Below are 54,244 nucleotides of genomic sequence, written 5' to 3'. Positions count from 1 at the left end.
CACGGTCTTGCCCAGGCCCATGTCGTCGGCGAGCACGCCGCCGAGCTGGTTGTCGTAGAGGAACGAGAGCCAGTCGTAGCCGAGCTGCTGGTAGGGCCGCAGCTCCACGGCGAAGCCCTCGGGCAGGACCCGCGACTCCAGCGCACCGGTCGCGGTGAAGCCGGAGAGCCCCTCCACGGAGCGGCGCCACGCGGCGGCCTGGGCCTCCACGACGCCCAGCTCGACCAGCTCGTCCCAGAGGGAGGACTGGAACCGGCTGATCCGCAGGGTCTCGCCGGGGTCGTCCGAGAGCTCGCGGGCCTCGGCGATCAGCTCGCGGAGGCGGCCGAACCGCTCGTCGTCGAGGGCGAAGTAGACGCCGCTGGGCAGCACCATGTACTCATCGCCGCGGGCGAGCGCGAGGAAGATCTCGGCCAGCGGGACCGCCTCGTCGTTGACGGTGACGGAGATCTCGAGGTTGAACCAGTCGCGGCTGTCGGGCTGGGCGACGGTCTGCACGGCGACCACGGGCGCGGTCTGCGCCTCGCGGTACTCGACGCGCTCGCCGATCTCCTCGATCTCGACGGTGCCGAGCTCGCGGAGCCGCTCGACCTCGCCGGTGAGGAAGCCGACGGTCTGCATGCCGCGCAGGTCGAAGGTGGGGCGCAGGCGCCTGCTCGACGGGGACACCAGGGCGGGCGTCGACTCCGGGTCGAGACCCGCTCCCACGAGGGAGTCGAGGATCCGCTGCTCGGCCTCGGGGTCGCGGTAGCCCGCGTCCTCGCCGACCCGCAGCGGGAGCCGCTCGGCGTCCACGCCGCCGCGCGCTCCCTCCACTCCGTAGCGCCACCACCACGAGCCGCGCAGGCCCGCGCCGTCGGTGTGCTCGAGGGTGAGGCCGAGGCGCGGCTCGGGCACCGCGGGCGCCTCGAAGGAGCCGTCGCGGGAGACGATGTCGAACAGCCGGTGCAGCCGCTGGTAGTGCTCGGTGAGGAACGCCGACTCCTCGGCCACCGGGATGCGGATGGCCTCGCGGCTCCAGAGGAACGTGCGCGCGGAGGACAGCAGCGGCGCGGCGAACGGGATGAGCGTGACCGGGCGGGCGCGCATCTCGTCGCCGCCCTCCCACGTGTAGAGGCCGACGGCCGGGTCGCCGATGAAGCCGAACTCCTCGGGCGCCGGGTGGTCGCCGATCGCGACGAGCGAGCGCAGCTCGAGGCCGGCGGCGGTGCGCGTGACGTCGATGGAGGCGGTGGCCGTCGTGTCGAGGATCTTCAGCGGCGTCTGGTCGCGGTCGCCCATCACCAGGCCGATGCCCGCGCGGACGGCGCCGTGCAGTGCCGCCCAGATCGCCTCGCTCCGGCACTGGTCGAGGTAGAGCCAGGTGTCGGGCGAGTAGTAGCTGGAGGCGCTGTGCCCGGAGAGCAGGCCCTGCATCTCGCGGATCACGTCGATCTGGCGCTCGTCGTAGTCGTGGCTGTAGTGCAGGTAGCCGAGGTCGCGCCAGCTGGTGCCGGTGCGGACCCAGCGGTCGCGGTCGCCCATCCGCACCGGGCGCACGCCCAGGCGCGGGCGCGGCTCGGGCGGCGGCCGGTAGGAGTTGTAGCGGCCGGGCGGGCGACGCACGGGCTCGCCGGGCAGCAGCTCGAACTGCAGGCCGAGCGGGATGCCGGTGTGCGAGCGCTCCGCGCCGGCGAGGAGCGGGGCGAGCGCGCTGCGCCACTCCGGGACGGCGTCGACAGCGGCCTCGCCCGGGAAGGGACCGGCCACTCCACCCTCGCGCTCGCGGCGCAGGGCCTCGATCAGGACGGCGGCGACGTGCTTGCACTCGTGCTTGACCGGGCAGCTGCAGGCGCCGCCGAGAAGGGTCCAGTGCTCGCCCTCGTCGCGGAGCTGCACGCTCACGGCGTACGGCGAGCGCCCGGATCCGCGGACCTGGCCGAAGAGGCGGGTGCGGCCGCCGAACCACTGCAGCTCGCGCACGCGGCCCTCGTCCGCGTACGCGGTGCCCTTCTCGACGGCGGCGGTTCCGACGAGGGCGCGGATGTCCTGCTCGGAGAAGGGCTCGTGGCCGGCGGTCACCGGCCCGGGTGCGGCCGACGGCAGCACCTCACCGGGGGGACTCTGGCGGGCCATGGACCTCACGCTCTCCGCGCTCGAACGAGCGCATCCGTCTATTCAACCCGATTCCGGAGGCGCTGCGAGCCGCGGGCCGGGATCCGTGGAGGACGCACGGCCGTCCCTACGATGGAGGGATGCCCCGTCTGGCCGTCGTCTCGGCGCACACCTCCCCGCTCGAGCAGCCGTCGACGGGCGACGCGGGCGGGATGAACGTGTACCTCGCGGCGGTGCTCCCGGAGCTGGCTGCGCTCGGCTGGGAGATCGAGGTGCTGACCCGCGGTGAGGGCGTCCGGATGCTCGCGCCGGGTGTGCGGGTGGTCGGCGTGCCGGTGCCTGCGGGCGACAAGTACGCGCTGGCGTCCGCGGCGCCGGAGTTCGCGCGCGCCGCGGAGGGGGCCGACGTCGTGCACTCGCACTACTGGGTGTCGGGCCTCGCGGGGGCGCTCACCGGCCGGCCGCACGTGCACTCGATGCACTCGGGCTCGCTCGCGAAGAACGCCCGGCTCGCCCCGGGCGACGTCGCGGAGCCGCAGCAGCGGATCGACGCGGAGCGCTCCGTGCTCGCCTCCGCCGACGCGATCGTGGTGGCGGGCGCCTCGGAGCGGGAGGACGTCGTCAGCGGGTACGGCGCGGATCCCGACCGGGTCGTCGTGGTGCCGCCCGGAGTCGACGCGCGGTTCCGCCCGGGCGGCGGCGAGCGCTCCGGAGTCGTCCTGGTCGGCCGGGTGCAGCCGCTCAAGGGCCAGCTGCTGGCGGTCGAGGCGCTCGCGGCGATGGCGCCGGCGGAGCGGCCGGTGCTGCGGCTGGTGGGCGGGGCGGCACCGGGCCGGGAGTCGTACCTCGACGCGGTGCGCGCCGCGGCGGCTCCGCTGGGAGACCGCGTGCTGATCGAGGGGGCCGCCGACCGCGACCGGGTGGCGGAGCGGCTCCGGAGCGCGCAGCTGGCGCTCGTGCCCTCGGCGGCCGAGACCTTCGGGCTGATCGCGCTCGAGGCGGCCGGCAGCGGCACTCCCGTGCTCGCGCGCAGGACGACCGGCCTGGTGGACGCGGTGCGCGACGGCGGAAGCGGCGTGCTGCTCGACTCCGACTCCCCCGCGGCGTGGGCCGAGGCGATCCTGACCCTGCTGGGCTCGCCCGGCGAGCTGGCGCGACTCGGCCGCGGCGGCGTCGACTGGGCGGCCGCCCACTCCTGGCCGGCCGCCGCCGCCCGGCTGGACGCCGTCTACCGCGGCCTGTCGGCCCGCTGAGGGAACCCCGGACCGTCGAGGGACCCCGCTCCGCCGGATTACCTCGACGGGTCGGGGATCCCTCGATGCAGGGAGGGGGTCAGTCGGCGATGGCGGGCGCCCCGGGGTCGAGGCGGGCGCCGCGAGTGGAGCGGTACCAGGGAGCGAGGCGGTCGGGCGAGACGGCGACCATCGCGGCGCCCGTGAATCCGGCGTCGTTGCCGAAGCGGGCGGGGACGATCTCGGTGCCGATGTCGAGGAAGCGGGCGAACTCGTCGAAGACGTGCGCCGCCGCGCCGCCGATCACGAACAGCTGCGGAGAGAGCAGCATCTCGAGGTGCCGGTAGTAGACGCTGAGGCGACCCGCCCACTCCTCGAGGGTGATGCCCTCGCGGCGGACGGCCGAGAAGCCGACCTGCGGCTCGAAGTCGGGACCGTCGATGTGCAGGTGACCGAGCTCGGAGTTGGGGATCACCACGCCCTCGTGGACGAGCGCCGTCCCGATGCCGGTGCCGAGGGTGGTCAGCAGGAGGAGGCCCTCGCGTCCGCGCATCGCGCCGAACTCGCGCTCGGCGACCCCTGCCGCGTCCGCGTCGTTGACGACGACGACGTCGACCCCGGTCGCCTCCGAGAGGAGGGCCTGCGCGTCGAGCCCGACCCAGCGCTGCGAGACGTGGGTGGTCTGGCGGACGACGCCGCCGCGGACGATCCCGGGGAAGCCGACGCCCACGGGCGTGCCCGCGATCGGCGAGACGTCGCGGACGATGCCGGCGATCGCCTCGGCGAAGTCCTCGGGCTCCTTGCCCAGCGGGTTCGCGACCGCGAAGCGCCGAGCCGCCCGCTCGCCGGTGGTGACGTCGACGAGGGACGCCTTGATCGACGTCCCCCCGATGTCGACGCCGACGGCGAAGCGCGGGAGGAGGCCGTCGTGGGGCTGGGTCACGGATGCTCCGTCTGCAGTGGTGGGCGAGTGCGGGGACTCGCGAAAACGGTCGGCCCGTCGGATCCGGGATCGCGACGAGCCGAAGGCGATTCTACGAGCCGTCAGGTGCGCGCGGGCTCCGAGAGGGCGCGGAGGACGAAGTCGATCACCGGCTCGTAGAGGTGGACGGCCAGCCCGTCGTCGATCGGGACGACCACCTCGATCGAGCCCTGCGCCTCGGCGACGAATACCGCCGGGTCGTTGCAGTCCGCGATCGCGATGACCGGCAGCCCCCGCCGGCCGGCCGCGCCCGCGAAGCCGTGGTCGGCGACGACCAGGTCGGGGCGGACGCCGAGCTCGTCGAGGCGGTCGAGCAGCGCGTCCATCGGCTCCGGCGAGTGCGTGTGCTGCAGCCCTCCCCCGCGGTAGACGCAGGTGACCCCGCCGGTGCACCACAGGGCCTGGTGCTCGTCCGCGAGAGGCACGCGGATGCCGTCGGGGGCGGCGAACGGGAGCGCGTTCACGTCGATCACGCGGGCGCCCCGCTCCGTCGCGGCAGCAGCGAAGCGGCGGTAGACGTCCATCAGGGTCGCGGGGTGCGCGGTGGCGAACAGGAGGAGCGCCCCCTCGCGGACAGCGGCGGCGAACCGCTCGCGGTAGCGGGCGAGCCCCGCGACCGTCAGGCGGGCGTCGATCCGGTCCTGCCCGCTCTCGAAGGAGGGGTCGGTGCTGATCCCCACGCGCTCCCCCATCAGCGCGAGCAGTCTCTCGAACGTCCAGTCCTCGGCCACGTCCACCCCGTAGAGGTGCGCGGGCTCGCGGGCGGCGAGGCCGCGCAGGTTGCCGAGGTTGCTCGCGCGGCCGGTGAGGACGTCCCCGGCGAGGAGGGAGGAGTCGAGGTACGCCTCGAGCTCGGAGTCGGGAAGCGGCATGCGGGACCTCTCGATCGACGGGGAGCTCCCAGGCTACGGGCAATTCAGGTGTTGACATCCGATCCGTCACCGATATATCGTTACTGCATCGCCGACAGATCGGGAGCAGCCGCTCCCGACGGGCGACCGGATCCGATCGAAAGGGATCCCCTCACGACAGAGAGCAGCACACCCATGAACTCCAGGACCTTCTTCTCCGACGACCGCCGCGACTCCTGCGACGGCGACCACTCCTCCCGCCACGAGCACCCCGGCCGCGGACAGCGCCGCGGACCCGGCGGTCACGGCCGCGGCTTCGGGCCCGGCTTCGGCTTCGGCCCGGGCTTCGGCCCCGGCTTCGGCGGCCCCTTCGGCCGCGGCGGAGGACGCGCCCGACGCGGTGACGTCCGCGCGGCCCTCCTCTCCCTCCTCTCCGAGAAGTCCTCGAACGGCTACGGCCTGATCAAGGCCATCGCCGAGAAGACGAACGGATCGTGGCGTCCCAGCCCCGGCTCCGTCTACCCCACCCTCCAGCAGCTCGTCGACGAGGGCCTCATCACGGCCGTCGGCGAGGGCCGCGGCACCGAGTACCAGCTCACGGACGCGGGCGGCACCTACGTGCGCGAGCACGCCGACGAGCTCGACGCGGCCTGGGAGGCCACTCCCGGCGCGAGCGACGCCGATCGCGCCTTCATGGAGAACGTCGGCAAGCTGATGGGCGTCGTGCAGCAGTTCCGCGGAGCGACCGAGGCGCAGCGCGCCGCCGCGTCCGCCAAGCTCGACGAGACCCGTCGCGCGCTGTATCTCATCCTCGCCGACTGACCTCGGCTCCCCTCCCGCGATCCGTCGCGGGAGCCCCCGGACGGACGGGACCCCTCGCCTCGGCGACGGGGTCCCGTCCGTTCCTCTGTCTCGGGAGCCGGCGCCTCAGCGGGCGGCGGACAGACGGGCCAGTCCCTCGTCGAGGGTGACCGACGGGCTCCACTGCAGATCGGCGCGCGTGCGGCGCTGGTCGAACCAGTGCGCGGTCGAGAGCTGCTCGGCGAGGAAGCGGGTCATCGGCGGCTCATCGGCGCCGGGCCGCACGGCCCACACGCGCTCGACGAGCGAGCCCGCGGCGCGGGCGACGGAGGCGGGGACGGACCAGCGCGGCGGCTCGACGCCCGAGGCGCGGCAGATCCCGGCGAGCAGCTCGGCGACCGGGCGCGGCTCGCCGTTGGTGACGACGTAGGAGCGGCCGTGCACCTCCTCCGCCCGCCCGAGAGCGGCGACGATCGCCGAGGCGGCGTTGTCGATGTAGGTGGAGTCGATCAGCGCCTGGCCGTGCCCGAGGAGCGGCAGACGGCCGGCGCGCGCCCGCTCGACGATGCGGGCGACGAGCTGGGTGTCGCCCGGACCCCAGACCAGGTGCGGGCGCACGGCGACCACCGCGAAGCCGGGGGCGTCGGCAGCGAGGGCCAGCAGCTCGGCGCGGGCCTTGGTGCGCGCGTAGTCGCCGCGGGCCCGGTCCGGATCGGCGGGCTCGGCGTCGTCGCCGGTGATCGAGGAGCCGGAGTGGGCGACGGAGGGCGACGAGATCTGGACGAAGCGGCTCACGCCGGCGCGGGCGGCGGCGGCGAGCAGACGCCGGGTGCCGTCGATGTTCACGCGGTCGAAGTCGCCAGGATCGCCGGCGAGCGAGACCTTCGCGGCGAGGTGCACGACGCCCTCGGCCGCGTCGACGGCCTCCTCGACCGCGCGCGGATCGGTCAGGGAGCCCCGCGCCTCCTCGACGCCCGCGACCCCGGAGGGCCGACGCTGGAAGGTGCGGACCTCGTGCCCCTGCGCGACGAGGCCCGCGGCCACCGCACCGCCGAGCAGGCCGCTCGCGCCGGTGACCAGGACCCTCACGGCGCCACCATCCGGCCGCCGGCGAGCACGCCCTCGGCCCAGCGCGAGAGCGCGGCCCGGTCGATCTTGGAGTTGTGGCGGATGTCGGTGGGCAGCGCCGGGACGACGAGAACCGCGGCGACGGGCCGGGCGACGGCAGCGCGCACCTCGGCGGCGAGGGCCTCCTCGGCCAGCACCACGCGGCGCGCGCCCGAGCGCAGCTCGACCACGGCGACCAGCTGCGCGACTCCGCGCGGGCCGGCTCCGACGATCGCGGCGCGGGCGACCGAGGCCACGCGCGCCTCGATCCGCTGCTCCGGTCCGACCGGCGTGACGACGCCGTCCGGCGTGACGACGACGTGCGGCATCCTGCCCTCGACCCAGAGGCGGCCGGCGGAGTCGATCCGCCCGACGTCCCCGGTGCGGTGCCAGCGCTCGCCCGGGACGGCGCCGACGCGGGCGGCACGGTCGGTGAGCCAGAGGCGCTCGTAGTGGTCCTCGACGTGACCTGCCGAGACGACGATCTCGCCGGTCGTGCCGGTGATCTCCTCCGGCTCGTCCGTGGCGCGGCCGTCGGCGTCGAGCGGGGCGATCCGCAGCCGGACGCCCGCGGCGGGCACGCCCACGCAGACGCCGCCGCGCGGATCGTCGTCGGAGGCGGCCTCGCGGATGCCCTCCAGCGACGCGTCGGTGAGCAGCAGCCCCTCGGTCATGCCGTAGGGAGTGCGGGCGGAGGCGTTCGGCATGAGCGCCTGCGCCTCGCCGAGCAACCCCGCCGAGACGGGGGCGCCGGCCGAGAGGAAGGTGCGCACGCCGGCGAGGGCCCGGTGGTCGTCGGCGTCGAGCGCGCCGGCGGTGGCCACGACGTTGGCCAGTGCGGCCGGCGAGAGGAACAGCACGGTCGCGTCGACCCGGGCGGCGGCCGCGGCGACGGCGGCCGCGGTGAGCGTCCGGGGCGCGGTGACGTCCATGTCCGGAGTCGCGGAGCGCGTGCCCAGCGCGGGGCCCAGCAGAGCGAACGGCGCGAAGCCCGCGACGAGGCCGGTGCCCGGTCCGATCCCATACTGGCGGGCGAGCGCGTCGCGGACGCCGGAGAGCTGGCGGTGCGTGTAGACGACGCCCTTGGCGGGGCCGGTCGAGCCGGAGGTGAACAGGATCGCGGCCACGGCGTCGGCGGCGGGCGCCTCGCCCAGCGCCTCCGGGTCGGCGGCCAGCTCGGCACGGCCGAGCTCGATCAGCTGCCCGAGCGAGGTGTCGACCCCGAGGGCCGAGGCGGAGGCGCGGGGCAGGGTCTGCGTCGAGACCCGGCCGCCGGGCCAGCGGAGGGCCCGCGCGACGGTGAGGCCGGGCACGGCGCCGACCACCAGATCCGGCCAGGCGCCGCGGACCGCGCGGGTGAGACCGCGCAGGCCCAGGCCCGCGTCGGCGACGACCACGACGGCTCCGATGCGCAGGCACGCGTAGAGCAGCGCCGTCAGGTCGGCGCCGGGCGGCACGAGGAGCGAGACGCGGTCGCCCGGGGAGACGCCGGAGGCGCGGAGCCCGGCGGCGAGCTCGCGGACCCGCTGCGAGAGCAGGCGCCACGAGACCGAGCGGGGCCCGCCGCCTCCGGGAGGCGCCATCTCGACCAGGGCGAGCGAGTCGTCCTGCGCGTTGCGGTCGAGGTGCGCCCAGAGCGGCTCGACCGGCGCGGTCGGGCGTCGGACGTCGGGGGCGGGGTCGCCGCCGAACGGCTCCTCGCCGTCGGAGAGGTCGCCCAGCCAGGTGAGGACGGCGGACGCGTAGTCGACGTCCTCGGCCACCAGGTGGCCCGCTCCCTCGTAGCGGTGGACCTGCGCGTGCGGGAGGCGGTCGACGAGGTCGTCGAGGTAGCGGTCGGAGAAGATCGGGTCCAGCGGGCCCCAGAGCATCAGGGCCGGCGTCGTCAGGGCGCTGACGCCCTCGGCGATGCGCTGCAGCTCCGGGTCGCTCGGGTGCGCGGAGTCGACCGGGATGTCGGCGACGAAGCCGCCCACTCCGCCGCGGCGCGACGCGGACCGGTAGGGCGCGCGGTACCCCTCCTTCACCGCGGAGGGCAGCGCGGGGTGCCCCAGCGCGAGGGTCGTCTCGAGGAAGGCCGGCGTGCCGACCGTCGAGGCGCCGAGCACGCCCGAGGCGAGCGCGAGCCGGAGCGGGGCCGGGATCGGCTCGTCGGCGCTCTGGTGGATCGCGGTGTTCAGGAGCATCGTGGCGCGCAGCTGCTCCGGGTGGTCCACCGCCCAGCCCAGCGAGACGACTCCGCCCCAGTCGTGGCCGAGGGTGACCACGTCGTCGAGGCCGAGCACGTCGGTGAGGTTGGCGAGCTCGCGCACGCGGTCGGCGAGCGTGTGCAGGGCGCCGGTCCGCTCGGAGAAGCCCATCTCGAGCTGGTCGACAGCGACCACCCGCCAGGCGGGGCCTCCGCGGCGGGCGGACTCGAGCGTGGCGGCCGCGAGGCGGCGCCAGAGGTAGGACCAGGTGGGGTTGCCGTGCACGCAGAGGACGGTGCCGACGGGCTCCGTGCCGAGGGCCTCGCCCGTGTCGAGCAGGTGCCAGCGGCGCGGCACGCCCTGGGCGTCCGGAGCGTCGACGAGGCGCGACCACGCGGGATCGAGCCCGTCGAGCCCGGCCGGGGGCAGCTGCGCGGCGGCCGTGGAGCCGAGCGCTCCGCGGATCCGCTCGGCCGGGTGGGGCGCGGTCACCAGGCGATCTCGAGCATCGCGGTGTTGATGCCCGAGCCCACTCCGATGAGCAGCACCCGGTTGCCGGGCTGCAGGGTCTCGGCCTCCTGGGCCAGGGTGATCGGGATCGACGCCGGGCCGACGTTGCCGAGGGTGGGGTAGGTCGTGGGGACGCGGCTGCGGTCGATGCCGACGGCCTTCACCAAGGCGTCGGTGTGCACGTCCGACACCTGGTGCGTGATGTAGCGGTCCATCCCGCTCCAGTTCCAGTCGCGGGTGGCCTCCTTCCACGCCGAGAGGACGAGCTCCATGCCGCCCTTGAGCAGCGCCTTCGCGTCCGTGAACATGCCGTCGACGCTGCCGACGCAGAGCTCGTTGAACTGCGTGGCCGCGCGGGTGATGCCGCCGAGGATGCGGTGGCCCTTGGGGTGCTCGTCGGCCGGGCCGAGGACGGCCGCGGCGGCGCCGGAGCCGAGGGTCAGGCTCGCGAACTCGCTCATGAAGTCCTTGCGCTTGACGCCCTCGCGGCTCAGGCGCTCGATGGTGTTGACCTGGATCTCGTCGGCGTCCTCGCCGTCGATGATGAGCGCGTAGCGGATCTGGCCGGAGTCGATCAGCTGCGCGGCGAGGGTCATGCCGTTGACGAAGCCGAGGCACGCGTTCGCGATGTCGAAGTTGATGGCCGATGAGGGCAGGCCGAGCCCGTGGTGCAGGCGCACGGCGACCGAGGGCTCGAGGTGCTTGCGGGTCACCGACGTGTTGATGATCAGGCCGATCTGGTCGGCGCGGACGCCGGCCTCGGCGAGAGCGCGCTTGCCCGCGTCGATCGCCGCTCCGTCGAAGCCCTGCTCGGAGCCCCAGTTGCGGCGCTCGTGCACTCCGGCGACGCGCTGGAGGAGCCCGGTGGGGAGCCGCAGGCGCTTGAGCGCCGGAGCGAGCCGCGCCTCGATCTCGGCCGAGGTGGTCACGCGCGGAGCCAGCGTGGTCGCGACGGACAGCAATGCGACGTTGCGGTGCGTGGTCGTTGCGTTTCCGTCCAACGGAACTCCCTGTCGAGTTGTCGATCCTGGCATGTGCCTCCGTGATTTTACGCTGTCGTTCAGGCTGCGCTTCCTGGACGCCCGCTGGGCGGTCGCGGAACGCGTCCTCGGCGGCCCGGCGGATGCTCCTCCCCCGGAACGACGGGCGAGGAGCCGCCGAAGCCACACGCGACGCGCGGTGTCAACCCACCCGCCGGGGCGTCAGGTCCCCATCGCCCACGGCTCGCGATCGCCGCGGAGGCGGGCGGCGAGCGCCATCGCCTGCTCATCGGTCAGGGTCGCGACGTAGTCGACCACACCGCGCCCCCGGCCGAGCCGCTGCAGCGCGGCCGGGTCGGAGGTCGGCCGGCCGCGCTCGTCCGCCGGGAGCCAGTCGGGGTGGTCGGCGCGCAGGCGGAAGTAGCCGTCGGTCGCGAGCTCGATCAGGTCGAGCAGCTTCTGCGGAGCCCGCGAGCCGTCGCGCGGGTCCTCGAGCCAGGCGTCGAGGTGGGTCACCAGCGTCTCGAGCACCTGCGACTGGCCGCGCTGGTAGGTGGCGAAGTCCGGCCGGTCGATCACGAAGCGCGTGTGCACGAACTTCAGCACGGCCACGTCGTGCCAGGCGTCGGGGAGGAGGGAGAGGTGGCCCGAGCGGACGTTCGGCTCGGCGAGCACCACCACGGAGCGCTGCAGGCGGCCGATCCAGGAGGAGACGAAGGCCTCGATCGCGCGCTCGGTGCGCGTCGATCCGTCGAACGGGAGCGCGAGGAGCCCCTCGACCAGCTCGGTCGACACCCGCTCCACGGAGGCGCGGAAGTGCTCGTCGCTCGCGATCCACGGGTCGCGGGCCACGAGCCTCCGGCGGAGCATCTCGAGCGAGTGCCCGGGTGCGCGCGCCCACAGCTCCTCGGCGTCGAGGGCGGCGAGCGCGTTCTGCTCGCGGAGGAACGCGCGGAACTCCACGGCGACGGCCGCCTGCTGCAGCACTCCCGCGCGGTAGAAGTCGTCGAGGTCGTGCAGCGAGTAGGCGATGTCGTCGGCGACGTCCATCACCGAGCACTCGAGGGTCTGCTGCCAGGGGGCGATCGCGGCGAAGCCGGAGCGGGCGTCGAGCAGGTCGTCGAGGTCGAGCGTGTACGCCGAGAACTTCGGCGGTGCGGTCTCCCACCGGCTGGCGGTCGAGCCGCGGGGCAGCTCGGTCGGGTCGGCGGAGTCGATGCCGGGGCGGTGGACCGTCCGCCCCCACGGGTACTTGAGCACGGCGGCACGGGAGGCGGCGGTGAGGTTCAGCCCCACCTCCACCGTCTCGCAGACGTCGAGCTCGGAGAGGATCCGGAACGACTGCGCGTTGCCCTCGAAGCCCTCCGCGAGCCCCAGCCGCTCGCGCGCGAGCCGGTCGAGCGCCTGCTCGCCGAGGTGGCCGAACGGAGGGTGGCCGAGGTCGTGCGCGCTGGCCGCGGCCTGCACGACCACCGGGTCGCAGCCGCCGAGCCGCTCGACCAGCTCGCGCTGGGCGGGATCGGTGGTGGTCAGCTGCATCGCGATCGCCCGGGCGACCGCGGTGACCTTGATCGAGTGCGTGAGCCGGTTGTGCACGACCTGGCCGACGCCCGAGGGCGAGATGACCTGGGTCACCGCGGAGAGGCGGGCGAAGTAGGGCGAGAAGCGGATCCGCTCCAGGTCGACGCGGTACTCGGGGTACTCCTCGCCGGTGGCGAACCGGTCGACGGGCTCGGGGATGCGCCGGTCGCGGCGGTGGTCGTGCGGGGCCGAGGCCCGCGGGGCCGTCGTCTCGGGGAGTGCCGGCTCGCTCATGGCTTCACCCTAATCAGGGGCGCGGGGGCGGAGGGACCGCGCCGCTCCGGCGGTCGGCGTCGCTCCTCCGGTCGGCGTCGCTCCTGCGGCGAGACACCGCGTCCGCCGGCGAGGCACCGCGGGGACGGCGGCGCCTCGGGGAGCGCACGAACACCTCGGCGGTCCGGTGGGCGAGGCCGGCGCCTCGGCGGACGCCGGGACGCCCCGCGGCAGCCCGGCCGACGGGCGAACAGAAGACGGGGGGCGCGGACTCCCGTCAGGCGGACTGCTCGCGCGGAGCGACGGCGAGGTGCACGGCCGCGGCGACGACCGCGCCGAGGACGTAGGCCGCGATGTCGAGCCAGGAGAAGGTGGTGCCGACGACGAGGCGGAGCGGCGCCCACAGCTCGACCAGGCGCGCTGCGACTCCGATCGCCTGCAGCTGCTCCATCGCGATCGACCAGGCCAGCGCGATCCCGGCAGCCGTCACGCCCGGGATGCGCGGCAGGAGCACCGCGATCAGCAGCGCCACCAGCACGACGTAGGCCACTCCGCCGGCGAGGTCGGCGAGCAGCCCCGTGAGCACGAACCGCAGCGCCAGGCCCAGGCCGAGCACGGCGACGGCCGCGAGGGCGAAGCGGAGCCGCGCCCTCACCGGGCACGCTCCTCGAGGGCGCGCTGCAGGCGGTCGAGAGCGAGGAGGAACGTGCGGTCGTCGGCCACGCGCCAGCCGAGAGCGGCCGGGGCGGCGACGACCAGGGGCACGAGGACGGTGCGCGGGCGCCGCCTCGCCGCACGCAGGACGGCGGAGGCGGGCGGCGGCGCGAGGACCGTCAGGACCAGCGCGCGGACCCGGTGGGCACCCGAGGGCGAGGTGCCGACGCCCACCGAGACGATCCGATCCCACTCGGCGATGCGCAGGGCGTCCGCGCGCTCGGCGGCGAGCTCGAGTCCGTCGCGGCCGACGGCCAGCACTGCGGCGGCGGCGGCCGGAGCGGCGGAGGCGGGTGCCGCGATCCGGCGCAGCGCCCGGGCGAGCTCGGGAGTGCGCAGGACGGCGAACCCCTCGGTGACCGCGGCGAGCGCCGCCAGCCGGCGCTGCCGCTCCGGGGCGGCCTGGCGGACCCGGGCCCGGACGGCGGCCGGGGCGGGCAGGGGCGCGGCGAGCAGCGCCGTCGGCTCGAACCGCGTGCGCGGGGGCAGCGGGACCGCCGGCGGCGTGCGCGGCGGGGGCTCGCCCCAGTGCGGCGTCGATGCGGGATCCATGCGCCCCTCCCTCCTCGCGCGGCTCCGAGCCGCCCCTGAGATCATCCCTCCTCCGCCCTCCCGCCTTGCCGAGAGGGCCCGGCGGGCTTACCATGGAGTACCCCCCGGGGGTATGCCACGACCGGCGTGCCGACCGGACGCCCACCGGGCCGATCGACCGGATCGGACCGGACGCACCACACAGGAGGACCCATGAGCACCAGGATCGACCTCGGCCTGACCGCGAGCGGATCGACGGGAGGGTGCGGCTGCGGCGGAGGCGGCGCCTGCGCGTGCGGCGGCCACGGCGGCGCCGGCCGCTCCGACGCCGGCCACGCGGCGCAGGGTTCCCTGTCGGCCGCGTCCGTGCAGAGCTTCGGCGTCGCGGGCATGACCTGCGAGCACTGCGTCCGCAGCGTCACCGAGGAGCTCGCCGCCTACCCCGAGGTCTCGGCGGTCGACGTGTCCCTCGCCCCCGCCGGGGTCTCGACCGTCACGGTCGGCTCCTCCCGGCCGCTCGGCCGCGAGGAGATCGCCGCCGCCGTCGCCGACGCGGGCTACCGCCTCGCTCCCCTGAGCTGACGTGGCCGAGACCACCGGCACCCCGCTCGAGCTCGCCATCGGAGGGATGACCTGCGCCTCCTGCGTCGCGCGGGTCGAGAAGCGCCTCGACGCGCTCCCCGGCGTCCACGCGACCGTCAACCTCGCCCTCGAGCGCGCGACGCTGACCCTCCCGCCCGGCACGACTCCGGCCGACGCGATCGCCGCCGTCGAGGCCGCGGGCTACAGCGCGACGGTCCCCTCCACCGGCGAGGCGGCTCCCACGGAGGAGCAGGAGGAGCAGAGCGACGACGACCGCGAGCGGCGCGCCCTGCGCACCCGGCTCCGCGTCTCCGCCCTGCTCGCCGTGCCGGTGGTCCTGCTCTCGATGATCCCGCCGCTGCAGTTCGCGAACTGGCAGTGGCTGTGCCTCGCCCTCGCCTCACCGGTCGCGGTCTGGGGCGCGCTGCCCTTCCACCGCAACGCCTGGCGGGCGCTGCGGCACGGCTCCACCACCATGGACACCCTGATCAGCCTCGGGGTCAGCGCCTCCTTCGCCTGGTCGGTCTGGGCTCTGTTCCTCGGCGACGCCGGGCGGCTCGGCATGAGCATGCCGTTCGAGCTGCTGGGCAGCCGCTCCGGCCACGACGAGATCTACCTCGAGGTCGCCGCCGCCGTCCCTGTCCTCGTGCTGGCCGGCCGCTACCTGGAGGCGCGGTCGAAGCGCGACGCCGGTGCGGCGCTCCGGGCGCTCCTCCGCCTCGGCGCGAAGGACGCCGTGCGCGTCGCCGCCGACGGACAGGAGGAGCGCGTGCCCGCGTCCTCGCTCGCCGTCGGCGACGTCCTCCGCGTGCGCCCCGGCGAGACCGTCGCCGCCGACGGCACCGTGCTCGAGGGCTCGAGCGCGATCGACGCGAGCATGCTCACCGGCGAGAGCGTGCCGGTCGAGGTCGGCCCCGGCTCGACCGTGACCGGCGGAGTGCTCAACGCCCACGGCCTGCTCACCGTCCGCGTCGACCGCGTCGGCTCCGAGACCACGCTCGCGCGGATGGGCCGCCTCGTCTCGGACGCGCAGGCCGGCAAGGCGCGCATCCAGCGGCTCGCCGACCGCGTCTCCTCCGTCTTCGTGCCGGTCGTGGTGGTGCTCGCCCTGGCCACCCTCGCCGGCTGGCTGATCGCCGGCGCCGACCTCGCCGCCGCCGTCTCTCCCGCCGTCGCCGTCCTCGTCGTCGCGTGCCCGTGCGCGCTGGGCCTGGCCACCCCGACCGCCGTCCTCGTCGGCACCGGCCGCGGCTCCCAGCTCGGGATCCTCCTCCGCGGGCCGGAGGTGCTCGAGGCCGGGCGCCGGATCGACACGGTCGTGCTCGACAAGACCGGCACGCTCACCACGGGCGCGTTCCAGGTCGTCGAGTCCAGCGACGACGAGAGCCTGCGGTTGCTCGCCGCCGTCGAGCGCGGGTCGGAGCATCCGCTCGCCGCAGCGATCGTGGCCGGGGCCGCGCACCTCGACGTCCCCGAGGCGACCGGATTCCGCTCCAGCACCGGGTTCGGCGTGCGCGCCCGGGTCGAGGGCCGCCTGGTCGTCGCCGGCCGGCTGCGCTGGCTGGAGGAGCAGTGGGGCTTCGCGCCGGGCGGTCTCGCCGAGCGCGCCGAGCGAGCGACCGCCGAGGGCGGCACCGTCGTCGGCGTCGGCTGGGAGGGGGCGCTGCGCGGCTTCGCGGTCCTCCGCGACGAGCCGAGGCCGGAGGCGTCCCGCACCGTCCGCGCCCTGCGCGAGCGGGGCCTGCGGGTGATGGTGCTGACCGGCGACAACCCGCGGGCGGCGCAGGCCGTCGCCTCGGCCGTCGGCATCGACGAGGTCGTCGCCGAGGTGCTGCCGGAGGAGAAGCTCGCCGTGATCGAGCGCCTCCGTGCGGAGGGCCGCCACGTCGCCTTCGTCGGCGACGGTGTGAACGACGCCGCCGCGCTGGCCGCCGCGGACGTGGGGATCGCGATGGGCGCCGGATCGGACGCGGCGATCGAGGCGAGCGACATCACCCTCGTCGGCGACGACCTCGGCCGGGTGCCCGACGCCCTGCGCCTCGGGCGCCGCACCCTCGCGGTCATCCGGGGCAACCTGTTCTGGGCCTTCGCCTACAACGTGGCCGCGATCCCGCTCGCGATGGCCGGACTCCTGGGGCCGCTCGTGGCCGGCGCCGCGATGGCGTTCTCGAGCGTCTTCGTCGTGCTGAACAGCCTGCGGCTGCGGTCGTTCCGCTGAGTCCCGGCGGGCCGTCCGGAGTTCCCTCGCGGAGCTCTTGACGGCCCGCCCGCAGGTGGCGAGGGTGAGCGCATGAGCCTCTTCATCACCTGCCCGGTCGACGACGTCGAGCGCGCCACCGCCTTCTACACCGCGCTGGGCTGGACCCTGAACGCCGAGATGTCCCGCGAGGACGTCTCCTGCTTCGCGATCGGTCCCGGCACGTCCGTCATGCTGGCGAGCCGCGCGATGTACGAGAGCGTCGGCGCCACCGAGGAGCTGATCGGCGCCCCCGGCACCCCCTCGAAGGTGACCGTCTCGTTCGACCTCGACAGCCGCGAGGCCGTCGACGAGCTCGTCGAGCGGGCCGCCGCCGCGGGCGGCCGGATCGGCGACACCGACGACTACCCCTTCATGTACCAGCGCCAGTTCGACGACCTCGACGGCTACCACTACTCCCCGTTCTGGATGAAGCCGGGCGGCGACGCGGCGGAGTGACGGGGCCGCGCGGACTCACTCCGCGTGCCGCAGGCGGTGCCGCCGGACCGCGGCCCGGTTCGCGCAGCGGACGGAGCAGTACCGCTGCCGGCCGTTCCGCGTCACGTCGACGACGACGTTCCTGCAGTGGTCGCCCGACGCCCGACCGGCCTCACACCGCAGGAGGCGGCTCATCCCCCGGGTCGTCAGGTGCAGCGCCGTGCCCACCGCGATGACGGCGTGGAGGACGTGCGCCAGGGACTGGTCCCGGTCGCGGTAGTGCAGGTGCCAGCCCTCGTCGTCGTGGTCGGTCAGGCGCGGATACGCGGCGATCGCGGCCATCTGGCGGTTCAGCGACGTCGCCCGGTCGCTCGGAGTCGGCGCGTCGACCACTTCCAGCCACTCGTCGATCACGTCGCGTGTCCGGGCGTGGTCGTCCGGGCCGGACTCGAAGGCCATCGTCATGCCGAACTCGCGCGTGCGCGCCTCGATGCCCTCGCGGTCGGACGGCCAGTCGTTCGCGAGGGAGGCGGCGAGCAGGACCGCGTACTCGCCGTAAGGGTTGAGCTGCATAAGACCATGACAGCACAGTGGCTCCCATGCGCACCTCCACACCCTCCCCGCACCCCTCCGAGCCGCTCGCCCCCGCCGTCGATCCGCACGAGCACGGCTGGACGACCGAGTCGGCCCACCGGACCAGCGAGGGCGTCGTCGTGTACGTCCGCTGCGCCGGCTGCGGCACGCGGCGCGTGGACGTGCGGACCGGGCACCAGGATCCCCCTGCCGCTCTCAGCCGCGTCCTGCCCGCCTCCGACCACCGCTCGCGGGGTGGAGCAGCGAGCGGCCGCGGGAGGATGAGGGCATGATCGCCGACCTGACCCTCCCCTGCGACGCCGGCCCCGAGGAGAGGAGCCTCCTCCTCCGCCGCGCGGTGCTCGACGACCTCCCCGCGCTCGTCCGGCTCCTCTCCGACGACCCGATCAGCGCCGGGCGCGGAGACGTCGCCGCCGAGGAGGACGGGGCCGCCTACGAGTCCGCCTTCCGGAGCATCGCGCAGGACCCGGGCAACGATCTCGTGGTCGCGATCGACCGCACCGGAGCCGTGGTGGGCACGCTGCAGCTGACCGTGATCCCCGGGATGGCGCGCCGCGGCAGCTCCCGCCTGCTCGTCGAAGCGGTCCGGGTGGCGAGCGCCGAGCGGTCGGCGGGGATCGGCACGGCCCTGATGCGCTGGGTGCTGGACGTCGCTGCGATCGAGCTCCGCACGCCGCTCGTCCAGCTGACCTCGGACGCCGCCCGCACCGACGCCCACCGCTTCTACCTGCGCCTGGGCTTCGTCGACTCGCACGTGGGCTTCAAGCGCCGCGTCGAGCTGCCGGGCTCGTAGCGGCGGTGCGGGCAGCCCGTCCGGACGCCTGATCGGCGTGTCCCCGCAAGCACGACCGGCGCAGGAGGGGACGCCCCGAGCGGAGGCCCGGACGGCACTGCTCGCCTCTCCCCGGCCGACGTGCTTGGCTGGCCCGATGAGAACCGAGACCCGCCAGGGCGTCCCCCTCCTGCTCGTCGACGACGACGGAGGCGCGCTCTCGACCCCGGACGACGCGATCGCGCTCATCTGCGAGACCTACGGCGGCGATGTCGAGACGATCGTGGTGCCCGTCGGCCGGCTCGACCCCGAGTTCCTCCGCCTGCGCTCCGGCATCGCCGGCGAGTTCGTGCAGAAGTTCGTCTCGTACGGCAAGCGGCTGGTGATCCTCGGCGACGTCAGCGGACCGGTGGCGGAGTCGAGCGCGCTGCAGGCCTTCGTCGTCGAGTCGAACCGCGGCGACCACCTCTGGTTCGCCGCCGACCTCGAGGCGCTCGACGCCCGCCTCCGCAGCTCCGGCACCGCGACCGAGCCCGGCGCCGACGGCGGAGTGGAGCCGACGCCCGGCCCCGCCCGCTGATGCCCCTGCTCCAGCCCGGCCCCGACGGCTCTCCACCCGAGGTCGACGGTCCGGTCCGCCTCCTCCTGCTCGCCGACACGCACCTCCCGAAGCGGGCGAAGGCCCTCCCGGACGAGGTGTGGCACGCGGTCGACGAGGCAGACCTGGTCGTGCACGCGGGCGACTGGGTCGACGAGGCGACGCTGGACGCGCTGGAGGAGCGGGCGGCGCTCCTGCTGGCCGTGTGGGGCAACAACGATCCGGAGCCGCTGCGCGCCCGCCTGCCCGAGGTCGCGCGCGCGCGCATCGCCGGCCTCGACGTCCGCGTGGTGCACGAGACCGGAGCGGCGACCGGCCGCGAGACCCGCGCCGACGCCGCCCATCCGGGTGCCGACGTGCTCGTCTTCGGGCACAGCCACATCCCCTGGGACACCGTCTCCCCGGCGGGTCTCCGCCTGCTCAATCCGGGCTCCCCGACGGATCGGAGGCGCCAGCCGGCCTGCACCTTCCTGACCGCCGTCGCCGACGACGGAGTGCTCCGCGACGTGCACCTGACCGCCCTGCCGTTCCGGGCACGAACCATTCCCGGCGGCGGCGCAAGGGGGTCACAGAGCATTTAGGTCGGCCTAAGCTCACCTGGATGAGCAGCTCACACGACCACCCCGACTCCGCGCACCTGCGCCCGGAGGGTCTCGACGACGCCACCGTGGCGGCGCTCGGGAAGCTCTCGGAGGCGCTCGAGACGGTCGAGCACGCCCGCGGTCTGCTCTACGGCTTCCACCGGCTCACCGGCGCGGCCGACCTCGCTCTGGGCGAGGCCGTCGACGCGCTGCGCGAGGCCGGCCACGCCGCGACCGCCGAGCGGATCGAGGCCGAGCTCGTCGGCCGCAACGTCATCGAGGGGCGCTGGACCTTCCAGATCGTCGAGGACTACGACGACACCTACTACGCCGCGTTCCGGGAGCAGGAGCGCGCCGCGCGCGACGAGCTCGCCGGCGGACGCCGCCACCTCTTCGAGTCCGAGATGAAGGAGGACCGCCGCTCCGGCGGCCGCCGCCACCACGAGTCGCGCCCGGAGGCGGGCTCGTGAACGCCGTCATCCGGATGCACGCCTCGTCGCTGCGGGTCAAGGCGGTCACGCCGGGCCGCGGCGGACGCGGCACGCCTCCCGAGCCCGAGGCGACGATGCGGCGCACCACGCTCAGCATCGACGGCCGCCGCTTCCTCCTCGCCGTCTCCCTCGACACCGAGGAGCTCGAGAAGCGCCTGGTCGAGGCCGTGCGCAACCGCGGCGACATGGTGAGCTTCACGGTCGCCGGCGAGCGCGAGGTCTGCGTGCTGGTCTCCCCGGGCGTCGCGGTCATCCTCGAGCACGAGGACGTCCCGGTCGAGGATCCGGATGCCGAGGACGCGCCGATCCTGTACGACGACGTCGAGTACCTGACCTGATCCGTCGGCGGCCGGTCCCGGCCGCCGGTCCGGGCGCGGCTCTCGACTCGGGTCGTCCACCCGCTCAGACCGCTCCGGTGCTCGCCCACAGGTGGAACGCCGCGTGCGCCCGGTGCGGCCGCCACGCCTGCGACGCCGCCTCCGCCTCCGCCGTGCTCACCCGGCCGAGCGCCTTCCGCAGCACCAGGTCGCCGGCGGGGAAGGCGTCCGGATCGCCGAGGAACCGGAGCGCGAGGTAGTCGGCCGTCCACGGCCCGATGCCCGGGATCGCGAGGAGCGCGCGCCGCTGCTCCGGCAGGTCGCCCGCGCGGTCGAGCACGGGTCCGGCGGCGAAGGCCTCGGCGACGGCCCGGACCGTCCGCGCCCGGGCGTTGGTGATCCCGATCGCCGAGCGCAGCGCCTCGAACTCCGGGGCGAGCAGGGCGGCGGGTGCGGGGAAGGCCAGGAGACCGCGCTCCCCCGGGGCGCCGAAGGCCGCGGCGGTGCGTCCGCCGAAGGTCCGGGCCGCGGCGACGGACACCTGCTGGCCGAGGACCGCCATGACCGCCGCCTCGAACGCCTCCGGGTACTGCGTCGCGCGCAGCCCCGGCCGGGCCGCGACGGAGCGGGCGAGCAGCGGGTCCCGCGAGAGCTCGGCGCCGATCGCCACCACGTCGGAGTCGAGGTCGAACCAGGCTCGGACGACCGCGGCCGCCGGCGTCAGCACGTCCGGCTCCGCCTCCACCCGCAGCCCGGTCTCCGTCACCTCGAGCACGATCGGCCGCGGCGCCCCGTCGAGGGTGAGCAGGCGCTCCAGGCGTCGGCCGTCGGCCGAGACCCGCTCCACTCCGGGGAGGGCGTGGTTGCGGAGGAGGCTCGCGGCGCCGGCTGAGTCGAAGGGCCCGAGGGCCGGCAGGTCGAGGGAGGACGTCTCGTTCAGGGGAGCAGGACCGTCTTGCCGCGCGCGCGGCCCGACTCGACGAGGGCGAGCGCGGCGGCCGCCTCGGTCAGCGGGAAGGAGGGCCCGAGCACGACCTCGAGCTCCCCGCGACCGGCGCGGTCGAGCAGGCCCGGCCGGGCGGCGTCGCGGAGCGCGGTGCCGGGATCGGCTCCCGGTCCGCCGCCGAGCAGCAGGATGTCGCCGAGGCGGGCGGCGTGCTCGAAGCCGGCCACAGTGGCGATGCGCGAGCGGTCGGCGACCAGAGCCACCGAGGCGTCCAGCGCCTCGTCGGTGCCCGCCGTGTCCAGCGCGACGTCGACGCCGCCGGGGGCCAAGACGCGCACGCGCTCCTCCAGCCCGGCGCCGTAGCGGACCGGCTCCGCGCCGAAGCGGCGGACGACCTCCTCGCCGCGCTCGCTCGTGGTGCCCAGCACCCGTGCTCCGCGGGCGACCGCGAGCTGCACCGCGAGCGAGCCGACGGCCCCGCTCGCCCCGTGCACCAGGACGGTGTCCCCGGAGGAGACGCGGGTGGCCTCGACGAGGTGCTCGGCGGTCGTCCCGGCCAGCAGCAGGCCCGCGGCCGCCGCCCAGCCGAGCCCGGCGGGCTTGGGCAGGACCGCGCTCGCGGGCGCGACCAGCTCGGCGGAGTAGCCGCCGGAGACCCGGAACGCCACGACCTCGTCGCCCACCCGGATCGGGCCGAGCGGCCCCTCGGCCCCCTCGCCGACCGCGGTCACGACTCCGGAGACCTCGCTGCCCGGCCGGACCGGCACCCGTCCGCGCCCGAACATCCCGCGCAGGAGCTTCGCGTCGGCCGGGTTCACGCCCGCTGCGCGCACCGCGATCCGCACCCTGCCGGGCGCCGGCTCCCCCGGATCGACCTCGACGGCGCGCAGCGCCTCCGGCCCGTCGAATCCCTCGGCCTGCATCGCGACGACCATGCGTCCGCCTCCCGTCCCCGGGCGCCTGCGCACCCGAGCGCGACGCTAGCAGCAGCGTCCGACCCCCGGATCCCCTGCGGAGAGCGCGGCAGCCGACCGAGAACGCCCGTTCTGGTACCGCCTACCATGGAGGGATGTCCCCGATCCTCGACGAGCGCCCTCCCCGCGAGGCGATCCTCGCGGCCGCCGACCGGCTCTACTACGAGCGCGGCATCCAGTCGGTCGGGATGGACGAGCTCCGCACGGCCGCGGGCGTCTCGTTGAAGCGCCTCTACTCGGAGTTCCCGAGCAAGGAGTCGGTGGTGGTCGCCGTCCTGCACGGCCGGCACGAGCAGTGGACCCTCGGCGTGACCACCCGGGTCGCCGCGGCGGACGGACCTCGCGGCAAGCTGCTCGCGATCTACGACTTCCTCTTCGACTGGTTCTCCGAGGACTCGTTCCGCGGCTGCGGCTTCATCAACGCCTTCGGGGAGCTCGGCTCGTCGAACCCGATGGTCGCCGAGATGGCGCGCGACCACAAGGAGACGTTCCAGCGCTTCCTCGCGACCCTCGCCGAGGAGGCGGGTGGCGGCGCCGAGCTCGCCGCGCAGCTCGCGATCCTCGCCGAGGGCGCCCAGACCACCGCGGCCATCGCCGGAACCCCGGAGGCCGCCCTGCACGCGCGTCGCGCCGCCGAGATCCTCATCGACGCGGAGACGCGCCCCGTCTGAGGCACGCCGCGCGCGGGATCAGGCCTCGCCGCCCCCGGGCGGGCCGACCACGAGCAGCGCCGCGAAGACCACGGCGACCAGAGCCAGGACCAGCGCCCCGGCGAGCACGGGCCGCGCGAGCGCCCAGCGGAGGAGTCTGCTCGTCACACGCCGGTCGCGCGGGTCGTCCGTCGCGTGCGTCCGCCACGGGCCCTCCAGCAGGCCGCGGCGCTCGAAGCCGCGCTCCAGCGGGATGGTCGCGTAGGGCACGACCGCGCTGACGACCGCGAGCGCCGTCGCGCCCGCCGACCACCGCTGGTTCACCGCGAGCACCAGGGCCGCGGCTCCGTAGGCGAGGAACGCGAACCCGTGGATCGGCCCGGCGACGCTCACCGGCCAGTCGCCGGCTCCGGCCGCGTACTTCAGCAGCATCCCGACGATCAGGAGAGTCCAGGTCACCGCCTCGACGATCGACAGCAGGCGGAAGAGGCGGCGCGGGCTCATGGGATCGGCTCCGTTCGGTCCGCGGCGACGCGGCTCGGGGTCGGTCGAGGGTCGCCCGGAGCCTACGGGAGCACGCTCGCGAGGAACCTGAGCGGACGAGGACCGCTCGGGGCGCTCAGCCCAGCCAGCCGGTGAGCGAGAGGGCCGTCACCGCGCCGACCAGGCCCGCGGCGACGAGGGCGACCGTGCCCGTGACTCCGCTGCGGGAGGGGGCTGCGGCGGGGCCGCCGGCCAGGCGCGCCCAGAGCCGGCGTGCCACCTCCTCGGCGGAGGGGCGGTCGGCCGGATCGAGAGCGGTCATCGCGGTCAGCAGCTCGCGCCACTCCGCCGGGACCGACTCCGGGACGACGGGCGCGTGGTGGAGGCGCTGGATCGAGATCTCGAGCGTCGTGCCGGTGTAGGCCCTGCGGCCCGAGACGGCCTCGAGCAGGACCAGCCCGAGCGAGTAGACGTCGGACGCCGGTCCGACCGGGCCGGAGCCGAGGCTCTCGGGGCTGAGGTACGCGGCGGTGCCCACCAGCACGTCGGAGCGGGTGAGCCGGGCGTCGTCGACCGAGCGGGCGATCCCGAAGTCGCTGAGCTTGGCCTCGTGCGCGGAGAAGCCGGATGCGGTGGCGCGCGAGCGGACGAGGACGTTCTCGGGCTTCACGTCGCGGTGGAGGACGCCCTGCGCGTGCAGGTGCGCGAGAGCGTCGGCCACTTGAGCGCCGACCTCCGCGATGAGCCGCGGATCGCCGGAGCCGAACCAGTCGGCCGCCGGGTCGCTGCGGTCGAAGTACTCGAGGACGAGGAACGCGAGGTCGCCCTCCTCGCCGGGGATCTCGCCCTGGTCGAGGACGTCCACCACGGACGCGTGACGCGAGTCGATCAAGAAGCGGATCTCGCGCTCGCGACGCGCCCGCTCGTTGGGGGTGTCCGGGACGTCGCGGTGGACCTTGACCGCGACCTGGCGGGCGAGGCGGAGGTCGCGGGCGCGGTAGACGACGGCGCTGCCGCCCTCCCCCACCCGCTCGAGCACGAGGTAGCGACCGGCCAGGGTGGAGCCGACCAGCGGATCCACGACGTCGGCGGGGAGCGGCTGCAGGCGGTCGAGTTCGTCCAGCACGGGCAGCTCCCTTCGCGAATGAGTCACTAGCTCGTCTAACTAGTAGTCCCTTCGTAGTGGTCGCCGCCCTTCCAGGCAAGCACCTCGGGGGAGGTTGGCTTGTCTAGATGTTCTTGCTACGAGACTGTCTAGACTGTTCGGCATGGATGAGGTCACGCTGAAGCGACCCGGGGCCTTCTGGTTCTCGGGTGAGGCGACCGAGCCCGGAGCGGTGGAGGTCCTCGCCGCGATGCGCGCCTTCCGCACGGCGGAGGCCGCGATGCGCCGACGGACCCGCGGATCCATGGGCATGGGCGAGAACGACCTGCTGGCCGTGCAGTTCCTCATGCGCCGCCAGCAGAAGGGCGTGCACGTCAGCCCGAAGGACCTGGCCTCCTACCTCGGCATCTCCTCCGCCTCCACGACCGTGCTGATCGACCGGCTGGTCAAGAGCGGGCACGTGGTCAGGGAGCCGCACCCGAGCGACCGCCGGGCCATCCGCATCGTCGCCACCCCCACCTCCCACCGCGAGGTGCGCGAGACGCTCGACGAGATGCACCGCCGCATGCTCGAGGCGGCCGAGACGCTCAACCCCTCCGAGGCCGGGACCGTCATCCGCTTCCTGCAGACGATGCGCGACATCGTCGAGCGCCCGGCCGACTCCGAGACGGTCGACGCCGCCCAGGAGCTCGCGGGCGAGCCGATCGGCGAGTACGCCGACGGCGTGCTGGAGCAGCGCCGCGCCTGACCGGCGTCCCCGCGGCCGTGGCCGCGCGTCCCCAGGAGTTCACTCCGAGGGTCTTCTGCCGCGCCCGGATCCGTCGGAGAATCGAGTCGTCCGGCGGCGATGGACAGAAAACGCACTCCGCGACGTAAGTAGCTAGCTCAACTAGTAGGAAGTCTTTCTAGCGATATAGAGTGACGGACGTCAGCCACTCGCACGTCAGATCGGAGCACACCATGGGCAACATCCTGTACGGCACTCCCCCCGCCGCCATCGAGGTCGAGGACCGCGCCCTCGCCCACCTCCAGATCGTCATCATCAACAAGTTCCGCCGCGACGAGCGCTTCCTGCTCACCCTCGACGCGAGCCCCCAGGCCGGCACCGGCCGCCGCGGCGTGTGGATGCACCCGACCATCCCGATCCAGTTCGAGTTCAAGGGCAGCCGCCAGCCCACGATCAACCCGGAGTGGGTCGAGGCCCTCATGGAGCGCGCCAACAGCGGCGCCGGCCTCCGCATCGTGCCCGAGCCGACGAGCAACGCCGCCGTCCCGCTGCGCCGCGCCGAGCCCGCCGCCTGACCCTCCGCGCCGGAGCCGCTCCCGATCAGGCTCCGCCGCCGCACACCGACACGACCCGCCTTCCCGCCCGGGAGGCGGGTTCCGTCGTCTCCGGGTCTCAGAACCCCGGGAGCGCGCTCGCAAGTGGTTGACATTCCGCGCCACGGTCAGGGTCGCAGTCCTACACTGCTCCTGCGGCACGGGGTCGTTCCGGCGGGCTCGTCCCTGCTGTCGCACGCATGACCGGCCGCCGGCCGCTCGGGCCCCCCTCTCGAGCGACCGGCGGACGGCTGCGCGGCGCACCCGAAGCGCCGTCCGCGAGGTCCGCCGGAACCAGGAGCGGCCAGATGACCCACGGAACGAACAGCCTCACCACCACCGTCGACGAGGTGCGCCCGGGCGACCTCTTCTGCGCCGTCGTCGCCCACGAGACCGAGCAGTGGCGCGTCGTCGCCGTCCTCGGCATCCGCGTCCTCGCCGAGCGGGTCGCCGGAGGAGACCGCCGCAGCTTCACGCTCCGCTTCGTGCGCCACCAGCTCTCGCCGGACGTGCTCATCGCGAGGGGCGCCGCAGCGACGGCCTCTCCGGACTCCCGCCGTTAGAGCGCCGCCGTCGCCACGGCGGGCCGCGCCAGGCGGGCGAAGAGGCGGTCGAACACGACCCGCCGATCGAACTGCAGGGCGTACTCCCGGGCGGCCGCCGCTCGGCGTGCGCGATCGTCGGCGCTGAGCTCGAGGACGGCGTGGTCGAGGAGCGCGGCGATCGTGTCCGGGCTGTCGACCGGGGTCACGAAGGCGTGCTCGCCGATCGCCTCGCCGATGCCGCCGGTCAGCGTGGTGATGATCGGGCCGCCCCCGGCGAGCATCTTCTCGGCCAGCGCGATGCCGAAGGTCTCGACGAACTCGGGCCGCGGCTTGCTCGGGAGCACGAACGCCGCGCAGCCCGCCATCAGGAAGGGCTTCTCCGCGTCGCCGACGTCGTCGAGGAAGCGGATGCGGTGCGCCAGCGGTGACGCCGCCGCGATCCGGCGCAGCTCCGCCTCCTGCGGACCGCGACCCGCGATGACGAGCTCGTGGCGCTCGTGGACGGCACTGCGCTCGTAGCCGGTGATGAGATCCTCCACGCCCTTCGCCTCGGTCAGGCGCGAGAGGAAGAGGACGTAGCCGTCGGTCCGGAGTCCGCGGGCCCGCACGACCTCCTCGACGACGCCGGGGTCGAGGTCGAGGTAGGCGTCCGCGTCGATCGCCGGGTAGGACACGGCGATGCGCTCCCGGCACTGCGGAGCGAAGCGCGTCCCGTGCGCGGCGTCGACGCGCTCCGCCTCCTCGATGATCAGGTCGCGCGTGTACTCCGACACCGCGACGCAGTGGTCCTGCGAGAGGTAGGAGGAGAGGATGTGGGCGGCGGCGCCCAGCCGGCCCTCCTCCACCGCCCGGCGGACCACGTTCGTGACGTCGGAGCCGACGGCCTCGGCGATCGTGGTCACCTCGACGGGCAGTCCGGTGCTCCAGGCGGCGCGGAGGGCGTCGGCCACGACGAGCGTGTGCGGGCTCAGGTAGAGCGAGAGGCAGACGGTCGGGACGCCGTCGGTGAACAGCTCGATCAGGCGCCCGGTCATCCCGGCCAGCCAGCGGCCGTCCGGGACCTTGTAGTCGCCCACGGGTCCCGGCCGCTCCACGACGATGCCGTCGCTGTAGGGCAGCACGGCGTCGAGCGGCTTGAGCGGGAGGCCCGCGGCCTCGAGCCGGTCGATCGGCCAGGTGACGATCCGGACCTCGTCGAATCCGCGCTCCCGGGCGGTCTCGGCGAGATTGCGCGCTTCGACGGAGTGCCCGCAGATCACCGGATCGGCGCGGACGACGATGACGAGTCTGTTCTGCACGGTGTTCGCGTGCGTGCTCTGGTCCATGGGTCTCCTTCAGGGGTCGTCGGTCGGGTGCGGCGGCGGAGGCCGGACGCGCGGGGTCGGTGGTAGCGGGGGTGACAGCGAGCGGGGGTCAGTGCCGGCGCGCCGGCCACGAGGGCGGCCGGTGCTCGGGCAGGGTCCCCCAGTCGGAGGGCTCCGGACCGAGGTGCAGGAGCAGCTCGCCGCCGCGATGGAGGGCGGCCGCGGTCAGGACGCTCGTCAGGAGGGGCGCGCCGTCGAACTCGGCCGACTGCACGTACTGGACCGGCCCACCCGGCTCGGGCTCGACGAAGCCGGTGGTCCGGATCTCGAGGTCGGCCCCTCCGATCGCCACCGACGCGCGCGCGAAGCTCGGCGCGTTGACCAGCACCAGGCCCTGCCCGGCGACGGGGAACAGCCCGAGGCTCGCCCACACGTACCAGGAGCTGAGGCCGCCGGAGTCGTCGTTCCCTGGCAGGCCTCCCCGGCCCGCTCCGAACCGCTGGTGCAGCACGCCGTGCACGATCTCGGCGGTCCGGTCAGGCCGTCCCGCGTAGTGGTACGCCCACGGCGAGTCCATGTCGGGCTCGTTGTTGAGCCCCTCGAAGCGTCCGAGCTCGGCTCCCGCGAGCATCTCGCTCCGCTCGGGGCGCAGCCCGGGCTGGACGACCGGCTCGGCTCCGTAGCCGAAGAACTCGTCCAGCTGGGCGACGAAGCCCTCGTCCCCTCCGCTGAGGGCGATGCGCCCGGCCATGTCGTGCAGCAGGCGGAACGAGTAGTTGTGGCGGGTGCCCTCGTAGTACGTCGAGTCCTTGAGCAGGCCGGAGCGGAGGTCGAACGCGTTCACCCACTGCGCGGCGCGCTCCTCGAGCTGCTCGGCGAGCTCGAGATCGCCGACGTGGCGGGCCACGACCGCTGTGCACCAGTAGCCGTGCGCCAGGTCGAGCGTGTGGCTGATCGGGTGAGCCTCCCCCGCGGCGAGGAACTCCTCGCCGTACATCCGCTTGAGGTCCTCGCTCATGTGCACGAGAGCGGCGTCCCAGTCGATGCCGGGCAGCCCGAGCCGACAGAGGTCGGCGAGGAAGGTGTGCGCGAGGGCACTGCCCTGGCGCGAGAACCGGTCGCTGCCCTTGGCCATCCGGTAGCCGATCGGGAAGTTGCCCTCCTCCTCGCAGATGGTGAGGAGCGCAGCCGCGATCTCGACCGCCCGCTCCGGCAGCAGCATCGTGAGCAGCGGGAGCTGAGTGCGGTAGATGTCCCACATCGTGCTGATGTCGAAGACGAAGGGTCCGTCCGTCGGCCAGAACGGACTCTCGGAGGGGGCGAGGCACGGCTTGATCAGCGAGTGGTAGAGCGCGGTCGAGAAGATCGTCTCGCGCTCGGCGGACGGGGTGTCGACGGCGATCGTGCGCAGGCGCTTCCGCCACGTCTTGCGGGTGCGATCGCGGCGCTGGTCGAACCCGGTGCCCGCAGGAGGGACGTCGCGATGCAGATTCTCACGGGCGCGGTCGGTGCCCCGCAGCGAGAAGCCCATCCGGAGCTCGACGGTCTGCCCTGCCGTGCTGGGTCCCGCCCACATCAGCCCGAAGGGGCGCAGCGTGGTGGGACGGATGTGGTCGAAGTCGAGCCGGGTCCCGCCGGGCATCAGCCGGCGGTCGTACCAGAGCATCTGCCGCCACTGCAGGGCGTCGCACTCCAGGTGCACCGCGAGCGGCGCCCCCTCCATCACGACCTCGCCGGCCGCGACGCCGGGCGAGATCGAGTGCAGCTGCGCGCGCAGCGGCACCGTCGCTCCGCTCGGGATCGCCAGACCTCCGAGGGAGAGGTCGACCACCACGCGGGCGCTGCGGTGCTCGGGGAAGGTGTAGCGGTGCACCACGGAGGCGGGCCCGACGGTGAGCTCGGCCCGTACGCCGGAGGAGAGGGTCGCCGCGTAGTAGCCGGGCTCCGCCACCTCGTCCTCGAGGGCCCAGCTGCACCCGAGCTCGTCGAGCGGCTCGAGCATCGGCGTGACCCGCAGGTAGTTGTAGTACTTGCGGATCGCGCCGGTGCCCGACTGCTGGAAGTGGGTGAATCCGCTCGCCTCGAGGCCGTCGTGGAGCGTCGGCGGGACCCCCTCGAGCGCGAGGTCGTAGCGGCCGTAGCCCGTCGGATAGGCGCCGGAGTAGGAGCACGCGGACACCATGCCGAGGGGGTAGGTGGCTCCGGGGTGCGTGTTCCCGATCTGCGGCTTCGGCGACCACCACGTCGCTGCGAGCCCCGTCGGCTCCGGGAGCGCGGTCGCCTCCGTGCCCAGGAACGGGTCCACCCGCTCGATCATCCGCTCGCCGCCATGCCGTGACGCTAGGCACGGCGGGGAGACGAGGGGTGTCGACGGGGTGTCCGGCGGACGACGGAGCGGCGACGGATGAGGGCCGACGGGCTAGGGGATCAGGCGCTCCGCGCGGTAGCGGTCGAAGAGCGCCGTGAACGAGTCGACCGTCCGGTGGAACGCCGTGAAGCCGGCGAGGCGGGACTTGCCGATGTCGGTGACGACCTCGAGGTTCCGGCCGAGGTCGGCGTCCGTGTGCCACCAGGAGGCGACGCGGGAGAGGTCGGGCTCGATCAGCCCGTGCTCGTCGACGAGACGCCGCCAGACGGGCTCGGCATCGGCCATCTGCTGCTCGAGCGGCTGCGGCTCCTCCCCCGGGCCGACCGGCTCGACGCCGAAGTGCTCCGCGATCCGGGTCCACATCCAGCGCCAGCGGAAGACGTCGCCGTTGACCACGTTGAAGGCCTGGTCACGGCCCGCCTCCGACGTCGACGCCCAGAGCATCTGCTCGGCGAGGATCGTCGCGTCGGTCATGTCGGTGAGTCCGTTCCACTGCGTGAGCGAGCCGGGGAACACGAACGGGGTGCCCTCGGCACGGTGGATCGACGCCGCGACCGCGAGGGTCAGCCCCATGTTCATCGCGTTGCCGACGGCGTGCCCGATGACCGTGTGCGAACGGTGCACCGACCAGGTGAACCCGGCGCGCCCGGCCGCGGCGAAGAGCTCGTCCTCCTGCGCGTAGTAGAAGTTCGGGGCGTCGAGGCGCTCCTCCTCCTCGTGGAACGGGGTGTCGGGCATCGCGCCCTGCCCGTACGCCTCGAACGGGCCGAGGTAGTGCTTGAGGCCGGTCACCAGCGCGACGTGCTCGACGGGAGCGTGCGCGAGCGCGGCGAGGAGGTCGCGGACCATGCCGCCGTTGACCGCGATGTTCTCCTCCTCCGTCGCCTGACGCGACCAGGCGGTGAAGAAGACGTGCGTGGGGCGCTGGTCGGCGAGAACGCGGGCCAGGTCCTCGGCGGAGCGCAGGTCGGCGGCGAGCGGAGTGACGCCGGGGAGCGCGTCGATCGGGCGGCGCGAGAGGGCGGTCACCGGCCACCCCTGCTCGGTGAGCAGGTCGACGAGGGCGGAGCCGCCGATGCCCGTCGCACCGACGACGAGGGCGCTGCGGGGGTCGGACGGGGGGACGGGAGTGGTGGAGGACATCCCCTGGGCCAACAGCCCCGGGGGCGAGGCATTCCCCGATCCGGGCGTCACGGAGGGACACCGGAGGTCACGGAGGGACACCGGGCGTCACGGAGGGACACCGGGCGTCACGGGCGGACCGCGGACCGGGCTCCTCCCCTACCGTCGAGCACGAGCCGCCCGGGGTGGGCGCAGCGGAACAGGAGCCGACGATGACCGCGACCGACGTGCGGGCCGTGCCCGAGGTGGACTACGAGGAGCTGGCGGGGCGGTTCCGGCCGCTGTTCGCCGAGATCGCGGCGGGAGCGGCGGCGCGGGAGAGCGCGCGCGAGCTGCCGGTCGCGCAGATCCGAGCGCTGGCGGACGCCGGGTTCGGCGCGGTGCGCGTGCCGCTGGAGTCCGGCGGGGCCGGCGCGAGCCTCCCCCAGCTGTTCCGCCTGCTGACGGAGCTGGCCGCCGCCGACTCCAACCTGCCCCAGGCGCTCCGCGGCCACTTCGCCCTGGTCGAGGACCGGCTGCTCGCGACCGACGGGACCCGCGAGCGCTGGCTCCGGCGCTTCGCCGACGGCGAGCTCGGCGGCAACGCCTGGACCGAGGTCGGCACGGTCGCGATCGGCGACGTGCAGACGAAGGTCGCTCCGGTCGAGGGCGACCCGACGCGGTTCACCGTGACCGGCACGAAGTACTACTCCACCGGCAGCGTCTTCGCCGACTGGATCGACACCTTCGCCCAGCGCACCGACACCGGGCAGAAGGTGATCGCGATCGTCGACGCGCGCCAGGCGGGCGTCGAGCACGCCGACGACTGGGACGGCTTCGGCCAGCGCACCACAGGCTCGGGGACGAGCACCTTCACGGAGGCGGTGGTCGCGGCCGAGGACGTGATCGACTTCGAGACCCGGTTCCGCTACCAGACCGCGTTCTACCAGGCGGTGCTGCTGGCCGTGCTGGCGGGCTCGATCGCGGGGGCCGAGCGCGAGATCGCGGCCGAAGTGCGGGCGCGGACCCGGATCTTCTCGCACGGGAACGCCGAGTCGTTCGCGGCGGATCCGCAGATCCTGCAGGTGGTGGGGCAGGTCTCGGCCGCCGCCTATGCGGGAGCGGCGATCGTGGAGCGCGCGGCGGTCGCGCTGCAGCGGGCGCACGACGCGGCCCTCGACGGCGACCCGCTCCAGGACGAGCGGCAGAACGACCTCGCCGAGCTCGAGACGGCGCAGGCCCAGATCGTCCTGACGCAACTGGCCACCCGGGCGACCTCCGACCTCTTCGACGCGCTGGGCGCCTCCGGGGTGAGCACCCGCAAGAACCTCGACCGGCACTGGCGCAACGCGCGCACGGCAGCGAGCCACAATCCGTGGGTGTTCAAGGCGCGGATCGTCGGCGACCACGCGGTCAACGGCACCGTGCCGCCGCGGGTCTGGGCGATCGGCGCGGGGCCGAAGCGGTAGTCGCCTCTGCGCCGGCCGGGGGCGGTGGACAGCCGGCGAGGGCGGAGGAGAGGATCGAGGGGGCGGCGATGCGGCCGCCGCGGACGAGGGGGCTCGCGATGATCCGGACGACGACCGCGAGGGGCGCCGGTGTGCTGCTCGCCTGCGGGGCGGGGCTGCTCGCGCTGAGCGGCTGCACGGGAAGCGCCGACGAGGGGACGGCCCCGACGACCGCTCCACCGCTGGTCTCGAGCGCTCCGACGCCGAGCAGTGTTGTCCCGACCGCGAGCGCCGGCAGCGCGACTCCGCTGCCCACCGCGACCCCGGCCACCGCCCTGCTCCCCTGCGAGGACCTGCTCACGGCCGAGGAGGAGGCGTCGCTCGCCGAGGACGGTCTCGCCCTCTCGCCCGAGGCGACGGTCTACGACGTCGACTACCCCGTCGTGCAGGAGATCGACGAGGACGGGGTGCTCTGCCGGTGGAGCGGCCAGGGCGACGTGTCGGTCGTGGTCGGGCAGCTGGCGGTCCCGGACGCGGAGTGGCCTGACCGGAGCGCCGCGCTCCTCGCGGACGGGTTCACCGCCGACGACACCGCGGCTCCGGGCTTCCTCGACGGGCCCGACGGACCGGACGAGAGCTACCCCGGCCGCGGCGTCCTCCACCGCGACGGCGTCCTCTACTACGTGAGCTACTCCGGGATCGTCGGCTCGATCGTGCCGCTCTCCGGCTGAGGCGGCGGATCGAGAGCCCAGGGCGGGCGCCCGTGGACGGCGCTGCTCCCCGTGGTCAACTGCTCGCCGTGGTGGTCGAACGACAGCGGGACTCCCGCCTCGGCACACTCACGGCCGATCAGGTCCATGGCGTTCCAGAAGTACTCGCTCGCTCGTCGATCCCCGGAGATCGCGGAGAGCAGATTGCTCGTGGCGAGACGAGCAGCGTCGGACGCGATCGAGTTCGAGGAGCTCTCGTCGAAGCCCTCGAGGGCTTCGCGAAACGGTGGACGCAGAACGGGATCGAGTTCCGGCGCGTAGTCGTTCCACGTGCGCTCGAGCGGGACACAGGGAGCGGCCTCCTGATCGCCTCCCGGCTCGGTGCAGCCCACGAGGAACAGCACGGATACGAGTACCGCCGTCTTGTTCGGCTGAATCGGAGCGGCCGAGGCCACCTGCGCCCCGAGAACCGACGTCAGCGCCGGCGCGACGACAGCGAGACCGGACCCGAACCACAGAGAACTCTTCATGACGTCTCCTCATTCGCCGGCAGATCCATCGGGTCCTGGGACCGTATCCATCGCGGAGAGGGTGTCGGACGGTCGGCGCGAACTCGACACATCGAGGCGCGGGCCGGGCCCTCGAGAAGGGGTAGCGTCGACAGGTGCGATTCCCGTGGCGTTCCCGAGACAGCGAGCGACTGCCGCGGGACGTGCTCGTGCTGGGGGTCGTCGCCTTCTTCGTGATGCTGGGGTTCGGCGTCGTCGTGCCGGTGCTGCCGACCTACGTGCGCAGCTTCGGCGTCGACTACACGGCGGTCGGCGCGGTCGTCTCGGCGTTCGCGCTGATGCGGCTGGTCGCGAATCCGTTCGTGGGGCCGCTCGTCGACCGGTTCGGCGAGCGGGTCGTGCTCGCCGTCGGCATCGGCATCGTCGCGCTCTCCTCGGCGCTGGTCGGCTTCGCCTCCGACTACCCGCACCTCCTCCTGCTGCGCGGAGTCGGCGGCATCGGCTCCGCGATGTTCTCCGTCGCGGCGATGACGCTCCTCCTGCGCACCGCGAGCCCGGAGCGGCGCGGCCGCTCGATCGGCTTCTACCAGGGCGGTTTCCTGCTCGGCGGCATGGCGGGCCCCGCGGTGGGCGGCGTGCTCACGGCGATCTCGCTCACCGCCCCCTTCTTCTTCTACGCCGGCACGCTCGCGATCGCGGGGCTCGTCGGGCTGATCCTGCTGCAGCGGCCGGAGCGCGACGCGGCACCGTCCGCCGCGGCGAGGACGAAGCCCCTGCGCGAGGTCGCCCGCGACCGCCGGTACCAGAGCGCGGTGCTGGCGAACTTCGCCCTCGGCTGGTCGGCGATGGGAGTCCGCGCGACGCTCGTCCCCGTGCTCGTCGTCGAGGGGCTCGGCGGGCAGCCCGCCTGGACCGGCATCGCGTTCGCGATCGCCGCGGTGGTGCAGACGATCGCGCTAGCGCCCGCCGGCCGCTTCGTCGACACGGTCGGTCGGCGCCCGGCGCTGATCGGCGGATTCTCCGTCGCGGCGGTGGCGATGCTGGCGATGCCGTTCGTCTCGGAGCTGTGGCTGCTCGTCGTGCTGCTCTGCGTCTACGGAGCGGCGGCCGCCTTCATGGGCACGGCCCCGGGTGCGCTGGTCGGTGACGCCGCGGGCGAGCGCGGCGGCAAGCCGGTCTCGGTGTTCCAGGCCGCGTCCGACCTGGGCGGCGTGATCGGGCCGCTGCTCGCAGGCGCTCTCGCCGACGCCGCATCGCCGACCGCGGCCTTCGCCTCCGCCTTCGTGCTGCTGGCGGCGAGCGCGCTGCTCGGCCTGCGGATCCCGCGCTCGCGGATCGCCTAGCTGTTCCGCCCGCGGGCGTCGACGGGCCAGACGGCGCCGCCGCCGTCGCGGAGGAGGACGCGGTACTCGTCGGCCAGGTTCACCGCGACGCAGACGTGGTTCGGCGCGATCCGCACCCGCGTCCCCACGGGCAGGTCGACACCGGTGATCGTCGCATGGTGCTCCGAGAGCACCGGGATGCGCGCCTCCGGGTGCTCCGGGAGGCGGCCGAAGCCGCTCGAGGCCGCGCCACGATCGGAGGAGAGCACCTTGCTGCCCGCGTCGGCGATCAGGTGGTCGCCGCGGCGGGACACGATCGTGGCGAGGACGGTGACGGCGATGTCCTCGGGCGTCGTCGTGCCGATCTCCCACTGCTGGGCGTCGCCGAGGGCCGAGACCCCGGGGCGCAGCTCCGTGAGCACCGAGGAGTCGGCGAACGCCGCCGAGGGGGTCGAGCCACCGCTGACCACGCGGGCCTCGACTCCGGACGCCGCGAGCGACGCGACCGCCTCGGCGAGCGCGCGCGCCTCGTCGCGGGCGGCCGCCGCTCCGTTGCCGGCCGCGTAGCTGTGGCCGGGGAAGGTGAAGACGCCGGCGACGTCGAGCCCGGCTGAGACGGCGGCCGCGGCGATCGGGCCGGCCTCGGCGGGGAGCACGCCGCTGCGGTGGTGGCCGGAATCGATCTCGACGACGACCTCGAGCCCCTCGCGCTCGGGCAGGGCCGCGGCCAGGCGCTCGGCCGACTCCGCCGAGTCGACGCCGACCCGCACACGGGCGCTCGCGAGGACGTGGCGGAGCCGCCCGGCGCGCTCGGCGTCGAGCCAGAGCGGGTAGGCGATGAAGAGGTCGCGGATCCCTCCCGCGGCGAAGACCTCGGCCTCCGAGACGGTCGCGACGGTGAGGCCGACGGCCCCCGCGGCGAGCTGGCGCCGGGCGATCTCGAGCGACTTGTGGGTCTTCGCGTGGGGGCGGAGCGCCAGACCCCGCTCGCGGGCAGCCGCGGCGACGGCGGCGATGTCGCGGTCGAGCACCGCCTCGTCGAGCACCAGCGCCGGAGTGGCCAGAGCGTCGAGCACGGCGGAGCGGGCGGAGGAGTCGGCGGCGGCGGTATCGACGGTCACGCGCCGAGCCTAGGCCGCACCACCGGCCCGCGTCCCGCCGTGAGGGCGGCCTCGGGCCGGTCCGCCGCCCGGTCATCGCGCCCCGCGGAAGGCCCCGCGGAGGGATCCCGTCGAGCGCGACACCTCGTCGACCTCGGAGGCGGCCGCGCCGCTCCGCTCCATCGCCGTCTTCCGGATCGCCCACCTCTCCGCCGGGACGCTCCCGACGACGCTCCTGGGCTTCGGCGTCGTCGGGTTGAGCACTCTCGTCCACTGACCGTTCATCCTCCGCGGGATGCGGGGAGGACCCCGGCGCTGCCAGGCTGAGAGGATGACTCCGCAGTCCTCCAGCCTCCGGCCCTTCGGCCCGTCCGGCGCCACCGTCACCCGGCTGACCCTCGGCACCTCCTGGCGCCCCGAGCGCGTCGCCGACCTCGACCGGGTGCCGGCCCTCGAGCGCGTCCTCGACTCCGACGCCGCCACCCGCGCCGTCTCCGTCGTCGACACGTCCAACGAGTACGCCGGCGGCCACAGCGAGCGCCTGATCGGCGAGGCCCTGCTGGCCCGCGGCGGCGTCCCCGAGGGGATCACCGTGGTCACCAAGCTCGACCGCGACCCGAGCACCGGCAGCTACTCGGCCGAGCGGATGCGCCGCAGCCTCGACGAGAGCCGCGAGCGCCTCGGTATGGACGTCCTCCCCCTGCTCTACCTGCACGACCCGGAGCGCATCTCGTACGACGAGGCCTTCGCCGAGGACGGCCCGGTCCGCGCGCTCGTCGCGATGAAGGAGGCGGGCGTCGCCCTCTCGATCGGGATCTCGGGCGGACCCGCGCCGATGCTGCGCCACTACGTCGACACCGGCCTGTTCGACGCCGTGATCACCCACAACCGCTTCACGCTCGTCGACCGCTCCTCCGAGGAGCTGATCGACGCGTCCGTGGACCGCGGCGTGATCGTGGTCAACGCGGCGGTCTACGGCGGAGGCGCCCTCGCACGCTGGCCGGAGCCGGTCGCCTCCTACGCCTACCAGCCGGCGCCGCGCGAGATCGTCGACGCCGTCGCGGCGATGGGAGCGGCCTGCGACCGGGCGGGCGTGCCGCTCGCCGCCGCCGCGCTGCAGTTCTCGACGCGCGACCCCCGCGTGACGACGACGGTCGTCGGCGCCACCTCCGCCGAGCACTACGACTCCTTCGTGGCCGACGACGCGCTCGAGATCCCCGACGCGTTGTTCGAGGAGCTGGAGTCGCTCGCTCCGCCGAGCACCGTCTGGCAGGACGCGCCCGGGGCGACCTGGCCGCGCTGATCCGGGCATAGCCGGGCTCTTCTCCCGGTTGGAGCACGTGACCCCCTCCGCGAGATGCCGCCGCCGTGCGCCCTCACCGGCGTATCGCGTACCGAAGCGGCGTTCCGCGGAGAAGCACGACAGGAGAGACATGACCGACACCGCCTTGTTCCAGCCGCTGACGCTCCGCTCGAGGACCGCGCGCAACCGCCTCTGGGCGGCACCGATGTGCCAGTACTCGGTGGAGGCGCAGGACGGCGTGCCCACCTCGTGGCACCTCGTGCACCTCGGCGGGCTCGCGCGCGGCGGATCGGGCGTCGTCATCGCGGAGGCCACCGCCGTCGTCCCCGAGGGGCGGATCAGCCCCTGGGACACGGGGCTGTGGAACGACGAGCAGCGCGACGCCTGGGCTCCGATCGTCGATTTCGTGCACGGACAGGGCGCGCTCGCGGGCGTGCAGCTCGCCCACGCGGGCCGGAAGGCGTCGACCTACCGCGAGTGGAGCGGACGCGGATCCGTGCCGCTGGAGGACGGCGGCTGGCCGACCGTCGCTCCCTCGGCCGTCGCGTTCGAGGGCTACGCGGAGCCGCGCGAGCTGGCCGCGGAGGAGCTGCCCGGCCTCGTCGAGGCGTTCCGCGCCTCCGCCCGCCGCGCCGCGGACGCCGGCTTCGACGTGATCGAGCTGCACGCCGCGCACGGGTACCTGCTCCATCAGTTCCTGTCGCCGCTCTCGAACACCCGCGAGGACTCCTACGGCGGCTCGCTCGAGAACCGGGCGCGCCTGCTGCTCGAGGTCGTCCGCGCGGTCCGCGCCGAGATCGGGGAGCTCGTGCTGCTCGTCCGCTTCTCCGCGACCGACTGGGCCGAGGGCGGCTGGACACTGGAGGAGACGATCACCGTCTCGGAGTGGGCGCGCGCCGAGGGCGTGGACCTCTTCGACGTGTCGACCGGCGGACTCGTGCACGCCAGCATCCCGGTGGCGCCGCTCTACCAGGTGCCGTTCGCGCGCGACCTGCGGAAGGCGACCGGTGCGCTGGTCGGCGCCGTGGGACTCATCACCACGGCGGAGCAGGCGGAGGGCGTGGTCGCGAACGGCGACGCCGACGTCGTGCTGCTCGCCCGCGAGCTGCTGCGCGACCCGAACGCTCCGGTGCGGATGGCGCACGAGCTCGGCGCGGACCTGCCGGTGCCCCCGCAGTACACCCGGGCCTGGCGCTGAGCCTTCAACCGCGAGATGCCACCTGTGCGCACGCCTCGCGGCGTGTCATGTGCACAAGTGGCATCTCGCGGAGGAGAGCGGTCGGGCTCCCCGGAGGAGAGCGTCAGCTCTCGGAGGGCTCCTCGGGAGCGTCCTCCTCGGGGTTGAAGTGCGAGTCTCCGGAGACCCCCACCGCCAGCCCGTCCTCGGAGTGCGGGATGGTCTCGTCGTCGCCGAGACCGTTCGCCTTCTTCTCGCCCTCGGACGAGGTGGCTGCGTCGGTCACGGCTCAGGCCTCGACGTCGCCGCGCCAGGCACCGTCGGGGGTGCCCTGCTTCTCGATGTACTCCTTGAAGTTGTTCAGGTCCTTCTTCACAGCGTGGCTGCCGGCGCCGACGAGCGAGCCGAGCGTCTCGAGGAAGCCCTTGGGCTCCCAGTCGAGCTGCACGGTGACGCGGGTCTCGGTGTCGGAGAGCTTGTGGAAGGTGACGACGCCCGCGTGGTCGGTCTCGCCGCCGGTGCTGTTCCACGCGACGCGCTCGTCGGGGTGCTGCTCGGTGATGTTCGCCTCGAACTCGCGCTCGACGGGGCCGACCTTCACCTTCCAGACGGTGAGGGTGTCGGTGACCTGCTGGATCGACTCGACCTCGTCGAGGAAGCGCGGGAACTCCTCGAACTGGGTCCACTGGTTGTAGGCGACGGACACGGGGACGTTGACGTCGACGGTCTCGATGATCTGCGGCACGGTGGTGCTCCTTGCTGTCTCACTCGGTGTGCGGCGTTCCGCTGCTGCGGTCGTCACGCTCGACGTTAGGCGGGAGCCGCCTGGGAGCGCACCGGGTTGCGGACTGCCCCGAACGTGGTAAGTGAGGGCGCTGCTCCGGCGTGCGTCCCGGGACGGCTCCGTCGGCGCCGGGACGCCGCCGTGCGCGCCGGGACGGCCGCGGGAGGGCGGCGTCCGGACGGCACGGCGGCGTCTCGGGAGCGGCAGGCCGGAGCAGGCCGCGGTCAGCGGTCCTGCGGGTCGCCGCCGAGCTGGCCGATGGCGGGGAGGGGGCCGCCGTCGTCGGCGCCGGTGCGGCGCCAGCGGGCGATGGCGTTGCCCAGGTGGTAGATCACGAGGGCGGCGCCGGCGCCGAGGACGATGCCGCCGAGCTCGAAGCCGCCGGAGGAGAACGAGAAGCCGGCGATCGCGATCACGAGGGAGACCGCGGCGGTGTACTGGTTGACCGGGCGCGAGAAGTCGACGCGGTTGTCGATCCAGATCTTGATGCCGATCACGCCGATCAGGCCGTAGAGCGCGGTGGTCGCGCCGCCCAGCACTCCGGCAGGGATCGAGTTGAAGACGGCGCCGACCTTGGGCGAGAGGCTGAGCAGGATCGCAGTGACGCCGGCGACCCAGTAGGCGGCTGTCGAGTACACGCGGGTGGCCGCCATCACTCCGATGTTCTCGCCGTAGGTCGTGGTGCCGGAGCCGCCGAAGGCGCCGGAGAGGGTGGTCGCCACACCGTCCGCGATCAGGGCCCGGCCGGTGCTGGCGTTGGCGGAGGCGTCGGTCATCGTCGCGACGCCGCGGACGTGTCCGACGTTCTCGGCGATGAGGACGAGCACGACCGGCAGGAACATCGCGATGCCCGACCACGTGGATCCGGAGGCGAAGTCGGGGAAGGTGAACGGCGGCAGCCCGAACCAGTCGGCCGCACCGACCGCGGAGTAGTCGATCTCGTTCCGCAGCAGGGCGACGACGTAGCCGATGACCACGCCGAGGAAGATCGAGACGCGGCCGAGGAAGCCGCGGAGGAACACGCTCGACAGGATGATTGCGGCGAGCGTGATCGTCCCGGTGATCGGTGCCTGCTTGAAGCTGAGGTACGCGGTCGGAGCCAGGTTGAACCCGATCAGGGCCACGATCGCGCCGGCGACGACCGGCGGCATCAGCCTGTCGATCCAGCCGAGGCCGACGACCTGCACGAGGACGCCGACGGCGGCCAGGAGGAGGCCCACGGCGACGACTCCGGCGAGCGCCGACCCCGTCCCTCCGACGGCGGTCGCGGCCGTGACGGGCGCGATGAACGCGAAGCTCGAGCCGAGGTAGCTGGGGAGCCGGTTGCGCGTGATCAGGAGGAACAGCAGCGTCCCGACTCCGGAGAAGAGCAGGGTCGTGGCGACCGGGAACCCGGTGAGCACGGGCACGAGGAACGTCGCTCCGAACATGGCGACGACGTGCTGGATGCCGATGGCGATCGTGGCAGGCCAGGCGAGCCGCTCGCCGGGGGCGACGACGGCGCCGGGCTCGACGGTCCGGCCGTCTCCGTGCAGGGTCCAGATGGGCATGGGGCTCCTCGGCGGGGAAGGGAGGCGGGGGTCGACGTTCACAGTAGCGAGGGGTCTGGCCGTGCCGCGGCACCCGACCTACGATCGGGCCATGGACGGAGCGCGGCGTCTCGGCGAGGAGGAGTTCTCCGCGCACCTCGCCGAGCGGGTCGCGCGGATCCGCGGGTCGTTCGGCGACCTCCCGCTCTGGGCGGTCTCGGGCTGGAGCGGTCCGCGGCTGCTGGCGGAGTGGACGCTGACGGGCGGCCCCCGGGGGCTCTCGTTCCTCGCCGACGAGGCGGTCCCGGGCGGGCCGGGGCCCTCCGTCGAGATCCGCACGACCCTCGGCGATCCGCGGCACGACGTCGCGCTGCTCTGCTGCCGGGAGGAGGCGCCCGTCTCGTTCGTGCAGCCGGAGGCGCTGCCCGCCCCCACGCGGATCGCGGAGATCCCGGTCGACGGGGCTCCGGAGCCCTTCGAGGTCTGGGAGGGAGCCGGGGCCGTGCGCGCGGCCGCCTGGGTGCGCGGGCACGTCCTCACGCTGGAGTGCCGCGGAGTCGATCTGGACGCTCTCGCGCTGGACGAGGTGGACGACATCGAGCCGTTCGTGGCCGGCTGGCTGGAGTTCGTCGGCGCCTCGCGGCGTTGAGCGCCGACCCGCGCTCCCGCGCTGCTGGGAGAGCGCGGAGTCCCGCCCGGCGCGCCGGTGAAAGATGTGCGCCGATCCCGGACAGGAGGGAGCATGAGGCACATGCCAGCTCCCCTCGCGGGTCCCGACCGGTTCGCCGCGGTCGCCGCCGCGGTCGCCGATCCCGTCCGCCGCTACCTCTGGCGGCGCACCGACTCCGCCACCGCCGACGACGTGCTCGCCGCGACGCTCTCGGTGCTCTGGCGCCGCAGCGCCGACGTGCCCGAGGACGACCCGGTGCCGTGGGCGATCGGCGTCGCCCGGCTCCAGCTGCAGAACGCCCGGCGGATGCAGCGCCGCCAGGTCATGCTCGCCCAGCGGATCGCGGTCGTCGATCCGCCCCAGGTGCAGATCGACGAGGGCGAGGCGTCGGGCGCGGAGGAGACCGTGCGCCTCGTGCTCGCCCGGATGCGCGAGCAGGACGCCGAGCTGCTGCGCCTCTGGGCGTGGGAGGAGCTCGACGTCCGCGGGATCGCCGCGGTCCTCGGAGTCACGGCGAACGCCGTCTCGATCCGCCTGCACCGCGCGCGGCGCCGCTTCGCCGAGCTCTACGACTCCACCGACCCGCACGCGCCCGAAGGGGGACTCCGATGACCGGAACCGACGACGAGGACGTCCGCCGCCTCCTCCGCACGGTCGACCCCGCGCGGAGCCTCCCCGCGCTCGACCGCGACGAGCTCGCCGAGCAGATCGCCGCCGCGACGGGCGAGGGCACGCGGACGGTGCACTCCCGCCGCCGCTCCCCCTGGCTGATCGTGGGAGTCGGCGCGCTGAGCGCCGGGGCCGCCGCCTCCCTCCTGCTGCCCTTCGCGCTCGGCGTGGGCGGGGGCAGCACCTCGACGCTGATCCTGCCGAGCACGGGCGGGCCGATGGCCGCGTGCTCGCCGGTGACGGCCGCCGCGCTGGCCCCTGCTCAGCTCGCGTTCCGGGCCGAGGTCCGCTCGATCGACGGGAGCACCGTCACCCTGCACGTGCTCGAGCGCTACGCGGGCGAGGTCGGCGACGGCGTCACGGTCACCCAGGGCAGGGAGACGGCGGTGGACGGGGCCCCGATCGTGTTCGAGACCGGGGTCGACTACCTGGTCGCGGCCGACGGCGACACGATCCTGACCTGCGGCCTCAGCGGTGAGAGCTCCCCCGAGCTCGCGGCGCTGTACCAGGAGGCGTTCTCGCGGCAGTAGGCGGAGGCGGGTAGCGGCCCGGCCGGGCGGTGGCAAGGGCCTCCCCGATGGGGGGAGCGGCGCGCAGGCTGAGGCATGGGCCTCCCGGCCCTCCCCCTCCGGTCGCCCGGCGGCGCCCGCGGGCCCTCGGCGATACCGCCCCGCCCGCCCCGCAGGAGGCCCGCATGCCGGTGTTCCGGCTCCTCGAACCGCTCCACGCCGCCGGCGTCGCGCTCGCCGACCTCGCGAGCGATCGGCTCCGCCTCCACGGCGACGGCTCCGACGTCCTCATCACCGCGGTGACCGTCGCGCACACCGAGGCGGGCCCCGGCGCCCTCTTCGCCGCGCTCCCCGGGAGGAGGAGCCACGGCGCCCGGTTCGCGGCCGACGCGGCGGCGGCAGGAGCGGTCGCCGTGCTCACCGACGCGGGCGGGCTCGACGAGGCGCGCGCCTCCGGACTGCCCGTCCTCCTCAGCGACGACCCCCGCACCGCGCTTGGCCCGGTCGCCGCGCAGGTGTACGGCACGAGGAGCGGACCGGTGCTCCTCGGCGTGACCGGCACCAACGGCAAGACCAGCACCGTGCACCTCCTCGACGCGGTGCTCCGGCAGCTGGGCGTCGTCTCGGGGCTGAGCTCCACCGCCGAGCGCCGCAGCGCCGACCACGTCGTCGCCAGCCGCCTCACCACGCCCGAGGCCTCCGAGCTGCACGCGCTCCTCGCCCGGATGGCGGAGGACGGCGTCGAGGCGGCGGCGATCGAGGTCAGCGCCCAGGCGCTCGTGCGCTCCCGGATGGAGGGGATCGTGCTCGACGTCGCCGGGTTCACCAACCTCAGCCACGACCACCTCGACGACTTCGGCGACCTGGACGAGTACCTCCGCGCCAAGCAGCGCCTGTTCACGCCCGAGCGGAGCCGCCGCGGCGTCGTGGTCGTCGACACCGAGGCGGGGCGCCGGGTCGCCCGCGAAGCCTCGGTCCCGGTCGTCACGCTCTCGGCCGGGGACGGAGCCGACTGGCGGATCGACGTGCTCGAGACCGCGGTCGACCGCACCCGCTTCCGGCTCACCGCCCGCGACGGCTGGTCGACGACCACCTCCGTCCCGCTCCTCGGCCGCCACATGGCCTCGAACGCGGCCCTCGCGCTGGTGATGCTGATCGAGGCGGGCCACGCGCGCGACCGGGTGGCCGCGGCGGTCGGCTCCGGGATCGACGTCACCGTGCCCGGGCGGACGCTGCTCGTGTCCGGCGCCGACGGGCCGCGGGTCTTCCTCGACTTCTCGCACACCCCCGACTCGGTCGCGCGCACCGTCGACGCCCTCCGCGAGGTGACGCCCGGCCGCGTGCTCGTCCTCCTCGGCGCCGACGGCGACCGCGACCCGAGCAAGCGCGCGCCGATGGGCCGGGCCGCCGCCGAGCGCGCCGACCTGGTGATCGTCACCGACCACCACCCGCGCTTCGAGGACCCCGCGCGGATCCGTCGCGCCCTGGTCGACGGCGCCCGCCGCGTCGAGCGCTGCGAGGTGCTCGAGATAGCGGAGCCGGCCGACGCCGTCCGCGCCGCGCTGCACCGGGCCGGCCCGTCCGACTCCGTCCTCTGGGTCGGCCCCGGCGACACCGACTACCGCGTGGTCGGCGCCGACGACCTCCCCTACTCGCCCCGCGCCGACACGGCCCGCGCGCTGGCCGAGGCCGGCTGGAGCGTCGACCTGCTTGACTGACCGGGTGTTCTCGACCCTCCCGGTGCGCCGCGTGCAGGCCCGACCCGAGCACCCCGCCGACCTCTCGCGCTGGCCCGCGACGCTCGCGCCCGTGCGGCAGGTGCTGGCCGAGGGCTGGGATCTCGGCCAGGTGACGGTGATCACCGGCGAGAACGGCTCGGGCAAGTCGACGCTGCTCGAGGCGGTCGCCCTCGCCTACGGGCTGAACGCGGAGGGCGGATCCACGGGTGCGATGCACTCCTCCCGCGCCTCGGAGTCGGACCTGGCCGAGCACCTCCAGCTGGTCCGCGGGGCCGGGGCGTCCAAGCGCGGCTTCTTCCTCCGCGCCGAGACGATGCACGGCTTCTTCAGCTACCTGGAGGAGGTGGGGATCGACGGCGGGTACCACGAGCGGAGCCACGGAGAGTCGTTCCTCGACATCGTGGCGAACCGCTTCCGGATCAGCGGGCTGTGGCTCCTCGACGAGCCGGAGTCGGCCCTCTCGGTGTCGGGCTGCCTCGCCCTGATCGGGCAGCTGCGCGATCTGGTCGCCGGCGGCTCGCAGGTCGTCCTGTCCACGCACTCGCCGATCCTCGCGGCCCTCCCCGGAGCCGACCTCTACGAGCTCGACGAGACGGGCCTGCGCCCCTGCCGCTACGACGACCTCGACCTGGTGCGGACCTGGCGCGGCTTCCTCGACCAGCCGGCCCGCTTCCTGCGCCGGTTGGAGTAGGTCGGAGGGCGCTCGGCCGCGCCGGAACGGGCCGTTCGTGTTCACCACGAAGGGAAGTACGTCGGCAGGCAGTCCCGTTCTCGCGGATCCCGAGCCGCCAGGGCGAAAGACTCCGCCGGCACGAGCACTGTCAGGCCGCGGAGGCCGCCGCCGGCCGGGCGACCCGGGGCGCCCAGCCCACCGCGATCGCGGCGCCGGCGAGCGCGAGCTGTCCGAGCGGCGGCAGGATCGCCGAGACCAGGGAGCCGTCGCCGCCGGAGGTGACGAAGGTGTCGGCGACCGACATCCCGAAGCCGAACCCTGCGAAGAAGCGGAAGACGACGGCGCCGGCGACCAGGGCGAGCATGAGCACAGCGATCCGCCGCGGAGTGAGCGGCGACCTCCGGCCGACGAGGGCGCCGGCCGTCACGACGATCGCGGCGGCCGTCCAGAAGGCGGCCCACCCGGTGACCCAGATCGCGTGGGAGCCGAACTCGAAGCCGTCGCGCTCGGACATGGTCGCGTAGATCTCCGCCAGGGCCACGCCGGGGACCTTCGCCTGCGGATTCCAGACCAGCAGGTCGACGGCGCCCACCACCGTGACGCCCGCCACGAGCGCGAGGCCCGCGAGGGCGACGGGGAGGCGCTGAGCGCGGGTCGCCGTCCGCGGTGCGAGGGCGATGGTCCGCGAGCCGCCGAGGACGATCGCCCCGCAGACGAGTCCGGCGAGGGAGACGGGCAGGCCGACGAGGGCGAGGGGTCCGGGGAGGAGGAGGCCGGCCGCGGTGAGCACCGGGCCGACGACGGCGGCGACCAGGGAGATCCGCGCGAGCACCGTGCGGGCCGACGCCGCGGCGCCGAGGAGGTGGACCGCGCCGAGGACCGCGACCGCGACGGCGGCGACGAGCACCGCGGTCTGCACGGCGCCGACGGCCGCAAGGGCGGTGTCGGAGGCGGCACCCGGCTCGGGGACGATCCCGCCGCCGGTCAGCGCGATGCCGCTGAGCATCAGCGCGGCCGCGGCGAAGAGCGCGAGTCCGCGGCGGGCGAGGCGGCGCGGGAGCGTGCCCCGCGCTTCTCCGGTGTGCGCGGGCAGGTCGCGGTCGACGCTCACCAGCAGGGCGAGCGCTCCGAGGACGACGCCGCGCCGGGGCAGTCCCAGCTCGGCGGCCCCGGCCAGGTCGGCCCGCCACTCCTCGAGGTAGCGCTCGCGGGCGAGCGGGGGCAGCAGCAGCGACAGGAGCCGCAGGAGCGCGCTCACGCGGTCGCCTCCGCCGCTCGCGGCGCCGTCCGCGCGGTCGACCTCATCCGCTCGACGGCGGCCCGGGCTGCCGGGGCGCCCTCCGTGGTCAGCTCGTAGAGCCGGCGACGCGGGCCGCTCCGCTCGCTCGCGGCCTCCCACTCCGAGACCACCCAGCCCGCTCCCTCGAGCCGCTCCAGGATCGGGTAGACGCTGCCCGCCGGTCGCCCGGTGGCCTTGATCACGACCATGCCCCAGGTCGGGCCGTCGGCATCGAGGAGGGTCCGGAGGACGTCCGCGGTGGCGGGCGTGAGGCGAGGGAGTGGCTGCACACGGATGACGCTACCTATGTAGAGATAGCGGGGTCAATCGGATCGCCTCCGTGCGTACGGGCGATACCACTCCACTCCCCGGCCGCGGTCGGGCCCTCAGTCGTGCGACGACTTCGCCGCCCCCGTCCGAGGAGGACCGGAGTCGGTTCCGGCCCCGCTTCCCTGATCGGCGGGATCGGCGCCTTGAAACTCCGATGACCAGGGCGGGATCAGCTGCCGCATCACCCTTCACGGCGGGGTGGTCGCCGAGCAGATCAGCACAGGCGCGTCCGCCTCGGCGATCCCCACGGCGACCCCGCAGCAGCCGCGGACACTGCCGCTAGCCGGACCCAGCGCGCAGAACGTCGGCCGAGAGCAGCCGCCCTCCACCCTCGGGGGACGGCGGGCACTCTCAGCCGACGGTCTGCGCGCGAGCGCGGGGACTACTTGCGGAACATCCGCGCCGTGGTCTCGAAGAGGCCCTTCACGGGGCGCTGCTGCTCGCCCTGCTGGGCGCCGAGGACGATGATGACGGCGGTCAGCACGGGGATGGCCCACTGGGTGACCTTCTGCACGCGGAGGGCCGTGGTCAGCTCCTGCGAGTTCTGCTCCGACGCCTCGGTCACGCCGGGGGCGCCCTCGTCGGCGTGCTTGGCCTGCGTCGCTCCGGCGACCGCGGCGATCACCGAGGCGGCGCCGGCGAGCCCGGTCACGACGGTCTTGACGACGGTGTTCGTGCGGCTCTCCTGCTGGTTGGCCAGGCGGGTCTTGTTGGCGAGGACGAGACCGATGCCGCCGACGCCGTGGGCGGCGATCGCGGCGAGCTGCACGGGGGTCCAGCGGGCCCAGCCGTTCGAGGAGAGGCGGAGGCGCTCCGCCGGGTCGGACGAGGTGGACGCGGCGCCGTTCAGGCCGACGGCGCCCATGAGCGAGCCGCCAAACCAGGCGGCGGCTCCGAGGTCGTGGAGACTGCGGACGAGGGTGTTGCGGGAGGGCATGTGGGCCTCTTCTCTGCCGGCGGCGGACGCCGGCGGTGGTCGGCTGGTGCGGACTCCTCCGACGCTACGCGCGCCCTGGAACCGCGCACGGGGCTTGACCTCTCCCCCTCCGACACGCTCCGCTGGAGGTCACCGACCGACCCGAGGAGCCCCGCGATGCCCACCGACGACGAGAAGCGGACGACCCGCGACGAGTTCCACGACGCCGTGAACATGACCGCGAAGGAGCTCGAGGAGTGGCTCGGCACCGACGAGTCGAAGGCGGTCGGCCAGAAGCCGGAGGGCGGCGGCGAGTCCGTCGGCCACGAGAGCGGGCGCCGCATCGTCGAGCTGCTCGGCACGAAGCAGGCCGACCTGAGCGACGACGACTACGCCCACATGACGAAGGTCGTCGGCTACGTGCACCGGCACGCGAAGCAGCGTCCCTCGGGCGATGTCACCGAGACGAAGTGGCGCTACTCCCTGATGAACTGGGGCAACGACCCGCTGAAGGGCTGACCCGGTCCGAGAGCTGCGCTCAGCACATCCCGAAGAGGTTGCAGAGGGCGCCGCGGTCCTGGATCGACTCCATGCCGCCCGGCTTCTGCACCTTCGGCAGCTCGTAGGAGGCGGCGACCGTCTGCACGCCGGCGGACGAGGCGGCCTGCACGGGAGCGGCGGCAGGAGCAGCGGCGGGAGCGAGGACGGCTCCGAGGGCGAGTGCGGCGGCGGCGAGGATCGGGGCCATGGTCGTTCTCCTGTGATCGAGGGGTGCGATCGGCTCGACCGCTCCACCAGCATGGCGACGCCCCGTCGCACCGCTCCTGTACGAAAGACCAGTCCGCCCTTGTACGGAAGGCCGACGGGGCTCGGAGAAGGCTTCGGTACCCTGGTCCCGTGGTGGGGACGACGCGGTGGACGAACGACGTGCGGACGCTGCCCGGCGGCTGGATCACCCGGTCCCTCCTCCTCGGCTCCTTCACGCTCCTCGTCGTCATCGACCTGATGGGCGGCAGCGTCGACCTCACGTCGGTCCGCGGCTGGATCGAGCTGGCGCTCCCCTACCTGCCGCTCCTGGCGCTGCTCGCCGGCGCGATCCCCGCGGCGGTCTCGCTCTACCTCGTCTACGCCGTCGTCCTGATGCTCGGCGCCCCGCCGCTGCTGCTCGCGGCGCTGATCTTCCCGACCATCGTGGTGGTCGGCTTCGTCACCTTCCTCCTCCCCTGGCGCGCGGGGCTCGTCTTCGTGCTCGGCACCCTCGTCCTCCTGCCCGCGGTGCTGCTCGTCGACCGCGCCATGGGCACGGCCGTCTACGTCCTGGGCGCGTTCGTCCTCTTCGGCGGCACCGCCGGGCTGGGCCTGAACGCCTTCCGGGGCCGCAGCGAGCGGAGCGAGCGCCGGGCCGACCGCATCCAGGAGGAGCAGGCGCGGATCCGCAACGAGGAGCGGACCCGGCTCGCGCACGAGCTGCACGACATCGTCGCGCACGAGGTCACCATCATCGCCATGCAGGCCCGCCGCGCGACCTCGGTCGAGGACCCGGCCAAGACCGAGCGCATCCTCGAGAGCATCGGCGACGCGGCGCAGCAGGCGCTGCAGGATCTGCGGAGCCTCGTGACGCTCCTCCAGGACGAGGACGAGGCAGGCGCTCCCGCCCGCGGCGACTCCGACCTGCTCGGGACCCCGGAGGTCTCGGGCGCCACGACCACCGCTGTCGGCTTCGTCCACGACGTGCGGAACGTCGCCGACGCGATCGAGCGCGCGGGCTTCCGGGTCCGCCTCGACGTGGCGGGCTCCGTGGCGCAGGTGCCCGCGAGCCTCCGCCAGGTGCTGCGGCGCACGGTCCGGGAGCTGGGCACGAACGTGCTCAAGCACGGCGACACCGCCGGTGAGGTGCAGCTCCGGCTCGAGGTGTCGGGGGGCGAGGTGCAGCTGAGCTCCTCCAACGCGATCGCCTCCGCGGCTCCGATCGTCTCCTCGCACCTCGGGATCGAGGCGATGTCGGCCCGCTGCGCCGTCTTCGGCGGGCGGCTGGACGCGGGAGCCCGCGGCGGCCGCTGGACCACGACCATGACCATCCCCCTCGAGGGCCGGGCGTCCGGTGCGCTCGTCGCGGGGGCGACCGACGAAGGACGAGAGCGATGACCCGCGTGCTGCTGGTGGACGACGAATCGATGACCCGCGAGATCCTCCGCGACTACCTCTCGCAGGACCCGGCGATCGAGGTGGTGGGCGAGGCCTCCGACGGGAGGATCGCGGTGCAGCAGGCGGCGACGCTCCAGCCCGACCTGATCCTGATGGACATGCAGATGCCGGTCATGAACGGCGTCGCTGCGACCGAGCGGATCCACGCCGAGCACCCGGGCATCGCGATCCTCGGGCTCAGCACGTTCACCACGGACCGCTACGTCGTCGACCTGCTCCGCGCGGGCGCCTCCGGCTACCTGGTCAAGGACACGAAGCCGCGGGAGATCATCGCGGCGGTGCACGCGGTGCTCGCGGGCGAGTCCGTGCTCTCCGCCGAGGTCACGCGCCACGTGGTGAAGGGGCTCGAGGAGTCGGTGCCGGCGGAGACGGTGCCGGACCCCGATCTGCTCGAGGCGCTCACCGAGAAGGAGCTCGAGGTGATCCGCCTGCTCGCCCGCGGGATGAGCAACCGCGAGATGGCGCAGGAGCTGTTCGTCACCGAGTCGACCGTGAAGGCGCGGTTCGTGAAGGTGATGGAGAAGCTGGGCGTGCGCGACCGGGTGCAGATCCTGGTCTCGGCGATCGAGCACGGGCTCGTCGACCTGGGGACGCGTCCCGGCCGGAGCTGATCGAGCCCGCCGGATTCAGCCCCAGCCGACCACGTCGGCGACGGGCCGCACGAGCCCCGCGACCGCCCGCTCGAGCGCACTCTCGTCGACCGCGGCGAGCGCCGGCTCCGGATCGAGCACCAGGGCGCCGCCCCAGCCCATCACCTCGTACTCCACCAGGGTGCGCGCGAGCGTCTCGGGCGACCGCCAGGCGCGGAGGAGGTTCGCCCGCGCGAACGCGTGCGCGGCGCGTGCTCCCTCCCCGTGCGCGGCGCGGCCGTCGAGGACGGTGCGCAGCACGGTCTCGAGGGTCGGGATGCCCTGGCCGGCCGGGGAGACGACCTGCCAGGTGAGGGAGGGGCGGCTCGAGCGCAGGCCCCGCGCGACCTGGGCGACCGCATCGCCGCCGGCGGAGCGCAGTGCGGCGGGGACGAGCGGTTCGGCCCCCGCGGTGAGGCGGCACAGCGCCAGGAATGTCGCGGCGTGGCCGACCTCGCCGGACGGGTCCGCGCCGGTGACGATCGTGCTCTCGTAGCCCTGCTCGCGGGACTGGTGCAGAGCGCTCGGCAGCGGAGCCGCGGCGGGCACGGAGACGGGCCGGGACGTCTCGCAGACGGCGCGTTCGGGCCCGACCACGGCGAGCACCGGATCCCCGGCTCCCTGGGCGCGCTCGAGCGTCAGGGCGGTCCAGGCCGCGGCGCCCTCCGGAGGGAGCACCGCGGTGAGGCTCTGCGCCCCGGCCGTCGCCGTCCACGCGAGCGAGACCGCTCCGGGGGGAACGGCCGAGCGGAGGCGGGCAGCGCGGTCGGGCCCGTCGTCTCCGGCCGGGTCGCGCCAGCCGAGGGCGACGACGGCGAAGCGGGAGCGCTCGTCGACGACGGCGAGCGGGGGTGCGGCGGTCATGGGCTCCTCCTTCCTGGAGGGGTGGAGGCGGCGGGAACGCCCAGTGCGGCGAAGGGCTGCTCGGCCAGGCGGGCCGCGGCGTCCGCGAGCAGCGGGCGCGGCGGCCGCGCGGCGAGGGAGTCGACGAGCTCGCCCGCGAAGCCGGGCGCACCGCGCAGCAGGGCATCCCGGGCGACGGTGCGGGCCAGACGCTCGTCGTCGTGCACCAGCCGCTCCGCACGCAGCACCGCGCGATGCCGGGCGTGCTCGAGGGCGGAGTCGTCGCTCACCGCGAGGGCGCGGAGGCGGTGCCACGGATCGACGGGCACGGCGGTGTCGTCGACCAGCACGAAGAGGTCGTCGGCGACGGTGTCGCCCGGGCCGAAGAGTCCGGCGCTCGCGTCGAGTCCGGCCTGCGCAGCGAGCGCCTCGGCGGCGATCAGGTCGCCGAGCAGCTCGTCGGAGACGCGGGTCGACGGCGCGGCGGCGGTCGCGGCGAGCCGGCGGGCGGCGGGCTCGGCGCGGTACTCGGGGCGGGCCGTCCCAGGTGGGACGGCGACCGGTCCTGCCGCGCGATCGGGCGCCTCCGCGAGGGCCGCGACCAGGCGGTCCAGGAGCCGGGCGGGGTCGTCGGCCGTGACGCCGACCAGCACGGAGCCGGCCGGGCTGTAGTGGCGCCGGTGCAGCGCGCGCAGGACGGGCTCGGTCGCGCGGCCCTCGAGGTCGAGGTCGCCGCTGCCGTCGTGCGCGTTGGGGGCGTCGGCCCAGTAGCGGGCGGTCAGGTGCGGCCACGGCAGCACGCCGCCCGGAGCGGGGGCGAGGCGCGCGGCCCGCTCAGAGGCGACCGCGCGGATCTGCTCCGCGATCTGCTCCGGCAGGAAGGCGGGGCGGAAGACCTGCTCGACGAGCCGCTCCGCGATCACGGCGGCCGACCCGGGAGAGCCCGTCTCGAAGAACTCGGAGTAGTCGAGGTGGGTGTGACCGCCGAGGACGCCGCCGCTCTCGGCGACGCGGGTCTGCCGGACGAGACCGGCGACCCCCTCGCTGTCCTGGTAGACGAGGTGCTCGATCAGGTGCAGCATCCCCTCCTCGCCGTCGCGCTCGTGGCGCATACCGGCGGGCACGGCGAGGGCGACCGAGTCGTTGCGGACCTCCGGCCGGTGCACGACGAGCGCGCGGGCGCCGGAGGGCAGGGCGGCGGACAGGGTCGGGACGTCGCGGGCGCTCATTCCGCCCGCTCCCCCAGCTGTGCGGCGGACAGGCGCAGCAGCAGCCGCGCCTGATCGCTGCTGGCGCCCCCGGAGCGGTGCCAGTCGACGGCGTGCTGGGCCAGCCGGAACGCGGTGCCGACGCGCAGCAGCTCTGCGTCGTGGTCCTCCTCGAGCGAGAGTCCGCGGCGGAGCGCGTCGAGGGCCGGGCGGAGCGCGGGGTGGAAGGCGTGCAGCTCTGCGAGCTCCCCGAGCACCCAGGCGGCGTCCCAGACCGGGTCGGCGAGCCCGACGTCCTCGCCCGTGAGCAGAGCGACGCGGGTCCCGCCGACGACGAGGTGGGCGAGGCCGGGGTGGCCGTGGACCACGACCGCGGCCGGCGAGGCGACGACCGCCTCCGCCCAGTCGGCGAGCTCGAGGAGACCGCCGGCGCCGAGCTCCTCGGCGGCGGGCGCCCAGCCACCGGCGAGCCAGCCGAGGGCGCGCTGCAGCGGACGCGGAGGGAGCGGCTCCCCGGCGGGCCGGGCGCCGTGGAGCGCGTCCAGCGCGCCCTTCCACTCGCGGCCGACGGAGACGAGCGCCTCCTCCGACAGCTCGTGGAGGAGCGCGGGCAGCAGGGCGCGGGCGGTGGTGCGGTAGCGGCGGATCGACGGGTCGGCGCCTCCCGGCACGATCCGGGGATCGGGCGCTGCGAGGCGGACGGGCACCGGCGAGAACGGCAGCGGCGCCTGCTCTCCGAGGCGGCGGGTCCAGACGGTGGTCCCGTCGGGTCCTTCCGAGAGCTCGGTGACGAGCAGCCCGGTGACGAGGGCCCGCGGAGGGGCGGTGGTGCTCACGCCGACCTCGCCTCCTCCGCGGCCGCCGGTGCCGTGCGCAGCGACTCCAGGTGGCGCAGCACCGCGGGGAACGCGGGCGGCACCCAGGCGAGCGCCGTGTCGCTGGACTCGCTCGGCCCGGGCACGGGGTCGATGACGGTGAAGTTGGCCGGCTCGCGCAGCAGCGCGAGGGTGGACTCGACGACCGGGTTGCCGAGCGCCCGCGGCGGCAGCGACGGAGCGATGCACACCGGCGCCTCCGTCGTGAGGGCCGCGAGCAGCGACGGGGAGTCGGTGATGCCGTGCGCGAGGCGCGAGGCGTAGTCGAGGGTGGCCGGGTAGATCAGGATGAGGTCGGCCCACTCGGCGAGGTCGACGTGGGCGACGACGATCTCGTCGTCCCAGCGGTCGTCCTGGATCCGGCCGCGCAGTCGCGACTCCAGGTTGTGCCGGGTGGTGAAGCGGTAGGCCGAGTCGCGGACGAGCACGCGGAACTCGGTCGCCGGAGCGGCGGCGCGCGCCCACTGGATCCAGTAGGGCATGACCTGGGTCATGGCGGAGCCGGTCAGGACGAGGGCCACCCGGGAGTAGCCGAAGCGGCCGAGCGAGAGGTCGGAGAGTGCGGCGCTCTGCGCACCGGGCGGGGTGGTCATGGCGGTCTCCTCAGAGGGCGGCGGGCGGGAGGGC

The 54,244-nt window shown here is 74.5% G+C and carries 58 protein-coding genes (1 of these 58 cut by a window edge); 28 read left to right on the top strand and 30 right to left on the bottom strand.

What is annotated here, in order from left to right:
- A protein-coding gene (locus C5C71_RS10325; RefSeq protein ID WP_104224188.1) for a DEAD/DEAH box helicase crosses the window boundary here: on the bottom strand, positions 1-2,115 show its 5' portion. 1,311 nt of this gene lie to the left of the window's left edge; 2,115 of the gene's 3,426 nt are visible here — the first part of the coding sequence; its start codon is at positions 2,113-2,115; its stop codon lies off the left edge, out of view.
- A gap of 119 nt (positions 2,116-2,234) precedes the next feature.
- On the opposite strand from C5C71_RS10325, the gene C5C71_RS10320 reads away from it, so the two are divergent.
- Positions 2,235-3,347, top strand: a complete 1,113-nt coding sequence (locus C5C71_RS10320; RefSeq protein ID WP_104297306.1) for a glycosyltransferase — start codon at positions 2,235-2,237, stop codon at positions 3,345-3,347.
- Positions 3,348-3,426: 79 nt separating this feature from the next.
- On the opposite strand, the gene C5C71_RS10315 is transcribed toward C5C71_RS10320, so the two are convergent.
- Both C5C71_RS10315 and C5C71_RS10310 read right to left on the bottom strand, forming a co-directional pair.
- Positions 3,427-4,269 carry an ROK family protein gene (locus C5C71_RS10315; protein WP_244229583.1) on the bottom strand — a complete coding sequence of 281 codons (843 nt, stop codon included), beginning with the start codon at positions 4,267-4,269 and terminating at the stop codon, positions 3,427-3,429.
- Between the two features lie 101 nt (positions 4,270-4,370).
- On the bottom strand, positions 4,371-5,180 hold the full coding sequence (locus C5C71_RS10310; RefSeq protein ID WP_104261467.1) for a phosphatase: 810 nt from the start codon (positions 5,178-5,180) through the stop codon (positions 4,371-4,373).
- A 174-nt stretch (positions 5,181-5,354) separates the two neighbouring features.
- Here C5C71_RS10310 and C5C71_RS10305 point away from each other — a divergent pair, with 174 nt between their 5' ends.
- Positions 5,355-5,981, top strand: a complete 627-nt coding sequence (locus tag C5C71_RS10305; protein WP_104224185.1) for a PadR family transcriptional regulator — start codon at positions 5,355-5,357, stop codon at positions 5,979-5,981.
- A 105-nt stretch (positions 5,982-6,086) separates the two neighbouring features.
- On the opposite strand, the gene C5C71_RS10300 is transcribed toward C5C71_RS10305, so the two are convergent.
- The 6 genes from C5C71_RS10300 to C5C71_RS17600 form a co-directional block, all read right to left on the bottom strand.
- Positions 6,087-7,049: an NAD(P)-dependent oxidoreductase gene (locus C5C71_RS10300; protein WP_104224184.1), complete on the bottom strand. Its 963-nt coding sequence runs from the start codon at positions 7,047-7,049 to the stop codon at positions 6,087-6,089.
- A complete protein-coding gene (locus C5C71_RS10295; RefSeq protein ID WP_258068706.1) occupies positions 7,046-9,748 on the bottom strand; it encodes an alpha/beta fold hydrolase in 2,703 nt (900 codons plus the stop codon). Before C5C71_RS10295 ends, C5C71_RS10300 begins: the two co-directional genes overlap by 4 nt.
- Positions 9,745-10,800, bottom strand: coding sequence for a 3-oxoacyl-ACP synthase III (locus tag C5C71_RS10290; protein WP_104224183.1), 1,056 nt, complete (start codon positions 10,798-10,800; stop codon positions 9,745-9,747). Before C5C71_RS10290 ends, C5C71_RS10295 begins: the two co-directional genes overlap by 4 nt.
- A 168-nt stretch (positions 10,801-10,968) precedes the next feature.
- A complete protein-coding gene (locus C5C71_RS10285; RefSeq protein WP_104233447.1) occupies positions 10,969-12,561 on the bottom strand; it encodes a deoxyguanosinetriphosphate triphosphohydrolase family protein in 1,593 nt (530 codons plus the stop codon).
- 256 nt (positions 12,562-12,817) lie between these two features.
- Positions 12,818-13,195, bottom strand: coding sequence for a DUF2809 domain-containing protein (locus tag C5C71_RS17605; protein WP_181027128.1), 378 nt, complete (start codon positions 13,193-13,195; stop codon positions 12,818-12,820).
- Positions 13,192-13,806: a hypothetical protein gene (locus C5C71_RS17600; RefSeq protein WP_181065692.1), complete on the bottom strand. Its 615-nt coding sequence runs from the start codon at positions 13,804-13,806 to the stop codon at positions 13,192-13,194. Before C5C71_RS17600 ends, C5C71_RS17605 begins: the two co-directional genes overlap by 4 nt.
- A 192-nt stretch (positions 13,807-13,998) precedes the next feature.
- Between C5C71_RS17600 and C5C71_RS17930 the strand changes: the two genes are divergently transcribed.
- The 3 genes from C5C71_RS17930 (at position 13,999) to C5C71_RS10265 (ending at position 17,062) form a co-directional block, all read left to right on the top strand.
- Complete coding sequence (locus C5C71_RS17930; protein ID WP_104337626.1) at positions 13,999-14,367, top strand: heavy-metal-associated domain-containing protein; 369 nt, start codon at positions 13,999-14,001, stop codon at positions 14,365-14,367.
- Between the two features lies 1 nt (position 14,368).
- The gene (locus C5C71_RS10270; protein WP_258068705.1) at positions 14,369-16,585 is read left to right on the top strand and encodes a cation-translocating P-type ATPase; all 2,217 of its coding nucleotides are present in this window, start codon (positions 14,369-14,371) and stop codon (positions 16,583-16,585) included.
- A gap of 72 nt (positions 16,586-16,657) precedes the next feature.
- Positions 16,658-17,062 (top strand): VOC family protein, encoded by a 405-nt coding sequence (locus C5C71_RS10265; RefSeq protein WP_104254872.1) that lies wholly within the window; start codon positions 16,658-16,660, stop codon positions 17,060-17,062.
- A 15-nt stretch (positions 17,063-17,077) separates the two neighbouring features.
- On the opposite strand, the gene C5C71_RS10260 is transcribed toward C5C71_RS10265, so the two are convergent.
- Positions 17,078-17,614: a CGNR zinc finger domain-containing protein gene (locus C5C71_RS10260; protein ID WP_104319295.1), complete on the bottom strand. Its 537-nt coding sequence runs from the start codon at positions 17,612-17,614 to the stop codon at positions 17,078-17,080.
- 26 nt (positions 17,615-17,640) lie between these two features.
- On the opposite strand from C5C71_RS10260, the gene C5C71_RS10255 reads away from it, so the two are divergent.
- The 6 genes from C5C71_RS10255 (at position 17,641) to C5C71_RS10230 (ending at position 20,415) form a co-directional block, all read left to right on the top strand.
- Positions 17,641-17,907: a hypothetical protein gene (locus C5C71_RS10255; protein WP_104272808.1), complete on the top strand. Its 267-nt coding sequence runs from the start codon at positions 17,641-17,643 to the stop codon at positions 17,905-17,907.
- A complete protein-coding gene (locus C5C71_RS10250; protein WP_104262384.1) occupies positions 17,904-18,428 on the top strand; it encodes a GNAT family N-acetyltransferase in 525 nt (174 codons plus the stop codon). The genes C5C71_RS10255 and C5C71_RS10250 overlap by 4 nt, the downstream gene beginning before the upstream one ends.
- 136 nt (positions 18,429-18,564) lie before the next feature.
- Positions 18,565-18,987, top strand: a complete 423-nt coding sequence (locus C5C71_RS10245) for a DUF4180 domain-containing protein (protein ID WP_104337625.1) — start codon at positions 18,565-18,567, stop codon at positions 18,985-18,987.
- Positions 18,987-19,586, top strand: a complete 600-nt coding sequence (locus C5C71_RS10240) for a metallophosphoesterase (RefSeq protein WP_104337624.1) — start codon at positions 18,987-18,989, stop codon at positions 19,584-19,586. The genes C5C71_RS10245 and C5C71_RS10240 overlap by 1 nt, the downstream gene beginning before the upstream one ends.
- Before the next feature lie 20 nt (positions 19,587-19,606).
- A complete protein-coding gene (locus tag C5C71_RS10235) occupies positions 19,607-20,056 on the top strand; it encodes a hypothetical protein (RefSeq protein ID WP_104224173.1) in 450 nt (149 codons plus the stop codon).
- Positions 20,053-20,415 (top strand): hypothetical protein, encoded by a 363-nt coding sequence (locus tag C5C71_RS10230; RefSeq protein ID WP_104224172.1) that lies wholly within the window; start codon positions 20,053-20,055, stop codon positions 20,413-20,415. Before C5C71_RS10235 ends, C5C71_RS10230 begins: the two co-directional genes overlap by 4 nt.
- Positions 20,416-20,479: 64 nt before the next feature.
- Here the strand turns inward: C5C71_RS10230 and C5C71_RS10225 are convergent, their stop codons facing one another.
- Positions 20,480-21,310, bottom strand: a complete 831-nt coding sequence (locus C5C71_RS10225; RefSeq protein ID WP_258059774.1) for a DNA-3-methyladenine glycosylase — start codon at positions 21,308-21,310, stop codon at positions 20,480-20,482.
- Positions 21,311-21,330: 20 nt separating this feature from the next.
- A complete protein-coding gene (locus C5C71_RS10220) occupies positions 21,331-22,275 on the bottom strand; it encodes an NADP-dependent oxidoreductase (RefSeq protein WP_258068704.1) in 945 nt (314 codons plus the stop codon).
- A gap of 134 nt (positions 22,276-22,409) precedes the next feature.
- Here C5C71_RS10220 and C5C71_RS10215 point away from each other — a divergent pair, with 134 nt between their 5' ends.
- Complete coding sequence (locus tag C5C71_RS10215; RefSeq protein WP_104224170.1) at positions 22,410-22,985, top strand: TetR/AcrR family transcriptional regulator; 576 nt, start codon at positions 22,410-22,412, stop codon at positions 22,983-22,985.
- Between the two features lie 18 nt (positions 22,986-23,003).
- Here the strand turns inward: C5C71_RS10215 and C5C71_RS10210 are convergent, their stop codons facing one another.
- Both C5C71_RS10210 and C5C71_RS10205 read right to left on the bottom strand, forming a co-directional pair.
- Positions 23,004-23,468: a DUF3817 domain-containing protein gene (locus C5C71_RS10210; protein WP_104247001.1), complete on the bottom strand. Its 465-nt coding sequence runs from the start codon at positions 23,466-23,468 to the stop codon at positions 23,004-23,006.
- A gap of 115 nt (positions 23,469-23,583) precedes the next feature.
- Positions 23,584-24,573, bottom strand: a complete 990-nt coding sequence (locus tag C5C71_RS10205; RefSeq protein WP_181065691.1) for a serine/threonine-protein kinase — start codon at positions 24,571-24,573, stop codon at positions 23,584-23,586.
- Positions 24,574-24,715: 142 nt separating this feature from the next.
- On the opposite strand from C5C71_RS10205, the gene C5C71_RS10200 reads away from it, so the two are divergent.
- The 3 genes from C5C71_RS10200 (at position 24,716) to C5C71_RS10190 (ending at position 26,435) form a co-directional block, all read left to right on the top strand.
- Positions 24,716-25,300: a MarR family winged helix-turn-helix transcriptional regulator gene (locus C5C71_RS10200; protein WP_104224167.1), complete on the top strand. Its 585-nt coding sequence runs from the start codon at positions 24,716-24,718 to the stop codon at positions 25,298-25,300.
- Between the two features lie 212 nt (positions 25,301-25,512).
- A complete protein-coding gene (locus C5C71_RS10195; protein WP_104224199.1) occupies positions 25,513-25,854 on the top strand; it encodes an ATP-dependent DNA ligase in 342 nt (113 codons plus the stop codon).
- A 326-nt stretch (positions 25,855-26,180) separates the two neighbouring features.
- On the top strand, positions 26,181-26,435 hold the full coding sequence (locus C5C71_RS10190) for a hypothetical protein (protein ID WP_104249747.1): 255 nt from the start codon (positions 26,181-26,183) through the stop codon (positions 26,433-26,435).
- On the opposite strand, the gene C5C71_RS10185 is transcribed toward C5C71_RS10190, so the two are convergent.
- From C5C71_RS10185 to C5C71_RS10175, 3 genes are all read right to left on the bottom strand, one after another.
- Positions 26,432-27,742 carry a glycosyltransferase gene (locus tag C5C71_RS10185; protein ID WP_104249746.1) on the bottom strand — a complete coding sequence of 437 codons (1,311 nt, stop codon included), beginning with the start codon at positions 27,740-27,742 and terminating at the stop codon, positions 26,432-26,434. The genes C5C71_RS10190 and C5C71_RS10185 overlap by 4 nt on opposite strands.
- 88 nt (positions 27,743-27,830) lie before the next feature.
- Positions 27,831-30,026, bottom strand: coding sequence for a glycoside hydrolase domain-containing protein (locus C5C71_RS10180; protein ID WP_258068703.1), 2,196 nt, complete (start codon positions 30,024-30,026; stop codon positions 27,831-27,833).
- Positions 30,027-30,140: 114 nt separating this feature from the next.
- The gene (locus C5C71_RS10175; protein ID WP_104319292.1) at positions 30,141-31,232 is read right to left on the bottom strand and encodes an SDR family oxidoreductase; all 1,092 of its coding nucleotides are present in this window, start codon (positions 31,230-31,232) and stop codon (positions 30,141-30,143) included.
- Positions 31,233-31,423: 191 nt separating this feature from the next.
- Here C5C71_RS10175 and C5C71_RS10170 point away from each other — a divergent pair, with 191 nt between their 5' ends.
- Both C5C71_RS10170 and C5C71_RS10165 read left to right on the top strand, forming a co-directional pair.
- Complete coding sequence (locus tag C5C71_RS10170; protein ID WP_104246996.1) at positions 31,424-32,659, top strand: acyl-CoA dehydrogenase family protein; 1,236 nt, start codon at positions 31,424-31,426, stop codon at positions 32,657-32,659.
- 98 nt (positions 32,660-32,757) lie between these two features.
- Positions 32,758-33,369: a hypothetical protein gene (locus tag C5C71_RS10165; protein WP_104246995.1), complete on the top strand. Its 612-nt coding sequence runs from the start codon at positions 32,758-32,760 to the stop codon at positions 33,367-33,369.
- Here the strand turns inward: C5C71_RS10165 and C5C71_RS10160 are convergent.
- Entirely contained in the window at positions 33,327-33,878 is a 552-nt protein-coding gene (locus C5C71_RS10160) for a hypothetical protein (RefSeq protein WP_104337623.1), read from the bottom strand. The genes C5C71_RS10165 and C5C71_RS10160 overlap by 43 nt on opposite strands.
- A 134-nt stretch (positions 33,879-34,012) precedes the next feature.
- On the opposite strand from C5C71_RS10160, the gene C5C71_RS10155 reads away from it, so the two are divergent.
- Positions 34,013-35,200, top strand: coding sequence for an MFS transporter (locus C5C71_RS10155; RefSeq protein WP_244229579.1), 1,188 nt, complete (start codon positions 34,013-34,015; stop codon positions 35,198-35,200).
- On the opposite strand, the gene C5C71_RS10150 is transcribed toward C5C71_RS10155, so the two are convergent.
- Positions 35,197-36,300 (bottom strand): alanine racemase, encoded by a 1,104-nt coding sequence (locus C5C71_RS10150; protein ID WP_258068702.1) that lies wholly within the window; start codon positions 36,298-36,300, stop codon positions 35,197-35,199. The genes C5C71_RS10155 and C5C71_RS10150 overlap by 4 nt on opposite strands.
- Before the next feature lie 310 nt (positions 36,301-36,610).
- Here C5C71_RS10150 and C5C71_RS10145 point away from each other — a divergent pair, with 310 nt between their 5' ends.
- The gene (locus tag C5C71_RS10145) at positions 36,611-37,582 is read left to right on the top strand and encodes an aldo/keto reductase (RefSeq protein ID WP_181065690.1); all 972 of its coding nucleotides are present in this window, start codon (positions 36,611-36,613) and stop codon (positions 37,580-37,582) included.
- Positions 37,583-37,712: 130 nt separating this feature from the next.
- Positions 37,713-38,780 (top strand): NADH:flavin oxidoreductase/NADH oxidase, encoded by a 1,068-nt coding sequence (locus C5C71_RS10140; protein WP_104254884.1) that lies wholly within the window; start codon positions 37,713-37,715, stop codon positions 38,778-38,780.
- A gap of 103 nt (positions 38,781-38,883) precedes the next feature.
- Here the strand turns inward: C5C71_RS10140 and C5C71_RS17595 are convergent, their stop codons facing one another.
- From C5C71_RS17595 to C5C71_RS10130, 3 genes are all read right to left on the bottom strand, one after another.
- A complete protein-coding gene (locus C5C71_RS17595) occupies positions 38,884-39,045 on the bottom strand; it encodes a hypothetical protein (protein WP_167299017.1) in 162 nt (53 codons plus the stop codon).
- A 3-nt stretch (positions 39,046-39,048) separates the two neighbouring features.
- A complete protein-coding gene (locus C5C71_RS10135; RefSeq protein ID WP_104224157.1) occupies positions 39,049-39,504 on the bottom strand; it encodes an SRPBCC family protein in 456 nt (151 codons plus the stop codon).
- A gap of 263 nt (positions 39,505-39,767) precedes the next feature.
- The gene (locus C5C71_RS10130) at positions 39,768-41,093 is read right to left on the bottom strand and encodes a uracil-xanthine permease family protein (RefSeq protein ID WP_104225956.1); all 1,326 of its coding nucleotides are present in this window, start codon (positions 41,091-41,093) and stop codon (positions 39,768-39,770) included.
- Positions 41,094-41,184: 91 nt separating this feature from the next.
- On the opposite strand from C5C71_RS10130, the gene C5C71_RS10125 reads away from it, so the two are divergent.
- From C5C71_RS10125 to C5C71_RS10105, 5 genes are all read left to right on the top strand, one after another.
- The gene (locus C5C71_RS10125) at positions 41,185-41,721 is read left to right on the top strand and encodes a hypothetical protein (protein ID WP_104225957.1); all 537 of its coding nucleotides are present in this window, start codon (positions 41,185-41,187) and stop codon (positions 41,719-41,721) included.
- A 102-nt stretch (positions 41,722-41,823) separates the two neighbouring features.
- Complete coding sequence (locus C5C71_RS10120; protein WP_160033683.1) at positions 41,824-42,354, top strand: RNA polymerase sigma factor; 531 nt, start codon at positions 41,824-41,826, stop codon at positions 42,352-42,354.
- Positions 42,351-42,941: a hypothetical protein gene (locus C5C71_RS10115; RefSeq protein ID WP_104237812.1), complete on the top strand. Its 591-nt coding sequence runs from the start codon at positions 42,351-42,353 to the stop codon at positions 42,939-42,941. Before C5C71_RS10120 ends, C5C71_RS10115 begins: the two co-directional genes overlap by 4 nt.
- Before the next feature lie 164 nt (positions 42,942-43,105).
- On the top strand, positions 43,106-44,638 hold the full coding sequence (locus C5C71_RS10110; protein ID WP_104337621.1) for a Mur ligase family protein: 1,533 nt from the start codon (positions 43,106-43,108) through the stop codon (positions 44,636-44,638).
- Positions 44,639-44,642: 4 nt separating this feature from the next.
- Positions 44,643-45,350 carry an AAA family ATPase gene (locus tag C5C71_RS10105; protein ID WP_258068701.1) on the top strand — a complete coding sequence of 236 codons (708 nt, stop codon included), beginning with the start codon at positions 44,643-44,645 and terminating at the stop codon, positions 45,348-45,350.
- 130 nt (positions 45,351-45,480) lie between these two features.
- Here the strand turns inward: C5C71_RS10105 and C5C71_RS10100 are convergent, their stop codons facing one another.
- The 3 genes from C5C71_RS10100 to C5C71_RS10090 form a co-directional block, all read right to left on the bottom strand.
- Complete coding sequence (locus C5C71_RS10100) at positions 45,481-46,590, bottom strand: hypothetical protein (RefSeq protein WP_104246985.1); 1,110 nt, start codon at positions 46,588-46,590, stop codon at positions 45,481-45,483.
- A complete protein-coding gene (locus C5C71_RS10095; RefSeq protein ID WP_104261035.1) occupies positions 46,587-46,901 on the bottom strand; it encodes a PadR family transcriptional regulator in 315 nt (104 codons plus the stop codon). Before C5C71_RS10095 ends, C5C71_RS10100 begins: the two co-directional genes overlap by 4 nt.
- A 422-nt stretch (positions 46,902-47,323) precedes the next feature.
- On the bottom strand, positions 47,324-47,878 hold the full coding sequence (locus C5C71_RS10090; protein ID WP_104225093.1) for a hypothetical protein: 555 nt from the start codon (positions 47,876-47,878) through the stop codon (positions 47,324-47,326).
- 156 nt (positions 47,879-48,034) lie between these two features.
- Between C5C71_RS10090 and C5C71_RS10085 the strand changes: the two genes are divergently transcribed.
- A complete protein-coding gene (locus C5C71_RS10085) occupies positions 48,035-48,376 on the top strand; it encodes a DUF3140 domain-containing protein (RefSeq protein WP_104337620.1) in 342 nt (113 codons plus the stop codon).
- A 19-nt stretch (positions 48,377-48,395) separates the two neighbouring features.
- Here the strand turns inward: C5C71_RS10085 and C5C71_RS10080 are convergent, their stop codons facing one another.
- The gene (locus C5C71_RS10080; protein WP_104225965.1) at positions 48,396-48,605 is read right to left on the bottom strand and encodes a hypothetical protein; all 210 of its coding nucleotides are present in this window, start codon (positions 48,603-48,605) and stop codon (positions 48,396-48,398) included.
- A 149-nt stretch (positions 48,606-48,754) separates the two neighbouring features.
- Between C5C71_RS10080 and C5C71_RS10075 the strand changes: the two genes are divergently transcribed.
- Both C5C71_RS10075 and C5C71_RS10070 read left to right on the top strand, forming a co-directional pair.
- Positions 48,755-50,002 (top strand): sensor histidine kinase, encoded by a 1,248-nt coding sequence (locus tag C5C71_RS10075; RefSeq protein ID WP_258059356.1) that lies wholly within the window; start codon positions 48,755-48,757, stop codon positions 50,000-50,002.
- On the top strand, positions 49,999-50,673 hold the full coding sequence (locus tag C5C71_RS10070) for a response regulator transcription factor (RefSeq protein WP_104225096.1): 675 nt from the start codon (positions 49,999-50,001) through the stop codon (positions 50,671-50,673). Before C5C71_RS10075 ends, C5C71_RS10070 begins: the two co-directional genes overlap by 4 nt.
- 15 nt (positions 50,674-50,688) lie before the next feature.
- On the opposite strand, the gene C5C71_RS10065 is transcribed toward C5C71_RS10070, so the two are convergent.
- From C5C71_RS10065 to C5C71_RS10050, 4 genes are read right to left on the bottom strand one after another with little or no spacing between them, the layout of a single operon-like run.
- Positions 50,689-51,555 carry a hypothetical protein gene (locus C5C71_RS10065; RefSeq protein WP_104225097.1) on the bottom strand — a complete coding sequence of 289 codons (867 nt, stop codon included), beginning with the start codon at positions 51,553-51,555 and terminating at the stop codon, positions 50,689-50,691.
- Positions 51,552-52,763, bottom strand: coding sequence for a pitrilysin family protein (locus tag C5C71_RS10060; RefSeq protein WP_104246981.1), 1,212 nt, complete (start codon positions 52,761-52,763; stop codon positions 51,552-51,554). Before C5C71_RS10060 ends, C5C71_RS10065 begins: the two co-directional genes overlap by 4 nt.
- A complete protein-coding gene (locus C5C71_RS10055) occupies positions 52,760-53,578 on the bottom strand; it encodes a hypothetical protein (RefSeq protein ID WP_104337619.1) in 819 nt (272 codons plus the stop codon). Before C5C71_RS10055 ends, C5C71_RS10060 begins: the two co-directional genes overlap by 4 nt.
- Positions 53,575-54,210, bottom strand: a complete 636-nt coding sequence (locus C5C71_RS10050) for a flavoprotein (protein ID WP_104225100.1) — start codon at positions 54,208-54,210, stop codon at positions 53,575-53,577. Before C5C71_RS10050 ends, C5C71_RS10055 begins: the two co-directional genes overlap by 4 nt.
- Positions 54,211-54,244 lie beyond the last annotated feature (34 nt).

Origin of the sequence: Rathayibacter sp. AY1C1 (genome assembly GCF_002932105.1) — a bacterium.
GTDB lineage: Bacteria > Actinomycetota > Actinomycetes > Actinomycetales > Microbacteriaceae > Rathayibacter.
This window is presented reverse-complemented; position numbering and strand designations above follow the sequence as displayed.

Excerpts from the sequence above, each read along its gene's own strand:
- C5C71_RS10320 (WP_104297306.1), top strand. The coding sequence starts at position 2,235 with ATGCCCCGTCTGGCCGTCGTCTCGGCGCACACCTCCCCGCTCGAGCAG.
- C5C71_RS10310 (WP_104261467.1), bottom strand. The coding sequence starts at position 5,180 with ATGCCGCTTCCCGACTCCGAGCTCGAGGCGTACCTCGACTCCTCCCTC.
- C5C71_RS10305 (WP_104224185.1), top strand. The coding sequence starts at position 5,355 with ATGAACTCCAGGACCTTCTTCTCCGACGACCGCCGCGACTCCTGCGAC.
- C5C71_RS10290 (WP_104224183.1), bottom strand. The coding sequence starts at position 10,800 with ATGCCAGGATCGACAACTCGACAGGGAGTTCCGTTGGACGGAAACGCA.
- C5C71_RS10285 (WP_104233447.1), bottom strand. The coding sequence starts at position 12,561 with ATGAGCGAGCCGGCACTCCCCGAGACGACGGCCCCGCGGGCCTCGGCC.
- C5C71_RS17600 (WP_181065692.1), bottom strand. The coding sequence starts at position 13,806 with ATGGATCCCGCATCGACGCCGCACTGGGGCGAGCCCCCGCCGCGCACG.
- C5C71_RS17930 (WP_104337626.1), top strand. The coding sequence starts at position 13,999 with ATGAGCACCAGGATCGACCTCGGCCTGACCGCGAGCGGATCGACGGGA.
- C5C71_RS10265 (WP_104254872.1), top strand. The coding sequence starts at position 16,658 with ATGAGCCTCTTCATCACCTGCCCGGTCGACGACGTCGAGCGCGCCACC.
- C5C71_RS10260 (WP_104319295.1), bottom strand. The coding sequence starts at position 17,614 with ATGCAGCTCAACCCTTACGGCGAGTACGCGGTCCTGCTCGCCGCCTCC.
- C5C71_RS10255 (WP_104272808.1), top strand. The coding sequence starts at position 17,641 with ATGCGCACCTCCACACCCTCCCCGCACCCCTCCGAGCCGCTCGCCCCC.
- C5C71_RS10250 (WP_104262384.1), top strand. The coding sequence starts at position 17,904 with ATGATCGCCGACCTGACCCTCCCCTGCGACGCCGGCCCCGAGGAGAGG.
- C5C71_RS10245 (WP_104337625.1), top strand. The coding sequence starts at position 18,565 with ATGAGAACCGAGACCCGCCAGGGCGTCCCCCTCCTGCTCGTCGACGAC.
- C5C71_RS10240 (WP_104337624.1), top strand. The coding sequence starts at position 18,987 with ATGCCCCTGCTCCAGCCCGGCCCCGACGGCTCTCCACCCGAGGTCGAC.
- C5C71_RS10235 (WP_104224173.1), top strand. The coding sequence starts at position 19,607 with ATGAGCAGCTCACACGACCACCCCGACTCCGCGCACCTGCGCCCGGAG.
- C5C71_RS10220 (WP_258068704.1), bottom strand. The coding sequence starts at position 22,275 with ATGGTCGTCGCGATGCAGGCCGAGGGATTCGACGGGCCGGAGGCGCTG.
- C5C71_RS10215 (WP_104224170.1), top strand. The coding sequence starts at position 22,410 with ATGTCCCCGATCCTCGACGAGCGCCCTCCCCGCGAGGCGATCCTCGCG.
- C5C71_RS10210 (WP_104247001.1), bottom strand. The coding sequence starts at position 23,468 with ATGAGCCCGCGCCGCCTCTTCCGCCTGCTGTCGATCGTCGAGGCGGTG.
- C5C71_RS10200 (WP_104224167.1), top strand. The coding sequence starts at position 24,716 with ATGGATGAGGTCACGCTGAAGCGACCCGGGGCCTTCTGGTTCTCGGGT.
- C5C71_RS10195 (WP_104224199.1), top strand. The coding sequence starts at position 25,513 with ATGGGCAACATCCTGTACGGCACTCCCCCCGCCGCCATCGAGGTCGAG.
- C5C71_RS10190 (WP_104249747.1), top strand. The coding sequence starts at position 26,181 with ATGACCCACGGAACGAACAGCCTCACCACCACCGTCGACGAGGTGCGC.
- C5C71_RS10185 (WP_104249746.1), bottom strand. The coding sequence starts at position 27,742 with ATGGACCAGAGCACGCACGCGAACACCGTGCAGAACAGACTCGTCATC.
- C5C71_RS10175 (WP_104319292.1), bottom strand. The coding sequence starts at position 31,232 with ATGTCCTCCACCACTCCCGTCCCCCCGTCCGACCCCCGCAGCGCCCTC.
- C5C71_RS10170 (WP_104246996.1), top strand. The coding sequence starts at position 31,424 with ATGACCGCGACCGACGTGCGGGCCGTGCCCGAGGTGGACTACGAGGAG.
- C5C71_RS10165 (WP_104246995.1), top strand. The coding sequence starts at position 32,758 with ATGATCCGGACGACGACCGCGAGGGGCGCCGGTGTGCTGCTCGCCTGC.
- C5C71_RS10160 (WP_104337623.1), bottom strand. The coding sequence starts at position 33,878 with ATGAAGAGTTCTCTGTGGTTCGGGTCCGGTCTCGCTGTCGTCGCGCCG.
- C5C71_RS10145 (WP_181065690.1), top strand. The coding sequence starts at position 36,611 with ATGACTCCGCAGTCCTCCAGCCTCCGGCCCTTCGGCCCGTCCGGCGCC.
- C5C71_RS10140 (WP_104254884.1), top strand. The coding sequence starts at position 37,713 with ATGACCGACACCGCCTTGTTCCAGCCGCTGACGCTCCGCTCGAGGACC.
- C5C71_RS10130 (WP_104225956.1), bottom strand. The coding sequence starts at position 41,093 with ATGCCCATCTGGACCCTGCACGGAGACGGCCGGACCGTCGAGCCCGGC.
- C5C71_RS10125 (WP_104225957.1), top strand. The coding sequence starts at position 41,185 with ATGGACGGAGCGCGGCGTCTCGGCGAGGAGGAGTTCTCCGCGCACCTC.
- C5C71_RS10120 (WP_160033683.1), top strand. The coding sequence starts at position 41,824 with ATGCCAGCTCCCCTCGCGGGTCCCGACCGGTTCGCCGCGGTCGCCGCC.
- C5C71_RS10115 (WP_104237812.1), top strand. The coding sequence starts at position 42,351 with ATGACCGGAACCGACGACGAGGACGTCCGCCGCCTCCTCCGCACGGTC.
- C5C71_RS10110 (WP_104337621.1), top strand. The coding sequence starts at position 43,106 with ATGCCGGTGTTCCGGCTCCTCGAACCGCTCCACGCCGCCGGCGTCGCG.
- C5C71_RS10090 (WP_104225093.1), bottom strand. The coding sequence starts at position 47,878 with ATGCCCTCCCGCAACACCCTCGTCCGCAGTCTCCACGACCTCGGAGCC.
- C5C71_RS10085 (WP_104337620.1), top strand. The coding sequence starts at position 48,035 with ATGCCCACCGACGACGAGAAGCGGACGACCCGCGACGAGTTCCACGAC.
- C5C71_RS10080 (WP_104225965.1), bottom strand. The coding sequence starts at position 48,605 with ATGGCCCCGATCCTCGCCGCCGCCGCACTCGCCCTCGGAGCCGTCCTC.
- C5C71_RS10070 (WP_104225096.1), top strand. The coding sequence starts at position 49,999 with ATGACCCGCGTGCTGCTGGTGGACGACGAATCGATGACCCGCGAGATC.
- C5C71_RS10065 (WP_104225097.1), bottom strand. The coding sequence starts at position 51,555 with ATGACCGCCGCACCCCCGCTCGCCGTCGTCGACGAGCGCTCCCGCTTC.
- C5C71_RS10060 (WP_104246981.1), bottom strand. The coding sequence starts at position 52,763 with ATGAGCGCCCGCGACGTCCCGACCCTGTCCGCCGCCCTGCCCTCCGGC.
- C5C71_RS10050 (WP_104225100.1), bottom strand. The coding sequence starts at position 54,210 with ATGACCACCCCGCCCGGTGCGCAGAGCGCCGCACTCTCCGACCTCTCG.